The organism is Rhodococcus sp. DMU2021, from assembly GCF_019641445.1.
Classification (GTDB): domain Bacteria; phylum Actinomycetota; class Actinomycetes; order Mycobacteriales; family Mycobacteriaceae; genus Rhodococcus; species Rhodococcus pyridinivorans.
This window is the reverse complement of the sequence record NZ_JAIFKB010000013.1, coordinates 1-57,671: the sequence shown is the minus strand read 5'-3', so window position 1 is coordinate 57,671 and position 57,671 is coordinate 1. Positions and strand designations below refer to the sequence as shown.

The 57,671-nt window shown below is 66.6% G+C and carries 55 protein-coding genes and 3 pseudogenes (1 of these 58 running past the window's edge); 30 read left to right on the top strand and 28 right to left on the bottom strand.

Annotation, left to right across the window (positions count from 1 at the left end; genetic code table 11):
* The 4 genes from K3M35_RS17755 to K3M35_RS17740 all read left to right on the top strand — a co-directional run.
* Positions 1-206: the end of an elongation factor G-like protein EF-G2 gene (locus K3M35_RS17755; protein WP_220666812.1), read on the top strand. It extends 1,837 nt beyond the left edge of the window; only the last 206 of its 2,043 coding nucleotides appear in the window; its start codon lies off the left edge, out of view; it ends in the stop codon at positions 204-206.
* 38 nt (positions 207-244) lie between these two features.
* Entirely contained in the window at positions 245-1,018 is a 774-nt protein-coding gene (locus tag K3M35_RS17750; protein ID WP_220666811.1) for a PIG-L deacetylase family protein, read from the top strand.
* A gap of 23 nt (positions 1,019-1,041) precedes the next feature.
* On the top strand, positions 1,042-1,503 hold the full coding sequence (locus K3M35_RS17745) for an SRPBCC family protein (protein WP_039587779.1): 462 nt from the start codon (positions 1,042-1,044) through the stop codon (positions 1,501-1,503).
* A gap of 129 nt (positions 1,504-1,632) precedes the next feature.
* Positions 1,633-1,827, top strand: a complete 195-nt coding sequence (locus K3M35_RS17740) for a hypothetical protein (RefSeq protein ID WP_006552878.1) — start codon at positions 1,633-1,635, stop codon at positions 1,825-1,827.
* Between the two features lie 7 nt (positions 1,828-1,834).
* Here K3M35_RS17740 and K3M35_RS17735 read toward each other — a convergent pair whose 3' ends face one another.
* Both K3M35_RS17735 and K3M35_RS17730 read right to left on the bottom strand, forming a co-directional pair.
* On the bottom strand, positions 1,835-2,965 hold the full coding sequence (locus K3M35_RS17735; protein WP_220666838.1) for an iron-containing alcohol dehydrogenase: 1,131 nt from the start codon (positions 2,963-2,965) through the stop codon (positions 1,835-1,837).
* A 116-nt stretch (positions 2,966-3,081) separates the two neighbouring features.
* Positions 3,082-4,062 (bottom strand): ADP-ribosylglycohydrolase family protein, encoded by a 981-nt coding sequence (locus K3M35_RS17730; RefSeq protein WP_220666810.1) that lies wholly within the window; start codon positions 4,060-4,062, stop codon positions 3,082-3,084.
* A 61-nt stretch (positions 4,063-4,123) separates the two neighbouring features.
* On the opposite strand from K3M35_RS17730, the gene K3M35_RS17725 reads away from it, so the two are divergent.
* A complete protein-coding gene (locus K3M35_RS17725; protein ID WP_024103645.1) occupies positions 4,124-4,789 on the top strand; it encodes an NUDIX domain-containing protein in 666 nt (221 codons plus the stop codon).
* 30 nt (positions 4,790-4,819) lie between these two features.
* On the opposite strand, the gene K3M35_RS17720 is transcribed toward K3M35_RS17725, so the two are convergent.
* On the bottom strand, positions 4,820-5,728 hold the full coding sequence (locus K3M35_RS17720; protein WP_094980692.1) for a pseudouridine-5'-phosphate glycosidase: 909 nt from the start codon (positions 5,726-5,728) through the stop codon (positions 4,820-4,822).
* 20 nt (positions 5,729-5,748) lie between these two features.
* Entirely contained in the window at positions 5,749-6,309 is a 561-nt protein-coding gene (locus tag K3M35_RS17715; RefSeq protein WP_033098055.1) for a TIGR03086 family metal-binding protein, read from the bottom strand.
* A 36-nt stretch (positions 6,310-6,345) separates the two neighbouring features.
* On the opposite strand from K3M35_RS17715, the gene K3M35_RS17710 reads away from it, so the two are divergent.
* Together K3M35_RS17710 and K3M35_RS17705 are read left to right on the top strand one after the other, a co-directional pair.
* Positions 6,346-7,218, top strand: coding sequence for an AraC family transcriptional regulator (locus K3M35_RS17710; protein WP_006552873.1), 873 nt, complete (start codon positions 6,346-6,348; stop codon positions 7,216-7,218).
* A gap of 155 nt (positions 7,219-7,373) precedes the next feature.
* Positions 7,374-7,649, top strand: coding sequence for a hypothetical protein (locus tag K3M35_RS17705; protein ID WP_006552872.1), 276 nt, complete (start codon positions 7,374-7,376; stop codon positions 7,647-7,649).
* A gap of 102 nt (positions 7,650-7,751) precedes the next feature.
* On the opposite strand, the gene K3M35_RS17700 is transcribed toward K3M35_RS17705, so the two are convergent.
* Entirely contained in the window at positions 7,752-8,531 is a 780-nt protein-coding gene (locus tag K3M35_RS17700; RefSeq protein WP_094980693.1) for a maleylpyruvate isomerase family mycothiol-dependent enzyme, read from the bottom strand.
* Positions 8,532-8,588: 57 nt separating this feature from the next.
* On the opposite strand from K3M35_RS17700, the gene K3M35_RS17695 reads away from it, so the two are divergent.
* On the top strand, positions 8,589-9,026 hold the full coding sequence (locus tag K3M35_RS17695; protein ID WP_371746955.1) for a PPOX class F420-dependent oxidoreductase: 438 nt from the start codon (positions 8,589-8,591) through the stop codon (positions 9,024-9,026).
* A gap of 78 nt (positions 9,027-9,104) precedes the next feature.
* On the opposite strand, the gene K3M35_RS17690 is transcribed toward K3M35_RS17695, so the two are convergent.
* Positions 9,105-10,067, bottom strand: coding sequence for a nitroreductase family protein (locus tag K3M35_RS17690; protein ID WP_259444187.1), 963 nt, complete (start codon positions 10,065-10,067; stop codon positions 9,105-9,107).
* Positions 10,068-10,171: 104 nt separating this feature from the next.
* Here K3M35_RS17690 and K3M35_RS17685 point away from each other — a divergent pair, with 104 nt between their 5' ends.
* Positions 10,172-10,369, top strand: a complete 198-nt coding sequence (locus K3M35_RS17685) for a DUF4177 domain-containing protein (protein ID WP_006552868.1) — start codon at positions 10,172-10,174, stop codon at positions 10,367-10,369.
* Between the two features lie 90 nt (positions 10,370-10,459).
* A complete protein-coding gene (locus K3M35_RS17680) occupies positions 10,460-12,064 on the top strand; it encodes an MFS transporter (RefSeq protein WP_220666808.1) in 1,605 nt (534 codons plus the stop codon).
* Between the two features lie 64 nt (positions 12,065-12,128).
* Here K3M35_RS17680 and K3M35_RS17675 read toward each other — a convergent pair whose 3' ends face one another.
* Both K3M35_RS17675 and K3M35_RS17670 read right to left on the bottom strand, forming a co-directional pair.
* Entirely contained in the window at positions 12,129-12,611 is a 483-nt protein-coding gene (locus tag K3M35_RS17675) for a flavin reductase family protein (protein ID WP_006552866.1), read from the bottom strand.
* Entirely contained in the window at positions 12,608-12,874 is a 267-nt protein-coding gene (locus K3M35_RS17670) for a hypothetical protein (RefSeq protein WP_006552865.1), read from the bottom strand. The genes K3M35_RS17675 and K3M35_RS17670 overlap by 4 nt, the downstream gene beginning before the upstream one ends.
* Before the next feature lie 136 nt (positions 12,875-13,010).
* On the opposite strand from K3M35_RS17670, the gene K3M35_RS17665 reads away from it, so the two are divergent.
* Positions 13,011-13,670 carry a DedA family protein gene (locus tag K3M35_RS17665; RefSeq protein WP_094980698.1) on the top strand — a complete coding sequence of 220 codons (660 nt, stop codon included), beginning with the start codon at positions 13,011-13,013 and terminating at the stop codon, positions 13,668-13,670.
* A 4-nt stretch (positions 13,671-13,674) separates the two neighbouring features.
* Here the strand turns inward: K3M35_RS17665 and K3M35_RS17660 are convergent, their stop codons facing one another.
* From K3M35_RS17660 to K3M35_RS17600, 13 genes and pseudogenes are all read right to left on the bottom strand, one after another.
* Positions 13,675-14,424: an energy-coupling factor transporter transmembrane protein EcfT gene (locus K3M35_RS17660; RefSeq protein WP_220666807.1), complete on the bottom strand. Its 750-nt coding sequence runs from the start codon at positions 14,422-14,424 to the stop codon at positions 13,675-13,677.
* Entirely contained in the window at positions 14,421-16,418 is a 1,998-nt protein-coding gene (locus K3M35_RS17655) for an ABC transporter ATP-binding protein (RefSeq protein ID WP_220666806.1), read from the bottom strand. The genes K3M35_RS17660 and K3M35_RS17655 overlap by 4 nt, the downstream gene beginning before the upstream one ends.
* Positions 16,419-16,467: 49 nt before the next feature.
* A pseudogene (locus K3M35_RS17650) lies at positions 16,468-16,698 on the bottom strand (DNA polymerase IV); the annotation flags it as partial.
* Between the two features lie 159 nt (positions 16,699-16,857).
* Entirely contained in the window at positions 16,858-17,658 is an 801-nt protein-coding gene (locus K3M35_RS17645) for an ABC transporter ATP-binding protein (protein WP_033098034.1), read from the bottom strand.
* Positions 17,655-18,707 (bottom strand): FecCD family ABC transporter permease, encoded by a 1,053-nt coding sequence (locus K3M35_RS17640; protein ID WP_374107775.1) that lies wholly within the window; start codon positions 18,705-18,707, stop codon positions 17,655-17,657. Before K3M35_RS17640 ends, K3M35_RS17645 begins: the two co-directional genes overlap by 4 nt.
* Positions 18,704-19,723, bottom strand: a complete 1,020-nt coding sequence (locus K3M35_RS17635; RefSeq protein ID WP_220666836.1) for an iron ABC transporter permease — start codon at positions 19,721-19,723, stop codon at positions 18,704-18,706. The genes K3M35_RS17640 and K3M35_RS17635 overlap by 4 nt, the downstream gene beginning before the upstream one ends.
* A gap of 20 nt (positions 19,724-19,743) precedes the next feature.
* Positions 19,744-20,781: an iron-siderophore ABC transporter substrate-binding protein gene (locus K3M35_RS17630; RefSeq protein ID WP_039583813.1), complete on the bottom strand. Its 1,038-nt coding sequence runs from the start codon at positions 20,779-20,781 to the stop codon at positions 19,744-19,746.
* A gap of 141 nt (positions 20,782-20,922) precedes the next feature.
* Positions 20,923-21,708, bottom strand: coding sequence for an AraC family transcriptional regulator (locus K3M35_RS17625; RefSeq protein WP_220666805.1), 786 nt, complete (start codon positions 21,706-21,708; stop codon positions 20,923-20,925).
* 60 nt (positions 21,709-21,768) lie between these two features.
* A complete protein-coding gene (locus K3M35_RS17620) occupies positions 21,769-24,318 on the bottom strand; it encodes a phosphoenolpyruvate synthase (RefSeq protein WP_220666804.1) in 2,550 nt (849 codons plus the stop codon).
* A gap of 114 nt (positions 24,319-24,432) precedes the next feature.
* The gene (locus K3M35_RS17615) at positions 24,433-25,488 is read right to left on the bottom strand and encodes an AAA family ATPase (protein WP_220666803.1); all 1,056 of its coding nucleotides are present in this window, start codon (positions 25,486-25,488) and stop codon (positions 24,433-24,435) included.
* Complete coding sequence (gene pnuC, locus K3M35_RS17610) at positions 25,488-26,117, bottom strand: nicotinamide riboside transporter PnuC (protein ID WP_220666802.1); 630 nt, start codon at positions 26,115-26,117, stop codon at positions 25,488-25,490. Before pnuC ends, K3M35_RS17615 begins: the two co-directional genes overlap by 1 nt.
* A gap of 121 nt (positions 26,118-26,238) precedes the next feature.
* Positions 26,239-27,117, bottom strand: coding sequence for a sulfurtransferase (locus K3M35_RS17605; RefSeq protein ID WP_112319981.1), 879 nt, complete (start codon positions 27,115-27,117; stop codon positions 26,239-26,241).
* 82 nt (positions 27,118-27,199) lie between these two features.
* A complete protein-coding gene (locus tag K3M35_RS17600; protein ID WP_006552828.1) occupies positions 27,200-28,420 on the bottom strand; it encodes an MFS transporter in 1,221 nt (406 codons plus the stop codon).
* 11 nt (positions 28,421-28,431) lie between these two features.
* On the opposite strand from K3M35_RS17600, the gene K3M35_RS17595 reads away from it, so the two are divergent.
* On the top strand, positions 28,432-29,097 hold the full coding sequence (locus tag K3M35_RS17595; RefSeq protein WP_006552827.1) for a FadR/GntR family transcriptional regulator: 666 nt from the start codon (positions 28,432-28,434) through the stop codon (positions 29,095-29,097).
* A gap of 9 nt (positions 29,098-29,106) precedes the next feature.
* Here the strand turns inward: K3M35_RS17595 and K3M35_RS17590 are convergent, their stop codons facing one another.
* Positions 29,107-29,466, bottom strand: coding sequence for a hypothetical protein (locus K3M35_RS17590; RefSeq protein WP_006552826.1), 360 nt, complete (start codon positions 29,464-29,466; stop codon positions 29,107-29,109).
* Between the two features lie 82 nt (positions 29,467-29,548).
* Here K3M35_RS17590 and K3M35_RS17585 point away from each other — a divergent pair, with 82 nt between their 5' ends.
* The 3 genes from K3M35_RS17585 to K3M35_RS17575 all read left to right on the top strand — a co-directional run bounded on the left by K3M35_RS17585 (position 29,549) and on the right by K3M35_RS17575 (position 31,755).
* Complete coding sequence (locus K3M35_RS17585) at positions 29,549-30,100, top strand: helix-turn-helix domain-containing protein (protein WP_094980715.1); 552 nt, start codon at positions 29,549-29,551, stop codon at positions 30,098-30,100.
* Positions 30,101-30,240: 140 nt separating this feature from the next.
* Complete coding sequence (locus tag K3M35_RS17580) at positions 30,241-30,594, top strand: hypothetical protein (RefSeq protein WP_006552824.1); 354 nt, start codon at positions 30,241-30,243, stop codon at positions 30,592-30,594.
* Between the two features lie 171 nt (positions 30,595-30,765).
* Positions 30,766-31,755 carry a rod shape-determining protein gene (locus tag K3M35_RS17575; RefSeq protein WP_064061373.1) on the top strand — a complete coding sequence of 330 codons (990 nt, stop codon included), beginning with the start codon at positions 30,766-30,768 and terminating at the stop codon, positions 31,753-31,755.
* A 4-nt stretch (positions 31,756-31,759) separates the two neighbouring features.
* On the opposite strand, the gene K3M35_RS17570 is transcribed toward K3M35_RS17575, so the two are convergent.
* From K3M35_RS17570 to K3M35_RS17560, 3 genes are all read right to left on the bottom strand, one after another.
* Entirely contained in the window at positions 31,760-34,588 is a 2,829-nt protein-coding gene (locus K3M35_RS17570; protein ID WP_374107774.1) for an FtsW/RodA/SpoVE family cell cycle protein, read from the bottom strand.
* Positions 34,575-35,675: a hypothetical protein gene (locus K3M35_RS17565; RefSeq protein WP_220666800.1), complete on the bottom strand. Its 1,101-nt coding sequence runs from the start codon at positions 35,673-35,675 to the stop codon at positions 34,575-34,577. Before K3M35_RS17565 ends, K3M35_RS17570 begins: the two co-directional genes overlap by 14 nt.
* A 337-nt stretch (positions 35,676-36,012) precedes the next feature.
* Positions 36,013-36,750 carry a hypothetical protein gene (locus K3M35_RS17560; RefSeq protein WP_232333327.1) on the bottom strand — a complete coding sequence of 246 codons (738 nt, stop codon included), beginning with the start codon at positions 36,748-36,750 and terminating at the stop codon, positions 36,013-36,015.
* 109 nt (positions 36,751-36,859) lie between these two features.
* On the opposite strand from K3M35_RS17560, the gene K3M35_RS17555 reads away from it, so the two are divergent.
* Complete coding sequence (locus K3M35_RS17555; RefSeq protein ID WP_220666799.1) at positions 36,860-38,404, top strand: HD domain-containing phosphohydrolase; 1,545 nt, start codon at positions 36,860-36,862, stop codon at positions 38,402-38,404.
* Between the two features lie 210 nt (positions 38,405-38,614).
* Here K3M35_RS17555 and K3M35_RS17550 read toward each other — a convergent pair whose 3' ends face one another.
* Positions 38,615-38,980, bottom strand: coding sequence for a VOC family protein (locus K3M35_RS17550; protein ID WP_220666798.1), 366 nt, complete (start codon positions 38,978-38,980; stop codon positions 38,615-38,617).
* A 238-nt stretch (positions 38,981-39,218) separates the two neighbouring features.
* Between K3M35_RS17550 and K3M35_RS17545 the strand changes: the two genes are divergently transcribed.
* The 10 genes and pseudogenes from K3M35_RS17545 to K3M35_RS17500 all read left to right on the top strand — a co-directional run bounded on the left by K3M35_RS17545 (position 39,219) and on the right by K3M35_RS17500 (position 50,854).
* Positions 39,219-39,746, top strand: a complete 528-nt coding sequence (locus tag K3M35_RS17545; RefSeq protein WP_231780891.1) for a hypothetical protein — start codon at positions 39,219-39,221, stop codon at positions 39,744-39,746.
* 363 nt (positions 39,747-40,109) lie between these two features.
* The gene (locus K3M35_RS17540) at positions 40,110-40,670 is read left to right on the top strand and encodes a hypothetical protein (protein WP_220666797.1); all 561 of its coding nucleotides are present in this window, start codon (positions 40,110-40,112) and stop codon (positions 40,668-40,670) included.
* A gap of 344 nt (positions 40,671-41,014) precedes the next feature.
* Positions 41,015-41,650: a hypothetical protein gene (locus K3M35_RS17535; protein WP_259444184.1), complete on the top strand. Its 636-nt coding sequence runs from the start codon at positions 41,015-41,017 to the stop codon at positions 41,648-41,650.
* Complete coding sequence (locus K3M35_RS17530) at positions 41,614-42,828, top strand: hypothetical protein (protein WP_259444183.1); 1,215 nt, start codon at positions 41,614-41,616, stop codon at positions 42,826-42,828. The genes K3M35_RS17535 and K3M35_RS17530 overlap by 37 nt, the downstream gene beginning before the upstream one ends.
* A complete protein-coding gene (locus tag K3M35_RS17525; RefSeq protein ID WP_220666796.1) occupies positions 42,825-43,202 on the top strand; it encodes a hypothetical protein in 378 nt (125 codons plus the stop codon). The genes K3M35_RS17530 and K3M35_RS17525 overlap by 4 nt, the downstream gene beginning before the upstream one ends.
* 602 nt (positions 43,203-43,804) lie before the next feature.
* Positions 43,805-45,203: pseudogene (locus K3M35_RS17520) on the top strand (IS1380 family transposase).
* Positions 45,204-45,831: 628 nt separating this feature from the next.
* Positions 45,832-46,869, top strand: coding sequence for an HNH endonuclease domain-containing protein (locus tag K3M35_RS17515; protein WP_033098699.1), 1,038 nt, complete (start codon positions 45,832-45,834; stop codon positions 46,867-46,869).
* A gap of 126 nt (positions 46,870-46,995) precedes the next feature.
* Complete coding sequence (locus K3M35_RS17510; RefSeq protein WP_112319979.1) at positions 46,996-48,867, top strand: DUF2075 domain-containing protein; 1,872 nt, start codon at positions 46,996-46,998, stop codon at positions 48,865-48,867.
* Positions 48,868-48,963: 96 nt separating this feature from the next.
* Positions 48,964-49,857: an HNH endonuclease signature motif containing protein gene (locus tag K3M35_RS17505; RefSeq protein ID WP_220666795.1), complete on the top strand. Its 894-nt coding sequence runs from the start codon at positions 48,964-48,966 to the stop codon at positions 49,855-49,857.
* A gap of 226 nt (positions 49,858-50,083) precedes the next feature.
* Positions 50,084-50,854 carry a helix-turn-helix domain-containing protein gene (locus K3M35_RS17500; protein ID WP_220666794.1) on the top strand — a complete coding sequence of 257 codons (771 nt, stop codon included), beginning with the start codon at positions 50,084-50,086 and terminating at the stop codon, positions 50,852-50,854.
* Positions 50,855-50,870: 16 nt separating this feature from the next.
* On the opposite strand, the gene K3M35_RS17495 is transcribed toward K3M35_RS17500, so the two are convergent.
* The gene (locus K3M35_RS17495; RefSeq protein WP_220666793.1) at positions 50,871-51,359 is read right to left on the bottom strand and encodes a DUF2510 domain-containing protein; all 489 of its coding nucleotides are present in this window, start codon (positions 51,357-51,359) and stop codon (positions 50,871-50,873) included.
* 315 nt (positions 51,360-51,674) lie between these two features.
* Between K3M35_RS17495 and K3M35_RS17490 the strand changes: the two genes are divergently transcribed.
* Positions 51,675-52,022, top strand: coding sequence for a hypothetical protein (locus K3M35_RS17490; RefSeq protein WP_039584756.1), 348 nt, complete (start codon positions 51,675-51,677; stop codon positions 52,020-52,022).
* Between the two features lie 404 nt (positions 52,023-52,426).
* A pseudogene (locus tag K3M35_RS17480) lies at positions 52,427-52,923 on the top strand (transposase); the annotation flags it as partial.
* A gap of 70 nt (positions 52,924-52,993) precedes the next feature.
* Here the strand turns inward: K3M35_RS17480 and K3M35_RS17475 are convergent.
* Positions 52,994-53,920, bottom strand: coding sequence for an HNH endonuclease (locus K3M35_RS17475; protein ID WP_308257084.1), 927 nt, complete (start codon positions 53,918-53,920; stop codon positions 52,994-52,996).
* A 328-nt stretch (positions 53,921-54,248) separates the two neighbouring features.
* On the opposite strand from K3M35_RS17475, the gene K3M35_RS17470 reads away from it, so the two are divergent.
* Complete coding sequence (locus K3M35_RS17470; RefSeq protein WP_220666791.1) at positions 54,249-55,970, top strand: alpha/beta-hydrolase family protein; 1,722 nt, start codon at positions 54,249-54,251, stop codon at positions 55,968-55,970.
* A 109-nt stretch (positions 55,971-56,079) separates the two neighbouring features.
* The coding region (locus K3M35_RS17465) for an alpha/beta-hydrolase family protein (protein ID WP_220666790.1) at positions 56,080-57,671 on the top strand (1,592 nt) is incomplete at its 3' end.

The following is a 57,671-nucleotide window of genomic DNA, read 5'->3' as shown; positions in this document are numbered from 1 at the left end:
CGGCCCGACGCGGACGGGTGCTCGGCACCGAATCCCCCGAGCCGGGTATCGCCCTGTTGCGCGCGGAGGTTCCCGAGCTCGAACTCGGCCGCTATCCGGTGGAACTGCGGGCCATCACGCAGGGCACCGCCGATTTCGCCCGCCAGTATCTGCGGCACGAACCGATGCCCGAGAATCTCGCGGCCCGCTACGGCGAGTCGGACTGACCGCTGCACCGCACGAGCAGCGTGTCAGCATGAACGCCATGAGCGTTCTGCTGTGCTTTCACGCACACCCCGACGACGAGGTGTTCCTCACCGGTGGCGTGATGCGCCGAGCCGCCGACGCCGGGCATCGCGTCGTCCTCGTCGTCGCCACCGACGGTGCCCGCGGCGAATATCCCGACGGTTTGCTCGCGCCCGGCGAATCCCTCGCCGCCCGCCGCACGAAGGAACTCGAGGAATCGGCCCGGGCGCTGGGTGCGGCGCGGGTGGTGCCCTTCGGCTACGGCGATTCGGGGATGGCCGGCACCGCCGGCAACCACGACCCGAATGCCTTCACCAACGCCGATCCGAGCGAGGTGGGAGCCAGACTGGCCGCCGTGATCGAGCAGGAACGCGCCGATGTCGTCACGATCTACGACGCGCACGGCGGCTACGGCCATCCCGATCACGTCCAGGTCCACCGGGCCGGGATCCATGCCGAACGGATCACCGGACACGACGCCGTCTACGAGGCATCGAGCAACCGGGACCACCTGATGCGGCTGCTCTCGGCGCTGCCGGACACCCCCGACGACGTGCGCCCACCGGACCTCGAGACGTTCGGCCTACCGGAATCGGAACTGACCACCGCGGTGGACGTGTCGACGGCGCTGGCCGCCAAACGCGCTGCCATGATCGGCTATGAGTCGCAGATCGGAGATTTCGGGCCGATGCTGAACATGCCCGAGGAACACCTGCGGGCCGCCTTCGGTGTCGAATGGTTCCGGCGCCGCGGTGTTCCGCCCGGGCTGCAGGAGACCGAGCTCCCGCTCTGACCCGAACGATCACGAGGAGAGAAGTGGAACAACGCATCGAGGTCTCGCGCAACATCGCCGCACCACCATCCGCGGTGTGGCGGGTGCTCACCGCGCTGGACGAGGCGCCCACCACCCTGCGTGCGGTGAAGGCCGTGGAACGACTGGACGGCACCGGCTACGAGGTGGGCACACGGTGGCGGGAGACCCGCGTGATGTTCGGGCAGTCGGCGACCGAGGAGATGCAGGTCGCCGAGGCGGATCCGGAGCGGCGCACCGTCGTCGTCGCCGAATCCCGCGGCGCCCGCTACCGGACCGTCTTCGATCTGACCCCCTCGGCGGGCGGCACGGATCTGTCCGTGGAGTTCTCCGGCGAGAGCGGACCCCTCGGCGCCTTCGCTCAGCTTGCGATGACCGTGTTCGCGCCGCTCGCGAAACGCGCGACCCGCAAGGCCCTCGAACAGGACCTCGCCGACATCGCCGCCGCAGCCGAGCGGGCGGGATGAGCTAGGCGGCGGGAACGGTCTCATCGAGCTTGCCGGTGGTGATCGGTGTGAGCAGAACCGTTGCCCGTTTGACCGTTCCGGCGCTCGGGTACCGCTCCCCTGCACCCTACGAACGAAGGACGGACGTCGATGGACAATGCCCCCAAGCACGGTTCGGGCCGCCCAGAGGACAACGACGACCTCACCGGGCAGAAGATCAAGCATCTCGTCGACAAGCTCGAGCAGAAGGTCGAGAAGGAACGCGAGGAGGAGGGTGCGCCCGGCAACGTCGCGGACCGGGTGAGGACGGAGAAGGTCGAGCCCGACGATCAGGCTCCCGAATGAGTCGGCCTCAGGCGTAGATCCGCCCGTAGAGATCGCAGATCTCCTCGGCCGTCGGGATCCTCGGGTTGTTGTTCGGGGATCCCGACGCCAGCGCCTGCTCGGCCATGACCGGGAGCCTCTCGTCCCAGGTCTGCTTGTCGATGCCGTACGACTTCGGTGTCGGCACCTCCACGTCGCGGCACAGTTCCTTCAGCGCGACGACCAGGTCTGCGGCGGCGGTCGCATCCGAGGCGTCCGTCGAGGCCGCGCCGAGCGCGCGGGCGCAGTCGGCATAGCGGGACTCGGCGGCATCCACCGAGAACTCGGTGCCCGCCGGGAACAGCATCGCGTTCGACAGTCCGTGCGCAACATGGAAGTGCGCCCCGATCGGACGGCTCATGCCGTGCACGAGCGCGACGCTGGAGTTGGAGAAGGCGATGCCCGCCTGCGTGGCGGCCAGCATCATCCGCTCGCGCGCCTCGGCGTCCTGCCCGTCCGCGTAGACGCGCCGCAGTACCTGTCCGATGGTGTCGATCGCGACGAGCGCGAGGCTGTCGGAGAACGGGTTCGCCTTCCTGCTGACATAGGCCTCGATGGCATGGGTGAGTGCATCCACGCCGGTGTCCGCCGTCAGGCGCGGGGGCATCGTCATGGTGAGCCGATAGTCGACGATCGCAGCGACCGGCAGGAAGGCCTGGCCCGTGCACAGCATCTTCTCGTCGGACTCGCTGTCGCTGATGATCGTGAACTGGGTTGCCTCCGAGCCGCTTCCCGCCGTGGTCGGCACGGCGATCACCGGTAGCGCCGGGCCGATGTTGTCGCGCGGCACCTTGTAGTCGCGCATGTGACCGCCCTTCCGGGCGAGCAGGCCGAGGGCCTTGGCCGTGTCCATCGGGCTTCCTCCACCGAACCCGATCACACAGTCGGCGTCGTGCTCGGCGACCGCTGCGGCACCCGCGTCGAGCGAGGCGGTGGTGGGGTCGGGAACGGTCTCGGCGAAGACTGCCGGCCGCAGTCCGGCGGCCTCGAGCTGCGCGACCATCCGATCCACCGCACCGGTGCCGACCAGGAATTTATCGGTCACCACCAGGGGCCGGGCGAGTCCGAGTCCGGCGACTACCTCACCGATCTCCCCGACGGCGCCCCCGCCGACGCGCATGATGCGTGGAAGTGCGATGGAAGCCACGTGCGATCCCTCCTCGAGTATCCGTCGGACGGGTCGTGTCTACCGCATCACAACCGCGAGTGGAGACATCCGGCGGATCTCGGGGAGTCTCAGCTCTGGACGACCCGTAGTACATCCCCGCCTGCCCCGGAGCCCTTCCGCGCAGTGAGCAGCCCGAGGCGCTCGAGGTCGTCCGCGCGGTAACCGGGCCATCCGTGCAGCATGCGACGCCACCGTTCCGGCACCGCGGACGCACCCCACCGGGCGCCGAGCAGTCCGCCCGCGATGGCCGCGACCGTGTCGGTGTCGTTGCCTGCGCGCACGGCCAGTTCGAGCGCCTCCGGCAGGTGTCCGGGGCCGTCGGTGCGGGCGTGCGTGATCGCCCACCACGCCGCCTGCAGGGCGTGGACGACCCAGCCGTTGTTGTCGAACACGCGCGGACTCGGCGCGGTCTCCGCCTCGTCCAGCAGCGCCGTCCACCGCTGTGCGGCGGGCTGGGACAGGCAGGACAGGGCGACCCGCACCCCGTCGAAGGTGCCATGGAGGACGGCGTGACGGATCGCGAACGACCACAGTCGGCATGCCTCGGATGCCTGCTCGTCCGCGTGGGTGAGGCTGCTGATCGCATGCGCCGTGGACAGGCACCGCTCGGCGTCGTCGAGGTAGGCGAGCCCAACGGGTGCGGTGCGCATGAGCGATCCGTTGCCACCGGTGCGTCCGGGGAGGCTGCGGGCGCGCGCCGTCATGGTGACGGCGGTGGGGCCCGCCTCGCGCAGGACGGCACGCGTCTGGTTGCCGATGTCCTTGGGGTTCGTGGCGTACCAGCGGAGGAACTGCGCCGCGACCGCGTCGAGTCCGGCGCTCTCACCGATGTCGACGCCGGTCGCCGAGACCTCGGCGATCGCGAGGGCCATGGAGGTGTCGTCGGTCCACTCACCGGGCGCGAACGGCCCGAGTCCGCCGCCGATCATGTCGATGGGCGTGGTGTCCGTCGGATACGTGAATTCGTATCCGGCCCCGAGTGCGTCGCCTGCTGCGGTGGCGAGCAGGACTCCGGCTGCCCGGTCGTTCTGTGCTGCGGTTGTTTCCATGAACCCCTCTATTCGATCAAGTTTGCGCTAAAGTTAGCGCATCAATGATTGAATGTCCATCATGGGCACACCGACCGACTCGACCGGCAGGTCGCTCACCGACTACCCGCGCCCCTCGGTGGCCGTGGACGTCGCCGTCCTCACCATCGACGAAGTACTGAAGGTTCTGGTCGTCGAACGTCCCGACGGCACCTTCGCCCTGCCGGGCACCTTCCTGCACCCCGGTGAGCGACTCGCCGAGGCCGCCGAACGCGCCCTGCGCGACAAGGCCGGACTCACGGGTGTCGACTTCCACCAGCTGGCCATGCTCGACGATCCCGAGCGCGACGACCGCGGGTGGGTGCTGTCGATGGCCCACGGCGCCGCGGTGCCGGTCGCCGAGATCCCCGCCGAGGCGTATCTCGTGCCGACCACCGAGACCTCCGACCTCGCCTTCGACCATGCCGAGATCGTCGACCTGGCCGTCGCCGACCTGCGACGCAGGTACTCCGCCGAGGTCGACCCCGGCAACTTCCTCGGCGAGCAGTTCACCGTGCTCGACCTGCGGCTGCTGTACGAGACCGTCTATGCCCGCAGCTATCCCAAGGACACCTTCCGCCGGCACCTGCTGCACGGCCTCGAACCCACCGGCGAACTGCACAGGGAGGGCACGGGCCGGCCCGCCGAGATCTACCGCCGGCGCGGCACTCCCCTGCCGTCGTCCACCGCCGCCTTCCTCCTGCAGTGAGAAATCAGGCCGTCGGCCTGCAATGAAGAATCAGGACGCCAGCGCGTGCGCGATCTCCGCGGCGACCGCGACGTTCCCGCGATAGACCGCGACATTCGTCTCGAGCGAGCGCCCCTCGGTGGCCCGGTGCATGTGTTCGAGCAGGAACGGGGTGATCGCCTTGCCGCGTGTCCCGGCCTCGGCTGCGGCGTGTTCGGCCTCGGCGAGCACGCGATCGTGCAGTTCCGGATCGATCTGAGCCTCGGCCGCCACCGGATTCCCGACGAGCACCGCCGCCCGCAGACCCAGCCCGTCCCGCGCCCGCGCCACCGCCGCGGCCTGCTCCGCCGACTCCACCTCGTCGACATCGCAGCCGCTGTCGCGCACATAGAAGCCGGGAAAACGCGTGGTCCGATAGCCGACCACGACCACCCCGAGCGTCTCGAGCCGTTCGAGTGTGGCAGGGATGTCGAGGACGGATTTGACGCCGCCGCTCACCACGAGGATCGGAAGTGTCGCCAGCGCAACGAGATCCGCGCTCTCGTCGAAGGTCGACGAAGCCCCCCGATGCACGCCGCCCAGGCCGCCGGTGGCGAATACGTCGATCCCGGCGCGATGCGCGAGCAGCGCCGTCGCCGACACCGTGGTCCCCCCGTGCAATCCCTTCGCCGCCGCGACCGGCAGGTCGCGGCTACCGAGCTTGACGACCGGGACGTCCTCGGCACCGAGCATGCGGATCTGCTGTTCCGACAAACCGACCGTCGGCGTGCCGTCGACAACCCCGATGGTCGCGGGCAGCACCCCGGAATCGCGCAGACATTTCTCGGCCTCGAGGGCGACCTCGACGTTGCGTGGCCGGGTGAGGCCGTGTGTGAAGATCGTCGATTCGAGCGCCACGACCGGCCGTCCGGCCGCGATCGCTTCGCGCACGTAGTCCGCGACGCGGATCGTTTCGCTCATACGACCGACGATAACGCGGCCTAACCGATCGACGCGGCCGTGCGACGTCCCATCTTCGCGAGGATCCGGGCCGTGCGGTCTGCGTCCTCGGGAACCGGCACCGCCGGAGCACAGACACCGTCCATGTAGAGCGCGTCGCCGAAACTGTCGGCGCCGGCCTCCATCCGGTCGAGTTCGGCGTCCGAGAAGGTCACATCGACCCCCGCGCTGCGTGCGATGTCCCAGCGATGCACGAGCATGTCCCAGAGGTAGAACTGTTCGAAGGTCGCACCCACCGTGGTCGGCCCGAAGTATCCGTCGTATGTCGTCGAGACGAACGAGTCGTCCGCGAGGATCTCGGCGATCCGTGCCGTGTGCGTCCTCCACGCCTCGACAGGACGGTCGGTCTCGGGCCGCTCCCCCATCTCGACGCCGCGTCCGGCGAAGAAGTCCCGCTGCGTGTCGATGACGTGGGCCAGGACGTCGCGCGCCGTCCACCCCTCACACGGCGACTGCGCATCCCAGTCGGTGCCGCGGAGCGACGAGATCACGTCGGTGAGCGGCTTGTCGGCCTCTGCGTGTCGCAGTGCTGTTGTATTCATGACTCGATACTGACGACCGGCGAGCGTGAGGTATTGATGAAACCCGACGGCGGCGACCCCCTCGGCGGTCACGACGACACCGACCGTGTCGGCGGTCGCGACGACATCGAACGTGCCCACCTGAAGGATCCGCACGACGCCTCGCACACCATCCACCGTTATCCCGCCGCTTCCGACCTCACGGATCTGATGCAGCGGTACTGGATTCCCGTGTGGTCGGTGCCGGCCGGGCGGGAGGCACCCCAGCGGGTGCTGCGCTATCCGGTCTGCCAACTGGTGGTTGCGCACGATTACGCGCGCTTCTACGGTGTCGAACACGGACTGTCCACGGTCACCCTCACCGGCGAGGGCTGGGCGGTCGGGTCCATGCTCAGCCCGGCGGCCGGGGCACTGATCACGGGCACCTCGCTCGCGGCGTTCACCGACCGGGCCGTCGACCTCACCGATGTCCTCGGCGATGCCGGCGCGCGTCTGATCACGCGGGTTCGGGAGGCGATGGCACACGGCCCGGACTCTCGCGAGTCGCACCGCGCCGCGACGGAGGCGTTCGACGACGTGCTGCGCGCCCATCTGCCGATCGATGAGGAGGGGCGACTGGTCAACCGGGTGGTGGCGTTCGTCGAGGAGAACTCCGACGTCCTGCGGGTCGAGCAGGTGCGCGCGGAGTTCGGTCTCGGCGAGCGCGCGCTGCAACGCCTCGTCCAGCGACGGATCGGGCTGACCCCGAAGTGGCTGATCCAGCGGCGGCGACTGCAGGAGGCCGCCGGTCGCCTGCGCGAGAAACCCGGTTCGTTGTCGGAGGTCGCCGCGGTCCTCGGTTACGCCGACCAGCCGCATTTCGTACGTGATTTCGCGAGGGTCATGGGCATGACGCCGGGCGCGTTCGCGGCTCGCTACGGCGGTGGATGATCGCCCTTGTCCGACAGGTCCGTCGGATTCGGGCGGGTGTACCACATAGTGGAAGGTCCTAAACCTGCGACGCTTCTCGATCAGGTGAATGTAACGAAGCGCACAGTGAAGACGACCTACCTGTCGAAGCACGAGAAGGAACGAAGGGGTTCACCGTGGGACACGACCGCCTACTTTTCATCGGACGTCCGGATGCGGACGAGGTCGCACACTGGAGCACTCTGCGCGAGCTCGCTCCTCAGCGAGGATGGAAGCCCACCCGGACGTTCGAGCCCGGCGAAGTCGCCTGGGCCGTCGCCGCCGGTAGCGCCTTCGAGCAGTCCGGACCGATCGCCGAGGTGATCCATTCGCTGCAGGAAGCTCATATTCCCTGCACCAGCGCACTCGACGCGATCCGCCACGCGTACTCGGCCTCGCGCCTGTCGGTCTAGTTCATAGGTGGGGGCCGCGTCTCGCCGTCGCGGTGCGACTACTCGGGCCCGTCGCGGTGCGACCACTCGGGCCCGTCGCGGTGCGGCCACCCGCTGTGCGTTCTATCCGAAGGGACTGACGTCGAGCCAGGACGCCAGGAACCCGGAGTCGCCGAAGACCTCCACGTCGGCTGCGCCCACAGCGCGCCGACGATAGAGCACCAACAGCAGTTCCGTCAGCGGGCCGCGTACCGCCACGGCACTCTTCTCGTGGGCATGCCGCCACGCGAAGTCCTCGCCGGACAGGTCCACGACCCATTCCGCCGACGTGTCCGTCGCGTGGAAATGCAGCGTCCGGTCGGGTCCGTGCAACGCGCGGTGCCGTTCGACATCGAGTCGTGGCCAGGTGACGACCGCCAGGTCGAGCCATTCGTCCACGCAGTCCACCGCAAGATCGTGGGCCGGCTCGAAGTCCGCTCCCAGTGCGAGTGCAGCGTCGGCGCGATGCACCACGGTCTCGTGGGCGAAGCGTCGGGCGAAGAACTCCGGGGTCTTCTTGCCACCCGGGATCGGTGTCCACACCCGCATGTTCGGACCGACCTCCCGCAACGCGGCCCCGAATTCGCGCGCTCCTTCCCGTAACCACGGAATCAGCTCGTCCGGATCCTCGTCGACGTAGTCCGCCAACTCCCGCATCGCGCGGTCGGTGCGCGGCATCGACCCTTCACCGCGGACCGCCTCGCTCGCCCAGCGGTGGCCGTAGCCGATGTGTCGGGCGAGCTGACCGAGGTTCCATCCCGGGCACGACGGCACCGGTGTGGTCATGTCCTGCCCGGCCAGTGAGTCCACCAGCAGTTCCGTCTGTTCGACGATCTCTCCGCAGTAACGCGCGTAGTCCAGCATGCCTACCCTTCGTACTCGGCCCGATACCCGCCCCGATTCTGCACGGTCGGCCGTAGGCTGGGCGCCATGCCGGCCGACGAGAGCGCACTCGAAGCCCTGTTCCCTCCCACCGGTGTCGCTGTGCTCGCGACGATCAAGCGCGACGGGCGACCCCAGTTGTCGAACGTCACCTACCGGTACGAGCCCGCGACCCGCACGTTCTCCGTCTCCATCACCGACGACCGGGCAAAGACCCGGAACGTGCGCCGCGACCCGCGTGTGAGCCTGTTCGTCGACTCCGACGACAAGTGGTCCTACGCCGTCGCGGAGGGCGAGGCCGAGCTGACGCCGGTGGCCGCGGACCCCCACGACGACACCGTCGAGCAGCTCGTCGAGTTGTATCGAGCGGTGCAGGGCGAGCATCCGGACTGGGACGACTTCCGGGCCGCGATGGTCGCCGATCGCAGGTTGCTGCTGCGTGTACGGGTCTCCCGCTTCTACGGCGCCGCCCGCTGATCCGGGCTTTTGTTGTCCTCGAACTATTCTGGTGGTTTCGACGTCGCTGAGCTCGGTCGGGAACACCGAAGTTCGGGATCAGGATTGCTTGCGGAACAGAATCGCGGAAGTCGGACGGCGCGGCGTCGCCGCATCCGGACCCGGTCCCGCGCGTACACCGACCCGGATCATCACTTGCGGCACGCCCTCGATGCGGGCCGTTTCCCGCAGGAACGCACGTGAGGATTCGGATTCCGTCAGGTGCGTGACGGAGCAGGTGGCCAGTCCACGGGCGGTGCACGCGAGGAGCACGGCCGATAGGGCTTCACCGCTCCGCAGCCAGTCGAGCCGCGTGTCCGTCGTGGTCGACAGGAGAAGTATCGCGGCTCGGTCCTCCGTCTCTGCCGACTCGCCGGTCGCGTTGCCGGGAGGGAACTCCCGCTCCGTCGCTACCGTGCGCCGTCCCGGTGGGAGTGCGTCCGGAGGTATTCCGTCCGGGTGCATCCCGTGCCCGGCCCACCAGGAAAGTTCCGTCTGGTAGGCCGCATCGGAGCGACGCTGACCGCCGATGCGACGGGACAGCTCTTCCAGTGCAGGTCGCTCGTGTTCGGCGATGGCACTCAGGCGGACACCCGCGGGTTCGGCGAACATCTGCAGAGCGCTCTCGGTCCGAGCCCACTCCTGCGGAGCCCCCATCGGTAACCGCTCGGTACGTCGGCGGCCGATCGCCTCTGCCATCCGGAGGTCGGTGTCGGTCACCGCGTCAAGTCGGCGGAAGCGCAGCGTCGCGAGACAACGACGATTCGTCGCGTCCGGCATCCGTTCGACCACCGTGGCCCAGTGCCGGGCGGTGAGCGCCACCCGCAGATGGTGCAGCACTGCTCCACAGGACAACACCATCTGACGACCGGACGGATCGGTGGCCGGAAGGATGCGATCACTGTCGCTGAACAGCGCAAGCTCGTCCGCGTCCAGAGTCCACCGCCACGGCTGGCTGTTGTGAAGCGACGGCGCGCGACTCGCGAGCGCAACTGCCGACTCGAGAGTCCGACGGTCCGGCATCGTCTCCACTGCTGCCTCCGGGTTTCGATAACGTCACCTTCCAGTGTCACGTACAGCCGTCGGATTTCGACGAGATTCTCGCGGGACGACCGTAAGCTGAACGGGTGTACTCGTACAAGGTGATCGAGATCCGCGAGGGCATGCTCGGCGGGAAGATGTCCGGCGGCAAGCTCGAGAAGATCCTCAACGATCATGCCCGAGATGGGTGGCGCCTGAAGGCGATCACCTCCGCCGACATCAAGGGACGGATCGGTCCCGGTGGCGTCGAGGGAATGCTCGTGACGTTCGAACGCGAAGAATAGAAGTCATGTCGCATCGGATGCCGGTGCCCACCGGTAGCGGCAGTAGCTCCTGTCGGCCGTTGCCGGCGACCTGAGCCGAAGGACGGACAGGTGTCGTCGCAGCCGGAGGTCCGCTCGGGTTCGACACTGGTACTCGCAGTGCTGGCGTCGGGCCAGTTCCTGATGACGCTCGACAGCTCGGTGATGAACGTGTCGATGGCGACCGTCGCGCAGGACGTCGGCACCACGATCACCGGCATCCAGACCGCGATCACCCTCTACACCCTGGTGATGGCATCCTTGATGATCACCGGCGGGAAGGTCGGCACGATCCTCGGTCGACGTCGCGCGTTCGGTGTCGGACTGGTCATCTACGGCATCGGCTCGTTCACCACCGGACTCGCCCCGAACCTCGCGGTCCTACTGGTGGGCTGGTCGTTGCTCGAAGGCATCGGCGCGGCCCTGATAATGCCGGCGATCGTCTCGCTCGTCGCGGCCAACTTCGCTCCCGAGCGACGTTCCGCAGCGTACGGTCTGGTGGCGGCGGCCGGTGCGTCGGCCGTGGCTGTGGGTCCGTTGCTGGGCGGGGCCGTCACGACGTTCGCGTCGTGGCGCTACGTCTTCTTCGGTGAGGTCGTCCTGGTGGTGCTGATCCTGCTGGTGCTGCGCCGCATCGAGGACGTTCCCCCTCACCGCGTCCACCTCGACCTCGTGGGATCCGCACTGTCTGTGCTCGGTCTGGGATCCGTCGTCTACGGCGTCCTGCGCTCGAGCGAGTGGGGCTGGGTACGGGCCGAGCCGGGCGCACCCGCCGTACTGGGCCTGTCCCCGGTCATCTGGCTTCTCGTCGCGGGCTCGCTGGTGCTCTATGCATTCGTGCGATGGCAGAACGCTCTCATGAGCAAGGGCCGCGACCCGCTGGTCGATCCGGGGCTGTTCGCCAACCGACAGCTCGTCGGTGGTCTGACGATGTTCTTCGCACAGTTCGCGGTGCAGGCCGGAGTCTTCTTCTCCGTCCCTCTCTTCCTGTCGGTCGTACTCGAACTCAGCGCAGTCCAGACAGGTGTGCGGATCCTGCCGTTGTCGATCGCGCTGGTGCTGGCCGCAACGGTGATCCCGAAAGTGCGACCCCACGCCGATCCCCGACGTGTGGTGCGTATGGGTCTGGGTTCGATGATCCTGGGGATCCTGATCCTCGTTGCCGGTATGGACCCGGGTGCCGATGCGGCCGTGGTGTCGATACCGATGTTGTTGATGGGTCTCGGCCTGGGAGCGTTGGCGTCCCAGCTCGGCGCGATCACGGTCTCGTCGGTACCGGATTCCCAGAGCGCCGAGGTCGGCGGTTTGCAGAACACCGCAACGAATCTCGGGGCGTCGCTGGGCACCGCACTGATCGGATCGATCCTGATCGCCACCCTCACCGCATCGGTCGTTGCCGGAATCGAGGACAATTCCGACATCCCGCCGTCGGTGCAGCAGCAGGCGACGACCGAGCTGGCCTCCGGTGTGCCGTTCCTGTCCACGACCCAGTTGCGGGCCGGGCTCGACGAGGCGGGTGTCGACCCGTCCACAACGGAAGCACTCGTCGCGGTCAACGCCGACGCTCGACTCGAAGGGCTACGCGCCGCGTTCGCTGTGACAGCGCTCCTCGCGATCGCGGCGCTGTTCGGAACCGGACGGCTGCCGCGACGATCGGTCGGAACACCACCGCCCTAGAGAACTTCGGTGGTTCCACCCGCGCTGAGCGGGGGTGGAACCACCGAAATCGATCGTATGCAGGTCAGGACGCGAGCAGTCGACGGAACGAACTGCGGTGGAACACGATGGGTTCGACATCGGCGTCGGTGAGCAGTTCGTTGATGCGCAGTACGACGATCGCGTGGTCGCCCGCCGGAACCTCCTGCTGCACAGTCACGTCCATGCGCACGCTCGTGCCCGAGACGAACAGCGCGCCGCCTTCGCGGCTCTCGATGTCGATCCCGGCGAAGCGATCGCCGTTCTTCGCGGCGAGCACCCGCGCGGCACCGTCGTGCTCCTCGCTCAGCACGCTGATGCCGAGATGCGGGAGCGACGCCAGACGCGGCCATGTGGTCGAGGTGTTCTGTACGCAGAACGAGACGAGCGGCGGATCGAGCGACACCGGCACGAAAGTGCTCGCCGCCATCCCGATCCGCTCTCCGTCCATCTCCGCGCAGATCGCGACGACGCCCGAGGGGACGTGCGCGAATGCCTGGCGCAGAGACGGTCCGTCGAGAGTGGTCATGAGGCGGCCTCGTTTCGAAGTGCGGCGGACAGCACCGACGACCAGCGTTCGGCGTAGTCCGCGATACGGATCTCGGTTGTGTAGGTCGAATCGTGAAGATACAGGCCGGGGGCCGGGCATAGCGCCCCAGTTCTACCACCGAGTGTGATCACATCCACAACGTGATCGGGCTCTCGTCCGGTGAGGGCCGTGGCGAGGCGGGCTCCGGCGTCGAGGGTGCGGGACGCGGGCTTCGGGTTGCCCGCGACGACAACGATCGTCACTGGAGACCACCTTCCGGATCGGCCCTCGGGGTGGAGAGCGACATTCGCCGCCATCCTTCTCGCCGATCGAGCAGACCGGAACTGTTTCGATCCGTACGAGCGGAAACCTCGACGACCCCTCGGTAGGGTCGGGTGGATGAGTGTCGCGGATTCACAGTCAGCCCCCACGGACGGTCTCGCAGGATGGGCGCTCGAGTTGATGGATCGCCTCGGCGGTGTCGGCGCCGGCATCGCGATCGCTCTCGAGAACTTCTTTCCGCCGCTCCCCAGCGAGGTCATCCTGCCGCTCGCCGGGTTCGCCGCAAGCCTGGGCAGTTTCACCCTGTTCGGTGCGCTGTTCTGGACGACCCTCGGTTCGGTGGTCGGCGCTCTCGGTCTGTATTCGATCGGCCGCTGGGTGGGTGAGGACCGGATCCGTAAGGTCGTGCGGAAGTTGCCGCTCGTCGACGTCGAGGACCTCGATCGTTCGACCGCGTGGTTCGAGCGGCACGGACGCAAGGCCGTCTTCTTCGGTCGGATGGTGCCCGTCTTCCGCAGTCTCATCTCCATCCCCGCCGGTGTCACACAGATGCCGATCTGGCAGTTCCTGGCCTTCACCACCGCGGGCAGTCTGATCTGGAACTCGATCTTCGTGCTGGCCGGTTACCAGCTCGGCGAGAACTGGAGCGCCGTGGAACCGTATGCCTCGGTGCTGCAGTACGTCGTGATCGCGGTCGTCGTCGCGGTGATCGGTTACGCGCTCGTGAAGCGGATCCGCTCGCGGTCGAAGGACAGTGCTTCGGAGAGCCGCGACTGACGGCTCAGCCCCACACGGTGATCGCCGCGCACGCGCCCGCGACGACCAGGACGGTGACGACGTCTCCGAGCCGCAGTCGCAGTGGCGGGCGGGTCGCCGATCGTGGTCCCCGCACCGACAGTGCATCGCCGAGATCGCGGACCTGCCGCATCGACACCGACACCACCGCGCCGACGGCGTCGATCACCTCGTGCCACCATCCCGCCGGATTGCGGAAGCCGGGCCGGCCGCGCACCTTGCGGGCGGCGAACAGCACGCGCATCTCGGCACGCACGGTCGGCAGCATGCGCAGCGCCAGCGCGCACACCGTCACCCATTCGTCGACGGGCATCCGTAGCAGTCGCAGTGGGGCGAACAGCACCGGCAGGGCGTCGACGAGGTCGGACAGTCGCGTCGTCCACCCCACCAGCGACGCAAGGACCAGCAACCCCACGCCGAGCAGGATCGTCCGGACGTAGGCGGGGAGCCCGCCACCCGCGGCGTTGAGGACCAGACCGACCGCGAGGACCGCGAACACCCACCACGGAATCGTCGGAACCACCCCGCGGGGGATCCGCGCGACGAGCACGCCGACCACCAGCACGCTGAGCAGGATGCCGAGTCCGGTCCAACTCGGAGCGAAGCTCACCGCCACTGACAGCGCCGCTGCCGACAGCACCTTCGTCCCGGCCCACACCCGGTGCAGGGGTGTCTCCCGCGGCACGGGTCGCAGCAGGATGACGGGGCGGCGCTGCCGCGTACGTGTGCGACTCATGTGATCACCGCTCCCGTCTGCTCCACGATGCGTCCGTCCTCGAGCACCACGGTGCGTGAACACACCTCTTCCATTCCGTGCAGGTCGTGGGAGATGACGACGACGGTGACGTGCTCGACCGCGCGTAGATGGGCGAGGATCGAGACGACCTCGCGGCGGCCCCGCAGATCCAGTCCGGCCAGCGGTTCGTCGAGCACCAGCACCCGCGGGGTGCGGGCGAGTTGGGCGGCGATCGCGACCCGCCGCATCTCACCGCCGCTGAGCCGGTCGATCGGCCGGTCGATCAGTTCGGGACGCAGACCCACCCGGTGCAGGACGGCGGCGACGTAGCCGCGGTCGGTGTGCGGAAGCCCGGCCACCTCGGAGATCTCCTGGGCCACGGTCGGTCGTTGCAACTGCAGCCGTGCCTGCTGGAAGACCATGCCCACTTCTCCGTGCAGATCGGCCGTCGGGGTGTCGTGCAGCACGGCCGTTCCGCGCGTGGGGCGCATCAGTCCGGCGACGATCCACGCGAGCGTGGACTTGCCCGAACCGTTCTCCCCGACGACCAGTACCCCTTCACCGCGGCAGATCGTCAGCGACACCTCGCGCAGCGCGGTGTGTGCCCAGGGTGTGCCGGCCGCGTAGATGTGCGTGACGTCGCGCAGTTCGAGAACCGGCTGTGGGAAGGACGGGGCGGTCGCCAGGACTGGCGACGGCAGTGGCTGCGGCGCAACCCGCGGGACGATCCGGCCGTCGGCGATGTGCACGACGCGGTCTGCGGCGCGGGCCTCGTCGTCGAGGTGGGTGACGAGCACGACCGCGGTGCCGTCCCGAGCGACGTCGGCGAGCAGGCGGATCAGCTCCGCGCGGCTGTCGGCGTCGACCATCGCGGTGATCTCGTCGGCGATGAGCAGTGCGGGTCGCCGGGCCAGAGCGCCCGCCAGTGCCAGTCGCTGCAGTTGCCCGCCGGACAGATCCTCCGTGGCACGGTCCGCCATCCCGGCCAGGCCGACCCGGGCGAGCAGATCTTCGACGTCGACGTCGTCGATCCCCCACCGCAGGTCCTCGGCGACCGTGCGACCGAGCACCTGACTCTCGGGATGCTGCAGGATCATCGCGGTGCCACCGGGGCGTCCCGGTCCGACGGGTCCGGGACGGTCGACCAGGCCGACGGTCGGCTCGAGTCCCGCGAGCAGCCGCACGAGTGTCGACTTGCCCGAGCCGTTGCCGCCGACGATCGCGACGAACTCTCCCGGTTCGATCGTGAGGTCGATGTCCGACAGGGCGTCGCGCTCGGTTCCCGGATACCGGTAACCGACCAGACGCAGTGCGACGGGCAGCGGAGCCGGGTCGGCTGTGGGGTCCTGCTCGGGCCAATCGATCGATCGGGTCGCCCACGTACTGCGCAGGGCGACCACCCGGAAGATCCCGAAGCACAGCAGTGCGGTGCCCACGGTCCCGACCAGCACTGCGCCACCGATCCACACCCACCACAGCCGCACCATGATCTCGAGGGTCCGGTCCCAGGTGTCGACGAACTGCTGGCCGGCCCCCGCTGCCTCGAACGCCTGGAGCGTGCCGCGCATCGAGGCTTCCAGTGCCTCGAGCAGCAGCACCCGGGTCCGGTCGAACAGCAACAGCAGACCGCAGGCGGCGGCCGCGAGCAGCAGCCCGGCCGGGATGGATCCGGCCAGCACCGCGAGCACCGCCACGTGACCCCACCGCCTGTGCGCGAACCCGACGAGCGTTCCGATCCCGGACAGGACGACGACCGCGGCGACGGCGAACGGCCCACCGGCCACGAGCGCCACGACACCGGCGGCGACCGTCGCAGCGACGATCGCGCGCAGGCGGCCGGTGGCGCCGAGGAAAGCGACGGGGAGCGCCACGAGCACCTGGGCGACACCGACGGGTATCAGTCCCGCGACGACCGACAGCACAGCCGTCAACGTCCCGAAGACCGCCGCTGCGGCGGCCTCCGGTGGTCGTAGAGGTCCCCGTGTCCTGGTCACCGATCGCACCGGGTCCAGTCTGCCAGCCGCTAGTGCGACCGCACGTTCCCGCGTCGGGGATCTTGCGCACGGCGACCCGCAGTGGCATCCCCGATCCCACCCCGTGCTCGCGCGCCTCGTAGGAGGCGGTGGAGACCACTCCGCGCGCGGTGGGATCGCCGCGACCGCCGACCACCACCGGCCGGCCCGCCAATTCCGGATTGCGCAGAACCTCGACCGCGGCGATGAACTGGTCGAGGTCGACGTGAAGGACCCACTGGTCGATGCCGGGCGTGCCCATGCCGACAACCGTAGGACGCTCGCCACGGGTGCGGGCCCGGATTCCGGGTGAGCGGTGCGGATCGACCGAACAGTCCTTGCCTCGAGCATTCGCTACCGCTCTTGCCGTCCGCTATGGCAATTGCCGTAGCGGATGACCATTCCTGTAGCGGATGGACGATCACATGATGTGGTGCCGACCCACCGGCAGCACCAGCGGCTTGCCGGAGACCGGATCGGAGATCACGCGACTGTCCAGACCGAAGACCGCCTTCACGGTCTCCCCGGTGAGCACCTCGGAGGGATCCCCCGACGCATAGATGCTGCCGTCGGCCATCGCGACGAGGTGGTCGGCGTAGCGCGCGGCGAGGTTGAGGTCGTGCAGGACCATGACGATGGTCGTCCCGCGGTCGCGGTTGAGGTCGGTGAGCAGGTCGAGCACCTCCACCTGGTGGCTGACGTCGAGGAAGGTGGTGGGTTCGTCGAGTAGCAGCAGGTCGGTCTGCTGCGCGAGCACCATCGCGATCCACACGCGCTGCCGCTGACCGCCCGACAGTTCGTCCACGGAACGCTCGGCGAGTTCGGTGGTGTGGGTGGCGGCGAGCGCATCGGCCACTGCCGCGTCGTCCTCCCGGCTCCAGCGCGAGAGCACCCGCTGGTGCGGATGCCGGCCGCGGCCCACCAGATCGGCGACGACGATGCCCTCGGGGGCGATCGGCGACTGCGGCAGCAGCCCGAGCGTGCGGGCGAGCTTCTTGGCGGGCAAGCGGTGGACGTCCTTGCCGTCGAGCAGGACGTGGCCGCCGCGCGGCGACAACAGTCGCGACATCGACCGCAGCAGCGTCGATTTCCCGCACGCGTTGGCGCCGACGATGCACGTGATCCGCCCCGGCGGCACCTGCAGGTCGAGGTTCTCGACGACGGTGCGGTTGCCGTAGCCGAGTTCGAGGTTCTCGGCGATCAGGGCGTGCGTTGCGGTCACAGCGAGCCTCCCGCGCGGTTGGAGCGAATGATGAGGTAGACGAGATAGGGCGCGCCGAGCGCACCCGTCACCACCCCCACCGGGTAGCGCGTGCCGAAGGCGTATTGGCCGACGAAATCCGCGACCAGCACGAGCAGCGCCCCGACGAGTGCCGCCGGGACGAACAGCGACGTGCCCCGCCCCACGATCCGCGCGGCGATCGGGCCGGACAGGAAGGCGACGAATGCGATGGGTCCGGCCGCGGCGGTCGCGAACGCGATGAGTCCGACCGCGGAGACGATCGCGAACACGCGTGTGCGTTCGACCCGCACGCCGAGTGCCTGCGCGGCATCGTCGCCGAGCTGGACCATCGACAGGTTGCGTGTCTGCACGAGCAGCACGGGCCCGAGCACCAGGAGGGCGGCGACGACGGGCACCGCCGCACCCCACGTCGCACCGTTGAGGCTGCCGGTGAGCCAGCGCATCGTCTCCTGCAGATCCCAGGTCGCCGCGGTGCTCAGCAGGTAGGAGGTGACGCTGTCGAGCATGGCGGCGATCCCGATGCCGATGAGGATCAGGCGTGTGCCCGCCACCCCGCCGCGATAGGACAGGCCGTAGATCAGGAGAGCCACGGCGAGACCGGCGACGATCGCGACGACCGACACCCCGGTGCCACCGAGTCCGAGCACGATGATGGCGAAGGCCGCCGCGGCGCTCGCGCCGGAGCTGATGCCGATGATGTCGGGGCTCGCGAGCGGGTTGCGGAGCATCGTCTGGAAGGTGATGCCGCCGAGCCCGAAACAGATGCCGGCGACCACCGCGAGGACCGCGCGGGGAAGCCGCAGGCGGCCGACCGTGAAGTTCGCGCCGGCCACGTCCTGTCCGAGGACGACACGCAGCACGTCCGCGGGCGGATAGAACGTCCGGCCGAACATCAGACTCGCCGCGAAGGCCGCGACCACGAGGGTTGCGAGCACGCCGATGACGAGACGGCGTCGGCGTCCGCGCCGTATCCGGCTCGCGGCGAGGTCGTCGATGCCGGTGTCGATGGTCTCGAGTGTGGCGGTCACAGTTCGCGCAGTTTCTGCCGTCGGACGATGTACACGAAGAAGGGCGCTCCGATGAGCGCGGTGATGATGCCGACGTCGATTTCGGCGGGTCGCGCCACGATGCGGCCGACGACATCGGCGGCGGTGAGCAATCCCGCGCCGACGAGAGCGGAAAACGGCAGCAACCACCGGTTGTCGATGCCGATGAGCAACCGGCACAGGTGCGGCACGACGAGGCCGACGAACGCGATGGGGCCGGCGATGGCGGTCGCCGCCCCGCACAACAGCACCGCACCGAGCGAGGCGATGCCGCGGGCGAGAGCGACCCGTTCGCCGAGACCGGCGGCCATGTCGTCGCCGAGCGCGAGCGAATTGAGGCTGCGCGCCGACAGCAGGCAGATGGCGAAGCCGACGACGAAGAACGGCAACGCCTGGGAGATGGCGTCGAAGTTCGCTCCACCCACGCCGCCGATCTGCCACGACCGCACGCTGCCGGCGATGTCGCCGCGCGGCAGGATCACGGCGGTGACGAACGACGCGAGCGCCGCCGAGGTGGCGGCACCGGCGAGGGCGAGTTTGAGGGGTGTCGCTCCCCCACGCCCGAGCGACCCGATCGTGTAGACGAACACCGCAGCGGCGGCGGCACCGATGATCGCGACCCAGATCATCGACGTCTGCGTCCACAGTCCGAACCATGCCATGCCGATCACGACGGCGAGCGAAGCACCCATGTTGACGCCGAGAATGCCCGGGTCCGCCAAGGGATTACGGGTCACCCCCTGCATCACGGCGCCGGCGAGACCGAGCGCCCCGCCGACCAGCATCGCGAGCACCGTGCGCGGGATGCGTTTGGCGATCGCGCCCTGACCGATGTTGTCGGTGGCGCCGCCGAGAGCCGCGACGATGTCGGCCCAGTCGACGTTGCGCGAACCGATCGTGATCGATGCGATCACCAGCAGGACGAGCACACCGAGCAGAACGAGAAGCCAGACGGAATTGCCGATGGTCGAGCGCCCCTTCTCGGAGGCGCTCGGCATCGACTCGTCGTGTAGTGCGGTCACTCCGCGTTCGTCTTGGCAGCTGCGTCGGAGAGCAGCTGGACGTAGTCGGACAGAACCCAGGAGATCGCCAGCGGCGTCGGGTTCGCTGCGGTGCCGAGCGGCCCGGAGCCGTCGAGGAAGACGATCGAGCCGTTGCGGACGGCGGGCATCTGCGACAGCAGCGGGTCGGCCTCGAGCGCGTCGACGAGTTCCTGGTCGCCGTAGGTGACGATGATCTGCACGTCGTCGAAGACGTCGACCTGCTCGGCGCTGACCTTCTTGGAGAAGGCGTCGTCGGTGGAGGCGTCCGCGACGCTCTTCGGGGTGGCCAGTCCGAGGTCCTCGAAGAAGGCGGCGCGGGTGTCGTTGGCGGTGTAGAAGCTGACCTGGCTCAGGTCGGCGGTGTCGACGTGGGTGAGGAACATCGTCGCCTTGCCCTCGAGTTCGGGGTGGGCGGCGGCCGCGTCGGCGATCTCCTGTTCGAGGCTCGCGACGAGCTCCTCGCCCTCCTCGGCCATGCCCAGGCCGGCGCTGTTGAGCTCGATCATGTCGCGCCACGAGGTGGCCCAGGGAGCCTCCGGGTACGCGACGACGGGAGCGATCTCGCTGAGGGTCTCGTAGTCCTCCTGCGTCAGACCGGAGTAGGCGGCGAGGATGACGTCAGGGTTCGTGTCGGACACGGCCTCGAAGTCGATGCCGTCGGTCTCGTCGAACAGCACGGGGGTCTCGGCGCCGAGTTCCTCGAGACGTTCCTCGACCCACGGCAGCATGCCGTTGCCGTCGTCGTCACCGAAGTTGGCGGCTGCCATACCCACGGGTACGACGCCGAGCGCGAGCGGCACCTCGTGGTTGGCCCAGTTGACCGTGGCGACGCGTTCGGGTTTCTCGTCGAGGGTGACGGTGCCGAGCGCGTGCTCGATGGTGATCGGGTACTCGCCCGAACCGGCGGAGCCGGAGTCGGCGGTGTCCGAGGAGTCGGAGGATCCACAGGCGGTGAGACCGAGGGCGACCGCGACGGATGCGGCGGCGATCGTCAGGAGGCGCTTCGAACGCATGGAGGCAGAACTCACTCTCGTACGGGGTGGGGGCTCGGCCTTACCACTGGCGGCAGTTAGGCGAGGTTTGCCTAAACCGTAATGTTCGCCCGAATCCGACGCAATCGCTCGATCGGGACATCCCCTGTAGCGATCGGGACATCAGCCCACCCGGAACATTCCCGGTGTCGTGCCGGTGACCCTGCGGAAGGCCGCGCCGAACGCGCTCGCCGATCGGTAGCCCACCTGTTCGGCGACGTCGTCGACATCCGTGCCGTGGCCGAGCAGCATCACCGCTCGCTGCGCACGGACCGCCGCGACCCAGCGTCCGAGACTCAGGCCGGTCTCCGCCCGGAAGGTGCGGGTGATGGTGCGGGTGCTCACCCCGAGTTCGGCCGCCCAATCCGAGAGCGTCCGCGGATCGCTCGGGTCCTCGGCGATCGCCTCGACGATCGGTCGCACGACCGTCGACGACGGCACCTGCACCATCAGTTCGTGCTCGGCGGGGGTGAGCACGTCGAGCACCATGCGCTCGGTCAACGACCGCGACTCGTCGCCGAGACGATCGTCCGCCAGCCGGTCGAGCAGCAGTCGCAGCAGGGGTGCCATCTCCACCGCGACCGGACCGTCGGCCAGCGAGGGAGCGGAGTCGATCCCGAAATGCGCGGTGCGGTACCAGGTTCCGGCGGGCATGACACCCCAGTGCAGCAGGCCCGCCGGAATCCACAGTCCCATCGTCGAGGTGATGGTCCATGTGCGCGACCCGATGGTCGCGCTGGACGCGCCCCGGTCGTTCCACAGCAGCTCGTGCGTCGGGTGCGAATGCGGCTCGAAGCGGGTCTCGCGGGAGACGAGTTCGTCCATGCCTGCGATGACGAACGGCACGTCGATCTCGCCGGCCTCGTAGACCGGCAACGTCCTGCTCTCCGCCGCCTCGACACTCTTCACTCGGCCTCCTCCGCTGCACGACGACGACAATCCTCACACGTCGCGCTGCCGAGGCGCCGGTCAGGACAGGATCTCGACGTACCCTTCCGTGCCGTGCACGCGGATGCGCTGTCCGTCGCGGATGATGCGGGTCGCGTCCTCGACACCCACGACGGCCGGCAGCCCGTACTCGCGCGCGATGACCGCGCCGTGGGTCATCACGCCGCCGACCTCCGTCACCAGCGCGCTGACGGTGACGAACGCCGGGGTCCAGCTGGGGTCGGTGAACGCCGTGACCAGGATGTCACCGGGTTCGAGATCGGCCCGGTCCATGTCGGTGACCACGCGGGCGCGGCCCTCCACGACACCGGTGGACACCGCGATACCGGGTAGCGCCCCGTCGGGCAGGCCGTCACGGCTGTACGCACCGGTGAGCGTCTCACCTGTCGACAGCAGCACCCGAGGCGGCGTGAGCGTGGCGAACGATGCGAACTCCCGCTTCCGCTCTGCAACGAGGTCACCGACCGGTTGTGGCGCGCGAACCACGTCCTCGAGTTCGTCGAACCGCAGGAAGAAGATGTCCTCCTCGTCGTCGATCACCCCGGCTCGGACGAGACGTTCCGCCTCCCGCAACAATGCCTGCTTGTAGACGAAGTAGCGGCCGATCATGCCGTACTTCGGATACTCCCGATATCCCGCGAACGCGCGGACCCGGTCGACGAGCCTCTCGATCTCCCGCTCCTTCTGCTCTCCGTCGGGCAGACCCCGCACACGTTCGAGGAGTTCGCGCTTCTTCTCCTCCGCCTGGCGGCGACCATCGTCGAAACGCTGTGTCGCGGCACCAGTTTCGAAGTTGTCGAGATTGCTCACGATCATCGGGACCAGCATCGTGGGGCGCTCACCCCATCTGGGCCGGGTGATGTCGATTTCCCCGACACACCGCCTGCCGTACTTGTCGAGGAAGTCCTCGAGTGCCGCTCGTACCTGCGGTCCGCCCTCACGCGCGCCGAGTTCGTCGAGGAAGCGTGCGTCGTCGAAGCCCTCCTCGTCGACTTGCCGCAGGAACGCCACGACGTCCGGGTACGGGCGTGCGGCATCGGCGACGTCGAGCAGCGCCAACCCCATCTCCGAAGTGACGTTGTAGGGCACCGAGCGCGAGACGACGTCCGCAACGTTCTTCTCCCCCAACCATTTCTGCCCCACCTCGTTGAGACGCTCGGCCGCTTGCATACCGGCGGCGAGCACCTCTCCGACCTCCTTACCGAACAGCGAATCTTGCAGTTCGCGGATGTCGGCGCGGATGAAATCGAGCAGTGCCGAACCGGTTTCGTTCTCGATGCGACGCGCCGATTCGGCGATCGCGGCCTCGTTGCGCGCGACGAGTTCGGGCACGACGGCCGGGTCGATCTCGTCCGGAGCGGGTGGCAGGCCGACCCGCGAGGCGGCAGGGTCATCCGGGCGCGTCGGGACGAATCCTCGATCGAGCACGGTTCGCAGCGCGTCGCCGAAGAGCGGGTCGGACCTGCCGATCATGTCCACGATGCCCGGTCCCTGGGTGGGTGAGGCCAGCATGGGCGTGACGTCGACGAACAGCCGCCCACCCGCGTGTCGCATGGGCGCACGGCTGGTCAACTGCCACACGGAGATTCCCAACGGTTTCAGCGGATCGGTCATCATCTGCTGATGTCCGACGGACAGGTACACGTGATTGTCGTCGTCGCCGGCCTCCGGGACGGGGAACAGCGTGGTGATCGGTCGACTCTGCACGATGTGGAAGACGCCGTCGGCCAGGCACCATTCGATGTCCTGGGGACGCCCGAAGTGCGCTTCGAGGCGCCTGCCCAACCCGACGAGTTCGACGAGGTGCGTGTCGCTCAGCACCGGTGTCTCCTGCCGTTGCGTCCGGTCCACGACCTCGTCGGCACGCACCGCGTACGCGTCGGCGTTCACCAAGCCCGACACCAGGTCGTCACCGAGCCCGGCGACCGCATCCACGCGGGACACCGTGCGGTCCGAGGTGACGGGATCGGCGGTGAACAGCACACCCGATGCCTGCGGGAACACCATCCTCTGCACGACCACGGCCATGTACACCTTCCGGTGGTCGAAACCGTTGTTCACCCGGTAGGCGACGGCACGCTCGGTGAACAGCGAGGCCCAGCACCTGCTCACGTGCCGGAGAACGTCCTCGACTCCCCGGATGTCCAGGTAGCTGTCCTGTTGCCCGGCGAACGACACCGTCGGCAGGTCCTCGGCGGTCGCGCTCGAGCGCACCGCGACGGGCACGTCCTCCCCGAGTTCGCGGACCCGCGCGGCGATCTCCTCCGCGATGTCACCGGGGATCGTGCACTCTTCGATCGCCGTACGGATCTGCGTGCTCAGCGCTGCGATGTCGTCGGGTTCGGCCTTCGCGAGTCGCTCGAGCAGGTCATCGATACGCGGTAGCTCGGAGAGCACCGTTCGATAGGCGTCCGTCGTCACGCAGAACCCGTCGGGCACGTCGACGTCGTCGGCGGACGTATTGCCGCGGAGCGGCACGAGGCGCCACAACTCCCCCAGGCTCGCTCCCTTGCCACCCACGATCGACACCGCCGTGCGGTCGGTCTCCCGAAAATTCTGTATGTAACCCATTCCAGCTCCCCACCTGCGGCTTCAATGCGTGTGGGCGAGTATGAACCCACTTTTCGATCCTCATGAGGGCCAAGGATCCGGTATAACGTGAGAAGGGGAAGACGAATTTCGACGCTACAGCGGCGCGCCGAACTGCGAGCCCAGCCGCAATGCTTGGTCCGCCACCCGTTCCGCCAGGTCGACCCGCTCCTCGAGACTGCCGGTGAGCATCACCCACGAGCGTCCCGTGGCAGTGAGCGCGTCGACGAACCACTCCGTCATCTGCGCGCGGATGTGTTCGCCGTCCCGGATGCCGTCCTGCACGAACGGAACACCGTTGTGGTCGGTGAGCAAGTACAGCGCTCGCCGGTCGCGGACACCGCGCCACGCCCGCTCACTGCTGCCGAGATAGCGTCGCTCCCACACGGTGGTCGCGAACGCGTCGGTGTCGCAGACGAGCAGCGGAGACCCTTCCCGTGCTGCCTGTTCCTCGAGTCGCGTCTGTTCGACGGCGATGTTCTCGAAATCGTCGCCGGTCCAGATGATGTCGCTCACTTCTCCGGTGCGGAGCTTGTCGTAGGTGACCTGTCGTCCGTATTCCGGCACCCAGCCGGTTCGTTCCCACACACCACCGCGATTTCGGAATCGACGCAACAACTCTCGGCTCACGGTGGTGGTGCCCGTGGATTCGGAGCCGAGGACGACGATGCGGGTCGTGAGGCCGGCACGGGCCGGTGCGTCGAGATCGTCCCAGCGCCCGGCGAGATCATTACGGCAGGCTGTGCCGGAGGCGGGATGCGCGACACGGAGCGGGTCGACGCATACGTGCGTGGCCGAGAAGCGTCGCGCGAGCTCGTCGCCGTACCTCTCGCTGGAGACCACCGCGTCGACCGGAACATCGGTGACGGTGCGCGCGGCGGCTTTCATACAGGCGACCTGCGCGGCCCATACGGTGTCCGATTCCAGGTCCATCGGTGCGTCGCACGGAATTCCCGTCACGGTGACCGTCGTGTCGACGGCGTGTGATTCGCGCATCCACGACACGCGGTCACCCAACGGAATCGTCTCTGCTGCAGAGGACATGACGACGACGGTGACGCGTTCGGCGATTTCCGCAGCGCGCCGGACGAGGTGATGGTGACCGACGTGAGATGGATAGAACTTCCCGATGACGAGTGCGTGCCGATACATCACTGCACCTCCACCAGTTGCCACTCGACCGCCATGGAGCGTCGCCAGGCAACCAGGCCCCGAATGCACAGGAGCAGGAAACCTGCGTACAGCAACGCCGTGAGCGTCAGTCCCTTGTGCAGGTAGAGCGGGATGTAGATCAGGTCGGCGACGATCCACAGCAGCCACGACTCCCACCGCTTCTTCGCCTGCCCCCACGTCGCGAGCAACGACAGCACGGTGGTGGTCGCGTCCCAGAACGCGACGGTCGAGTTCGTCGCGACCTCCAGCAACGCTGTCAGCCCGATCACCGCAGCGACACCGACGACCGCGAGCACGCTCCACTCGGTCGTGTTCGTGCCCGTCACCGGCAGGGCATCCCCGTCCCTGCCCCGCGCCCAGTTGCTCCAACCCCACACGGCGAGCACGATGTACACGACCTGCAGTCCGGAATCGGCGTAGAGTCCGGCGGTCGCGAAGAGCAGGATCCACACGAGGTTGTTGGCGATCCCGATCGGCCAGTTGAGGATCGACTGCCGTCCCACCAGATACACGCACCACGCGCCGCTGACGAAGCCGAACACTTCGGCCCAGGTGGTGGGCGTACCGAGTGCGGTGAATGCCGTCGAGTTCAGAAATGCGATCATCATCGCCGCCTTTCGCTTGTGGCAGCGATTAGATCATGTTTGCTCTAACTGATGCAACGGTGAAACCGACTTCGGTGTTCTCGACGGCGCTATACGACGTCGAGAACACCGAAGTTTCGGAGGATCAGCGGGGGTCGGGGCCCTCCACGAGCGGCAGGGATTCGTCGGCGGTCCACGCGTTGAGCGAACCGTCGTACACCGCAACGTCCGACCGACCTGCAGCTGCGAGCGCGTGCGCGAGTCCGGAGGCCGCGATGCCGCCGCCACAGTAGGTCACCGGCTTGACGTCCGGATTCAGGGCACCCGCCTTGTCGAAGATCTCGCGCAGTTCCGCCGCCGGCTTCAAGCGTCCGGTCGACGGGTCGACGAGGTCGCCGAAGGGGATGTTGATGCTGCCGGGGATGTGTCCGCGCCGCGGGTAGGACGGGCTCTCGCCGCGGTAGGTCGCAGGATCCAGGGCGTTGATGATCAGCGTGTTCGGGTCGTCGAGCGACGCCGCGATCTCCTCCGTCGACCGCACGAGCTCGGGCCGATGCTGCGAGGTGAAGGTCGCACCGTGCGGGACCACCTGCTCGTCGGAGACCGGATAGCCGGCAGCCTTCCAGGCGGGCAGTCCGCCGTCGAGCACGGCGGCGTCGCCGAAACCTTCGAGCCGCAGCTGCCACCACAGTCGCGCGGCCCAGATGCCGTTCTTCTGGTCGTACAGCACCACGCGGCGTCCCTCACCGATGCCGACCGCACCGGCGGCGGTGGCGAACCGTTCCGACGACGCCGCGGTGAACGGTTGCGGCGCTTCGTGATCGGAGAAGTCCGTGAACAGGTCGGCGTAGACCGCGCCGGGAATGTGCTCTTCCAGGTAGGTCGCCAACCCGGGTTCGATGTGCACGGACCCGTCCGGCGGCGTGCTCAGGTGCACGGTGGCGTCGACGATGACGAGGTCCTCGTCCCCCAACTGCTCGTACAGCCACTCCGCGGAGACGGTGTTCGGCTTCGTGTCGCTCATCGAGGTCCTCCTCTGCTCTCGGTATCTCCTTCCAGTAGAGCAGCCATACGACTTGGGTGGGTTCGTCCCCGCTGAGCGGTGTCTAACCCACCGAGATCGGGCGGGTGTTCCAGCTGTCCTCGACCACCCGCGGCTTGCAGGCCTGATAGGCGCCGGCCACCAGTACCGCGACGGCGACCGTCATGAAGGCGAACGAGGCCGCCCAGCCCGAGGTGAGGTCGTGGAAGACACCGAACAGCAGCGGGCCCAGGCACGCCACGGTGTAGCCGACACCCTGGGTGAATCCCGACAGGGCTGCGGATCCGGCGTGGCTGCGGGAGCGCAGATTGATGAGGGTCAGGGCCATCGGGAACGTGCTCGGCCCGAGTCCGAGCAGCACGATCCACAGGATCGGTGCACTCATCGGCGCGATCCACAGGCCTGCGAAGGCGACGAGGAAGCACGACGCGCACGCCACGACCACGGGGAACGGATTCGTCATCCGCGCGCACAGCGACGGAGCGCCGAATGCGGAGACCAGTCCGAGCAGGGCGAACAGCCCCACCATCGCGCCTCCGAAAGCGGGGCTGGCACCGGCGTCGGCGAGGATGTCCGGGATCCACGTGAACATCGAATAGGTGACGAGCGACGTCATGCCGAACATGCCGACCATCCCCCAACCCACCGGCGACCGCCAGACCCTGCCGTCGACGTTCCGGTCGACGGGAGCCACTTCCCCGGCATCGGCATTCCGATGACGCAGCAGCACCCACACCCACGGAACGGCCGCAGCGAATCCGACGAGCGCCCACACTCCGAGCGAGACGCGCCAGCCGAAGGCGTCGGCGAGAGGAACCGCGACGAAGGCGGGCACGATGGTGCTCAGCTGCACGCCGACGATGTACACCGAGCTGACGAGTGCCAGCGTGTCGGAGAAGTAGCGCTTGACCAGAGGAGGGATGACGACGTTGCCGATGCCCATCCCACCGAGCGCGAGCCCCGACAGGAGCAGCAGCGACCAGGTGTCGGTCATGAGCGCGCGGGTCGCCATGCCCACGCCGGCCATGAGCATGGCGATCAGCGCGGTGCGTTCGAGTCCCCATCGTCGGCCGAGCGCCGGGGTGGCGAGGCCGAAGGCCGCGAACATCGCGGTCGGGATCATGCCGAAGACACCGACGACCGTGGACGAGAAGCCGATCTCCTCACTGATCTGCGCGGCGAGCGGGCTGAACGAGGTGACCGCAACTCTCAGCACGAGGGCCGACATCGCGATCGCACAGAACACCAGCAGCCGGCCACGCAGAAGACTCACACCGGAAATCATAGGATGATGGGATGACTTCGGGAAAACCTGTTCAGCGAACGAACCTGATCGAGCAGGTCACCGAGCAGTTGCGCAGTGAGATCTGCAGCGGTCGCTGGAAGGTCGGTGAGAAGATCCCCACCGAACCGCACCTGTGCGAATTCACCGGCACCGGCCGCAACACCGTCCGCGAAGCCGTGCAGGCCCTCGTCCACACCGGCATGCTCGAACGTCGCCAGGGCTCGGGCACCTACGTCCTCGCGACCTCCGACGTCACCGGCACCCTCGGCAAGTATTTCGCCACGGCCCACGAACGCGATGTGCTCGAACTGCGGCAGGCCCTCGACGTCACCGCCGCCGTCCTGGCCGCGCGCCGGCGCACCCCCGACGACGTGGCCCGGCTCGAACAGTTGCTCGCCGAGCGCAACCGATTGTTCGCCGGATCCGACATCGACGCCGCGGTGGCCGCCGACGTCGCCCTGCACCGCGGCATCGTCGAGGCCAGCCACAACGCGGTGTACCTCGAGTTCTACGACTCGCTGCTTCCGTCGATCCGCCGCACCATCGACCGGCACGTCCGCGTCACGGGCCTGGGTTTCGAACCCGAACACACCACCTTGGTCGCCGCCGTCATCGCCGGCGACGAGGACGCCACCGTGGAGGCGGCGCAGGGGCTCTTCGCGGAACTCACCGACTGACGCCGCCGCTCATCGAACCCCGGCCGAACGCAGGCCGTCCGCGAGGGTGTACGCCTCCGGAGAGCTCAGGAGAAGTTCGTCGAACTCGACGCCCGGGCCGCCCAGCGCGACGCGCAGCACCGGATGGCCTCGCTTCATGACGACCAGGCGTTTGATGCCGCGCGGGTGCCGGAAGGTGCCCACCTTCAAGAAGCCGGAGATCACCATGCCCGATCTGATGCCGAGGATCTCGGACGTCCATCCCGGAAGGACCTCCACGCCGGTGATCGCCGAGATCGGCACCTCCATCGCGGTTCGGCGGACCATGAAGGCTTCCCACCGAGAGAAGGACAGGTGGAGGGTTGCGTTGTCGTATGTCGTTCGGGCCATGACGTCGGACCTTCCGTCGACGGTAAACTGACTACAGCACTGATAACATTATCACGGTGATAACAATGATGGGTAGGTACCGATGGCGAAGACGTCCCCGATCGCGGAAGTCGTGCTGCACCCGGTTCGACTGCGGATCGTGCAGCAACTCGGAGGACGGCAGCTGACCACGAGCGAACTCCGGTCGGCACTCCCCGACGTCACCCAAGCCACGCTCTACCGGCACGTCGCAGCATTGATCGACGCCGAGATCGTCACCGTCGTCGACGAACGTCGCGTGCGCGGAACCGTCGAACGCACCCTCGCGCTCGGCGACCGCATGGCACACGTCGGCCACGACGACCTCGCCGCGATGAGCGACGCCGAACTGCGCAATGCCTTCATCACCTTCCTGGGTGCGCTCGGCGAGAGCTTCGACAAGTTCATCGGGGACGACGACCGGAGCCTGCGGGACTATCTGGGTTTCGGGACCACCCCGCTCTACGTCACGACCGACGATCTCGCGGAAATCCAGAGCAGGCTCGCCGACATCCTCGCCCCGTATCGCACGGATACCGGTGACGACCGGATGCGCATCACCCTGACGACCGCGGTGATACCGGTTCCTCCTGGCACCGCGTCCGAAGAGGGGTAGGGCTCGGCAGAGGAACAGACCTCAGCGGAACTCGTCGACGTGCGCGTCGGCCCACTGCGCGAAGATCGTCGTGGGCCGGCCGAAGTCGAACCGATGTCGGACGGTTACGCCTTCCCGTACCGTGTCTGCGGGAGGTAGACATGACAGTTGCCGGTACGTTGTTCCGTCTCGCAGGCCCCTTCAACTCCATGGTCATGGCAGCCGCCGGTCTACCCGTCATCGGTAACCGGATCCGCAGCTATGTCGCACCGATCAGGTACACGGGTCGAAAATCCGGCAGGACGATCACGTTGCCGATCAGTTACCGACGTTCGGGCGACTCCGTGATGATCGGCGTCGCGATGCCCGACGAGAAGTCCTGGTGGCGCAACTTTCTCGGCGCCGGTGCTCCCATGAGCATCCAACTCGACGACGAGGAACGCACCGGCCACGCCGTCGCGACACGCGACGAACGCGGTCGCGTCGAGGTTGTGCTGCAACTCGATCCCGCCTGATCCGGTCATCCGAGACGAGCGGGGCACTCAGCGGCACAACGCGGCATATCATTCCGGTGAACAACGCGCGTAACAGAATTCGGCGGCGGTAACCTGAGCGGTACACGACATCATCACGATGCCGTTGGACACCATCCGGAAAATTTCGCTGGGATCCCCTCGGAGGCCGACGTGCGTGGATTCGGTATCGATCTCGGAACAGCCAACACCGTAGTCGGAACGCCCGACGAGGGCATAGTGCTCAACGAACCGTCGCTGATGATGGTGCGGACGAAGGAACCGCGCCGAGCGCTCGCGATCGGCAAGGAGGCGAGCGACCTCGTCGACCGCACACCCGGTGGGATCACTCCCGTCCACCCGATACGCGACGGGGTGATCGTGGATCTCGACACGGCACGGACATTCGTCACGGCCGTGCTCGCCCAGCTCGCGCCCCGACGTCGCTACGGCATCCGGCCCGTGGGCGTCATCGCAGCTCCCGCCGGGGCCACGCCGCTCGAGCGTCGTGCGCTGCTCGAGGTGGGGCACGAGGCCGGTCTGCGGAAGGTCGGGTTGATTCCCGAGCCGGTCGCCGGTGCCATCGGGTGCGGGATCGACCCGCTCGAGCCCCGAACCCATCTCGTCGTCGACATCGGCGGCGGCACTGCGGAAGTCACCGCTCTCTGCTACGGCGGTGTCCTGTCGCACCGCAGTTGCCGCATCGCCGGGGACGACCTGACGAGCGCGATCCTCCGGTATCTCCGCGCCGAACACCAGATCATCGTCGGCGAACTCACTGCCGAGCGCGCCAAGGTGGGTGCGCCCGAGACCGCCGACGAACGGTCGCTCGTGGTGGAAGGTCGCGACGCCGCGACCGGCCGCGCGCGTCTGGTGACACTCGAGACCGAAGAGATCATGGATGCGGTCCGGCCCACCACGACGAGCATCGTGCAGACGCTGTCGAGCTGCCTGGACGACCTGCCGCCGCGCGCGATCAGCGACGTGATGGCCGAAGGCATCCTGGCGATCGGCGGCGGATCGATGCTGCGCGGCGTGCCGCAACTGCTCGAGGAGGCCTTCGGCCTGCCGGTGAAGACTGCCGAGCGTCCGCTCACCTGCGTCGCCGAGGGCGCGACCTCGTGCATCGAGCACGCCGACGTGATCGCCGCCTACGCCGCCTGACCTGTCAGGGATTCGGCGTCCGGATCTGCGCGAGGTAGCGCTCGAGCAGACCTTTGACGACCGGTCCCGAGGTGGCCGATCCGAAACCGCCGCCGCGCACCAGCGCTGTCACCACGACCTCCGGCGACTCGGCGGGTACGACCGCGGAGAACCAGGCGTTGAGTCCCTTGCCCGGTGCCGAGGGATCCTCTGCCGTGCCGGTCTTGGCGGCGGCCGTGACCGGCAGGCTCGCGAGCTGACCGGCGGTACCGGCCGAGGCCGACGCCCGCATGCCGGCGCGCACCGGTTCGAGTTTGTCGGCGAACGACAACGGCCGAGGTTGCTCGGTGGGAATCGGGACCGCGTCGCCGGGTCCGTAGGCGGCAGCGAGCTTCGGGGTCACCATCTGACCCGACGCGATACCCGCCGTCCACCGCGCGACCTGGATCGGCGTGGCCGTGACGGTGCCCTGGCCGATACCCATGAGCAGGGTCGAACCCGGATACCAGGCACCTCCGATGCTCTCGACGTTGTCCGGGGTACCGAGGAAGCCTGCGGACTCGGCCGGCAGATCGATCCCCGAGGGGGCACCCGCGCCGAGCTCGGAAGCGATCTGGGCGATGCGGTAGGGACCGAGAAGGTCGGCCAGTTGGTAGAAGTAGACGTTGTCGGACCACTGGATCGCCCCGAGCAGGTTGTTCGGGCCCATCGGCTGCCAATTGGCGAAGGTGTGACCGCCGTAGGTGTAGGCCGCGCCGCCCGCCAGGAAGGCATCCGGGGGCAGCACGTCGAACGCCGCGTTCGTCGACGCTGTGACGATCTTGAACGTCGACCCCGGTGGCGCTGCCGTCTGCACCGCATGGTTGAGCATGCGGCCCGGACCCGATGCCGCGGTCTGCGCCGCGATCGCGGCGAGGTCGGCCGGGGGTCCGTAGACGTTGTTGTCGTAGCCGGGAACGCTGGCCAGCGCCAGCACCGCGCCGGTGCGGGCGTCCATCACGACCGCGGCGCCGAGGTCGCCTCCGCTGGTGCGCACCGTCTGGGCGAGCGCGTCGGTCGCGGCCCGCTGCATGCCGACATCGAGATGCAACCGCAGGTCGTGGCCGCGGATCGGATCCACCCGCTCCCCCGTGCCCACCGGACGTCCGGACGGATCGACGTACACGCACTGCTTGCCGTCGACGCCGCGCAGCAACGCGTCGTACTGCCGCTCGAGCCCGGCCTTGCCGACCCGAGATCCGAGCGCGAGGGTCGGCCAGAATTCCATGTCCTGCTCGTCCGCGATCCCGACGTATCCGAGGAGCGACGCCAGCATCTCCCCGTGCGGGTACTGTCTGCGGCCCGTCGGGTAGACGAGCACCCAGGGCAGCCGAGCGTCCACGATCGCCCGGGCCTGTTCGGGCCCGACGCGTCCGAGCACGACCTGGATCTCCCCGCCGGTACTGCTCCGCAGTTCCTCGTCGAGCTTCTCCAGTGGCATGCCGAGGAGCGCCGCGAGTTCGTAGCGCGCCGACGGGGCACCTTCGGCGAACATCCGGGCGACCACCGCGACGGTGTACTCGGCGACGTTGGTCGCGACGGGAACGCCGGTCCGGTCGAGGATCTGACCACGCTCGGCGGGCAGACGGATGCAGCGGAGCATCTGCGTGTCGCTCGTCGCGCGGAACTCGGTGCCGTGCGCGGTCTGCATCTGCCACGCGAAGACCGACATCGCGGCGAGCGAGGCCGTCAGCGTCAGCGCACCCACCGACACTCCGCGCGGCAGACGGCGCTTCTTTGGTTCGGTCACCCACAGCGGCCGGGTCACGCCGTCGCGGCGCACCGCGAGCACCAAGCCGATCGAGACGAACCCGATGATCGAGGCGGTGCCTCCGTAGCTGAAGATCGGGATCGGCATGCCGGTGTGCGGCAACAGCGACAGGCTCTGGGCCACCGACACCACGGTATGCAGCCCGAACACACCGCCGATACCCGCTGCGACGAGTGCCGCCTCCCGGGTGCGTGCGACGCGGGCGGCGACCACGGAACGCCACACGATGATCACGACGGCCGCCACCACAGCGATGCCGGCCACCAGGCCCCACCCGTACACGAGACTCGCGAAGGCGAGGTCGTGTTCCGATTCGGGGAGGTACTGGGCCCGCAGGTCGTAGTCCGGTTCGCGCCCGAGGCCCCACCACCCCGCACTGCCGATCGCGATGTCCGCTTGCCATGCGGCCCAACCCGATCCCTGTGGGTCGGCGTCGTTCGACAGGAAGACGTGGATCCGCTCGAGCTGGTACGGACGCAGGAACAGCACGGCCATCGGCAGCGAGGCGAGCCCGAGCGCGAACAGCGGGAACAGCGACCGCAATGGGACTCTCGCCAGGATCAGCATGAGCAGCACGGTCGCCACGAGCACCACGGCGGTCGAAAGGTCGGGTTGCAGCGCCACCAGGGCGATCGGCACCGCCGACACGATCAGGACACCGACGAACCGGCCGAGCGTGTACCCGCCGGCCAGTATTGCGGCGGGAACCATGACCAGCGCGAGCTTGGCGATCTCGGAGGGCTGCAGGGTGAACACGCCGAGATCCAGCCAGCGTTGAGCGCCCTTGGTCGCGATACCCACCAGCGGCACCGCCGCGAGCAGGACCACCGAGGCGGCGAACAGCGCCCACCCGAAACGGCTCAGAGCGGCGATCCGCATGCGCGAGGTCGCCCACATCGCACCGAGCCCCACGGCGGCGAGCGCGGCGTGACGCACTGCGAGCGACGACATGCCCGTCGAGATCATGTTGAGCATGCCGAGAGCGACCAGGGCGACGGCCGCCGCGACGAGCCAGGGATCGGATGGGTGCCTATCCGCCGTCACGAGAGCCCCCGGGCACGCAGGCGGCATTCTCGGTGGGAACGTACACCGGCTCGGACGCGGCCTCTGCAGGAACGGTGGTGGCCGCGGCGACGGCGAGCGCCGACCCGGGTGGCAGGTCGACGCTTCCGATGCCGTAGGCCTCCGGGCTTCCCGCCGGCACCGGCAGGGTGATCGCCCGGCCCGGCAGTGTCACGCCCGTACATCGGTCGTAGACGGTCAGATTCCATGTGACCGCACCGATATTCGCCGCGGGGTCGAGCCCGACGTCGACGCGGACGGTGCACGATCGTCCCGGCTCGCACGGACCGTTCGCGAAGCTCGCGGCGACCTGCGTGATCGGTCCGGCGTTCGCGGGAAGACCGGTGTCGACGGGACCCGGCACGCCCGCCTCTGGTGCCGCTTCGGGCACCGGCGGCGGTGGTGAGACCGGATCGATCCGGTCGTCCATCGACGAGTCCACCGGGTCGAGAAGGGTGTGCCAGCCCCGATTCAGCTCCGACCACGCTGCGGGAGCTACCCACGCCAGCCCGACGAGCGCGATGATCGCGACCAGCGCGATGACCGTCCGGCGTGGCGGCAGCCGTCGCTTCTTGCGATGCCACACCGTCCCGGCCGGCGGGCGACGTCGATTCGGGACGAAGGCCCTCTTTTCCGTCACGCGCGGCACGTCTGCCCGTTCCGCCGTACCGTCCACCGGACGAGCATGCCCCTTCACCACCGAGACGAGCGCGGCGATCTGCGATCGTTTCCTTCCTACCTCGGTTTCGTCGAATTCGGTTGCGGCAGCATAACGAACGCGTCTCGCCAGGCCGACGAGATCCGACGACTCGGCGATCGCCGCGTCCACCCTCTCCTCGAGCGCTTCGTTGCGGCAGTTCGTCACGATTCGGCGAAGAAGTCCGGCCGTCGCGTCGCGCACCTCGTCCCAGGAGCCCGCGTTCTTGACGCAGTCGATGGTGAGCTGACCATCCTCGGACACCATCACGGCGTCGCCTCGGAGGCGGATCGGATGGTGGCCCCGGGTGTGCGCGAGTTCGAGTTGATCGACCGTATCGGTGACGAGCAGCGCGGCCTGCGCAGGTGTCAAAGTCGCTACGGCAAGCAGTCTTCCGAGTTCTACGCCGCCCCCTGCGTCGTCGTCCGTCCGTGTGGGCGGGACGGATCGAACCTCGACGGGCTCGTAGTCTCTCGCATGGATTCCCAAGACTGCTTCGATCATCGCGCATCCCGAAAACGCCAGGCCTCCCGCAAGTGTCAGCCAGACCGGAGCGGGCGGGTGAATTGACCTTGAATTGCCTTTCCCACTTGACGACTCGTTACCGAAATCCATTGTGTGTCATTTGCGCAAGAGTTGCCTCGACTTTCGAACGAAACCTTGCGGCACTTCTGCCCCAGAGGCTGTTACCGCCGGGAGCACCCACCTATCACTCGCCGTCCGCATACACCGTGTCGGGACGTGCCGGGTGGTGGCGCCGGGCGTCGAACGGTTCGAGCCAGACCTGCACCGTCGCGAACAGGCCGCGCTGCGGGAGCCGGAAGTCGCCGAAGCGGTCCTGGTGAGTCAGTGGACCTTCCGGTCCGAGATCCACTCCACGGACGACGGCACGCTCGGTGTGCGCGACCCACAGTTGCCGCGGGTTGGCCCGGAACCACTGCCCGTTCGGCAGGTGCCCACCGAGCCGCATCCGGCCGGCGCCGAGCACCGGCCCGGCGGCGCGACCCATCGCGGCCAGCACCGTCGGGCTGTGCCAGAGGGCATCGGGCATCAGACTGCCCGCCGCGTTCATGACGGTGGTCGCCGGCGAGGTGGTCATCCGGAGATCCCACTCCAATTCGGTACCGACGGTCACGTGCAGGTCGGCGGGGTCGGTCCACTCGGCGCGCACGTCGGTCTGCTCGGTGCGGCTCAGCGCGCGACCGAGATAGCGCGGGCAGCTCAGTTCGGCGGGCACGTCGCTGTACACAGTCCATGCGCCGTCCGGGTCGCGGTGCCACACGGACGTGAAGCCGGCGCCGATGCTGTTAGTCGGGAATCTGCGCAGCGCGAGATAGTGGCCGCTCGCGAACGGCGCGCCGATCACGGCGTAGCCGGCGAAACGCTCCCCGGAAACCCGGGGCAGTTCGCAGGACTGCAGGGCGGCTGCGTGCGGGGTGATGGTCATGTCGTCCTCCTCGATTGCGGGTACTTCGATCCTGTGCTCACGGCGTCCGCACGTCATGAGGCCGCTGCCTCATCTTTCGGACCGAGCATCGTGCGAGGACACTGAGTCCATGACGTCCACGGGTGACGGTCCGCGACGGGCGGAACTGGTCGCCGCGCTGTCTCTCGCCATCGATCTGGGTCTCGGGCAGCCGATGGAACACATGCTGCGCTCGGCAGTGCTCGCCACGCGCATCGCCGACCGGATGGGACTGAGCGCCGACCAGCGGGACGTCGTCTTCTACGCCAACCTGGTGGCCTGGATCGGATGCCACGCGGACTCCCACGAACTGGCACGGATGTTCGGCGACGACATCGCGTTCCGCGCCGATACCTACGCGGTGGACATGACGGGACTCCCCTTCTTCCGCATGCTGATGGGGCACAGCGGGCGGGGACTGCCGTACACGGAGCGTTTCCTCCACGCCACGGCCTTCCTGTTCACCGCGCGCCGGCAGGTGTCCGAACTCATCCGATCCCACTGCGGGTCCGCGAGTGTTCTCTCCGATCGCGTCGGGCTGGACCCTCGGGTGAGCGCGATGCTGACCTTCACCTTCGAGCGCTGGGACGGTGCGGGGCTACCTTCGGGCGTTCGCGGCGACGAGATTCCGGTCGAGATGCAGATCGTGCAACTGGCCGACGTCGCCGAGGTGTACGTCCGTCTCGGTGGGTCCGCGCAGGCGGTCGCTGTCGCTCGTGCGCGAAGCGGAACCCAGTTCGGCCCGCGCGTGGCGCAGGTGTTCGTCGACGACGTCGACGCCATCACGGCGGGTGTGCTCGAACAGGACGCATGGTCGGCGGCGCTCGCCCAGGCGTCCGATCTTGACTACATCCTGAGCAGACCCGAACTCGACGAGACGCTGCGCGCGATGGCGGATTTCGTCGACCTCAAATGTCCTTACCTGTTGGGACATTCGAGACGCGTGGCGGATCTGGCGGCGGCCACGGGCCGGCATCGCGGCCTTCCGGTCGCGGAGGTCGAACTCCTCTACCGCGCGGGTCTCGTGCACGGACTGGGACGGATGGGTGTGCCCAATCAGATCTGGGAGAAGGTCGGTCCGCTCACCACCGCGGAATGGGAGCGGGTCCGCTTGTATCCGTATCTGACCGGGCGGATCCTCAGCCGCGTCGGTGGGTTGGAGGCCGTCGTCGCCGTCGCTGTGACGCACCGCGAGCGACTCGACGGCTCCGGATATCCCGGCGGGCTCCGGGCTGCCGACCTGAGCGTGACCGCGCGAATCCTCGCCGCCGCGGAGACCTATCAGCGGCTACGAGAAGCTAGACCGCACCGTAGAGCACTGACGGCCGAGGCCGCGGCGGCCAGGATGTGCCGCGACGCGCAGGCCGGACGACTCGACACCGAAGCGGTCGAGGCCGTGCTGCTCGCGGCGGGGCGCCCGACGAAGCGACGCGCCCCCTGGCCTGCGGGACTGACGGGTCGCGAGGTGGAGATCCTCAGACTCGTCGCTCTGGGTTATTCGAACCGGCAGATCGCCGACGAGCTGGGCATCGCGCACAAGACGACCCGCAATCACGTCGAGCACGTGTACACCAAGCTCGACGTCCACAACCGCACGCAGGCAGGACTCGCCGCCATCGACCTCGGCCTGAGCTGATTAATGTGGATCTGCCCCCCGCTTTCCGGGGTCGAACCCACACAAATCAGTGTCCGCACCAGACGATGCGCCAGATGTATGCCGACGTACTACAGGACTGGGTACTTCCTCGCCTCCGCACGCGACGGCGCGACGAGCCGGAAGATCTGGTGTTCTCGACCGATATATACGCCGTCGAGAACACCGGATCGGAACGGCGTCCTCGTCCCCCTACCGCGTGTCGTCGGAGTGGCTGACGACGTTGACGACCGTGCCGTCCGGTGCGCGCACGAAGAACCGCCGCACTCCCCACGGCTCCGTCGTCAACGGATACACGATCTCGAACCCCCGACGCTGCGCTTCCTCGTAGGCCGCCTCCACCTCGTCGCCGACGTGGACGGAGATCGCCGAGTCCACAGGAGCTGACTCGTCACCGCTGACCAACTGGACGACGGCACGACCATCGGGAGTGGCGAACCGCGCGACCCACCCGAGGTTCATCTCCTCGGCGCTCAGCCCCAGATAGTCCGCGTAGAAACTCCGCGCCTCCCCGATGTCCGGGACGTTGATATTCGTGGTGATGCCGGTCGGACGCATGCGGTTCACTCCTTCGACGATCTTCGGTGGGTTCGACCCCGCTCAGCGGGGTTCATTCCCCACAAATCGGGTGATGGGTCATCTCGAATTCGAGTACACCACTACCCGCGCTTCGGAGTCCCGAGAATGAGTACGCAACCCGGACAGTGGCGGCTGTTGGACGAAGCCGAGGCCGCTGCACTCTCCCTGTCCGACGAATCGCACACCCCGCCCCGAGAAGGACGAACTCACCGTCGCTGTGCGAAAGTTCTTCCGCAACAAGGGCGCCGACTACCTCGATGATCCGAACGTCTCGTCCGTCGGCGTCGGATACAAGCATGTGGACGGCAAACCCACCGGCGAGCTCGCCGTGCAGTTCACAGTGAATGAGAAGGTATCGGAGCCCGAAGCTCTCGAAGCATTGGGCACCTCCCCGCTTCCCGAGAGCATCACTGTGAACGGTGTGAAGGTTCCGACCGATGTGATCGAGCGGTCGTACGAACCCGCATTCCATCGCGCCCCGGAAGCAGCGACGCCGCCCCGGAAGACGCGACTGGATCCGATCGTCCCGGGTGTGAGCGTCGGGCACACGAGTGTCAGTGCTGAGAACCTCGACCAGCTCGAGGTGCTCGACCTCGACGAGTTCCGGGTCTTCCAGATTCCGCTGGCCGAGATCGAACAGCGCGCCCGACTGCGGTTCCCGCAGGCGTTGCGTGATGCGGATCTGCAGGTCGCGGCGGAGGCGATCGCCGAGCCACTGGATTCGGTGGCCGCCATCCACTGGTGACGGCTCGACAGACGTGGGAGCGTTTGCGTCCCTTTAACTCTCGCGCGCTGAACCGAGGCTCGCCTCGCGTGTAGCGCGAACGAGCCTCGGTTCAGCGCGTCAAGTTGCGCCTGTTACAGTCGCCGCGCTGGTCTCGAGGGGGTCGAGATCACGTCGAAGGGGGGGCACGTGAAGTCGTTTCTGCTACGTAAAGTGCTGCCGATAATCGGCGGGATAACGGCGCTGCTGCTACTTCCTCGGGCGTCCGCGCTCCTGGGTCCCGAGATTCCATCGGTACCGACCTTGGTACCGACGACATCCGCTCCATCCACACAAACGAGCCCACGAACCCTTCCCCCGCCATTGCCGGACGGGTTCCCCTCCATGTTGTTTCCCCCACCGAAGATCGACGTCGAGCCAGGGCAACCGCAACCGATCGACACCAGATACGGCCTAACCTATGAGATTCCGGCGGACTGGAAGAACGACCACGGCGCTAGCTCCGGATGGTCCGGTGAGGAAGGTCATGCCGTCTACGGCAGCGTCGGTTCGTTCGGCTACGGGTCCTGTCCCGAAAAGGACGGAGGCTGGCTGGCGATGTCCGGCGTGGCGGGCTCGCGAGATATCGACCTCGAAACCGTAGCTACCGAGAGGATCCGAGACGTCGAGTGGATCTTCGACGACAACGCCGGCACGCGGCCGACAGTCGAGTACACCGCACCCGTATGGTTCGAGATCGCTGACCGCCCCGCCATTCGAATTTCCGCACGTATCACTGATATTCCGGAGGTCAGTGGTTGCGAACCCGACGCCGCCCGGTTCGACATCGTTGCCACCCCGGGCTATGCGACGGCGCAGACCATGGTGTTGATGGTGCAGGTCAACGAAGGCGCGTACGACGTCGATGCCGCCGACGACATCATCGCAACGCTCCGACCGTCTTGATCGACTTTTGGACTCATTGACACCGCAGCACTGTGCAGATCCCAGTCGATGGAGCTCTCGTCGAGTGCACTCGACGAGACGAACCGCGGCACCTGTTACAGTCTCCGCGCTGATCTCGAGGGGGTCGAGATCCAGTCGGGAGGGGGCACGTGAAGTCGTTTCTGTTGCGCACCGTACTGCCTATTGCAGGAGGGATAGCAGCAATCCTGCTGCTACCGCGGGTGTCCTCGATTGTCGGCCCTGACGTCCCCTCGGTTCCGACCTTGGTGCCGACTACCTCCGCGCCATCGGCACCGGTGGGTCCACGAACCTCTCCCCCGCCATTGCCGGAGGGGTTCCCCTCGATGCTGCGCCCACCGCCTCAGATGACCGCCGCTCCAGGTGCGTCGCAACCGATCAGCACGAGATACGGTCTTACATACGATATTCCGGCGGACTGGACCAACGACTACCGTTCTATCGCCGGATGGTCCAACGAGAACGACAAGGCCAGTTATGGAGCTGTCGGGTTCTTCGGTTACGGTTATTGCCCGGAGGAAGACGGGGGCTGGCTTGCGATCTCCGGCGCGGCAGGTTCGCGGGACCTGGACCTCGAATCGGTAGCGCAACAAGAGGTCCGCGCCGTCGAGTGGATTTTCGACGACAATGCCGGAACATTGCCGACGGTCGAGTACACCGGCCCCGTATGGTTCGAAGTCGCAGGGCGGCCCGCGGTCCGCGTCTCAGCCCTCGTCACCGATATCCCGCGAATCAGTTCGTGCGAACCAGGCTCGGCCCGCTTCGACGTCGTGGCGACGCCAGGTTACGCCACCGCAGAAACCATGGTGTTGATGGTCGAAGTCCACCAGGATATCGATGGCGCGTACGAGGGCGGGGTTGCAGACGACATCATTTCGACGCTTCGACCCACCAAACGAAGCGCATCAAGAAGACAGAAAGTGTCATGGGCCAGACATTCAAGGCAGCTCCCGAAGAAGTAGCCGGAGCCGCTGTGTTATTCGATGACATTGCCGACGACGCCTCGGCCTCCACCGACTACATACGTGCGGAATGCAGTGTTCAGCAAGGATTGGGCGCAGGTGTACTTGCACTATTGAGCGCCCCTCTGGCAGCGACCGCGGACTTCATGTCTTCCCGGTACGGCGGCTTGGCGGCGGTTACTCGGTCGACCGGTGTGGAGCTCAACCGAGTTGCGTGGATGTACGCAGACCAAGAGGCCCAAACATATGACGCTCTCAACGCGAACATACTGTTCGAAGAGCCGACCGACGCCCACTACGACCCGTACACCCCAGCGCCCGGCCCCGCAGCTCCGTTCCTCGACCCGGTGACTTACCGGAAGGCAGAGGAAGTAGACCTTCCGCTGTCCGAAGTAGGAGCCGAGGATATTCGGCAAGTCATCGCGGACGCAGCAGGTTGGCTCGGAGATGTAGACGACGCGATTCACGCTGCAACGGGATGGAGTCCGCTCCTGCAGTTCGTGGAGCCATTGACGGGAAACTGGAACGAACTGAAGCGTATCGGCGACGCATACCGCATCGCAGCCGAAGGTATGGAGACGTGCGGTTCCAACGTCCGCGCCGGCTATGAACAACTCGATCCGCATTGGGACGGCGCCACGGCTCAAAGCTTCACCGAACACGCCGAACGCCAGGCAGCAGCTATGGAGTGGGAAGGCCCGGTAGGCCGAGTAGCGAAAGAGATGTGTTTCTTCACCTCCGACAAGGTCAGACAGGCGGCTATCAGCGGGGTTCAGCGACTCGCCACGATGCTGGAAGCGGAAGTCTCACTCGAGAACACCACCCAGGCATTGAAGTTCGCCGTCAAGAAGATCCCCTGGATCGGCACGTACATCCAGGTGAACGCCATTGTCGAGATCATCAGACAAGCGGCTTCGCAGATCGATGATCTCGTCGATAGCGTGCGGGAGATCGTCGAGACGCTCGAAGGATTCCTTGGGGCGATGGCATCTCCGTCCGGCTATCTCAACGAGAAGTTCGAAGAGAAGCTTGCACCGATAACCGACGCCTACACCGACACCAAGACGAAAGCCGAACTCGCCATGGACATCGCCCGCGTGGCCGATGCAGGCGATACGTACAACGCCCCCAAATCCGGCTATGCCGTCGGCGACGATCCCTGGGCGGATGCCGTATGAGGGACGTCCCGCCCCACCTGGAAGCAGCCGTCCGCAGGATCCAGGACGCCGGACACGCCATCGACACCCGCCGCATCCGCGCCGACCAGGTGAGCAACGGTGACTGGGATACGCGCATCGACGTCGACGAAGCACTGATGAGCCGGCTCGCCGAAACCAACGCCGCATCCGACGCGCTCCGAGCCTTCGCGGCCCGCGTCGACGCAGGCACAGCCGAATGGCGCGACATCGAACGGATCCTTCGCACTCTCCCACCGGAAGTGATCGAACTGAAAGCATCGAAGCATTACCGCTGGTGTTGGGATCATCAGCCACCTGTCGCAACTCCGGTCGAGGACGAGCCAGGGCCGTACAGAATTCCCTGGCAGCGATGATCGACCATCACGTGCATTCGTTGTAGAGCTATCCCTGCGGACGTGGATTGCGAGCTGGTGCAACTCCTCCTGATTTGGGTGGTTCCACCCCCGGATAGCGGGGCTGGAACACCCAAGTCGTTGTCGCGTCGGCATCGACGGCCAGGATCTCGCGCAGCGTCAGATCGTGGTGGCCGCCAACTCAGTGCGTAGGCGATCGAGCTGCTCTGGTGTCACGGCCGTCGCGAATCGCTTTTTCTTGCCGCCACTCGACGGATGGTCGAGATAGACGAACGCTCGGGGACGGCCGTCGTGAACGAACTCGGCGTATCGGTGCTCTCCGTCGAGACCCAGGTGGAACAATTGTGAAACCTCCCGAGCTGCATGCACGCCGATGACAGCAAAGACGCGAGCTTCTGACGCAGCCGACACCACCTGCGGGAGGTACTTTGTCGCACGTGTGTGACGCGCCTCGGCAACACCGATCTCATTCCTGCCCTTACCCTGATTCCACCGAAAGACCGACTGCGAAGCAGCGTGTCGAACTGAAGAAAGTGCCCCCTGAACTGGGAAGATTGGAGTTCTCACAGAACAAATCCACCAGTTCACGAAAGGCACTTCCGGTGAAAGTGCCCCACAAGTTCATCGACGGCTCCGCGATGTTCGACGAGGACAACCTCGTCTCGTGCGCCGGCCTGGTCCCGATCATGGCCTTGGCCGAACACACCCGCCTGCCGGACCTGCTCGCCGAGAAGGTTTCGATCACCACCACGAAGGTCGCGTCCGGGGCGGCGAACCCGGGCCCGAAACTGCTCACCCTGATCGCCGGGATGTGCGCCGGCGCCGACAGCATCGACGATATCGACCTGCTGCGCTCGGGCGGCATGAAGCATCTGTTCGGCAACGTCTACGCGCCCTCGACTGTGGGAACGCTGCTGCGCGAGTTCAGCTTCGGTCATGCCCGTCAGCTCGAATCCGTGCTCCGCGAACACCTGATCGCACTCACCGCCCGGGTCGAGATCCTGCCCGGTTTGGCCGAGCAGGCGTTCCTCGACATCGACTCGCTGCTGCGCCCGGTCTACGACCGCGCCAAACAAGGCGCGAGCTACGGACACACGAAAATCGCCGGCAAACAGATCCTGCGCAAAGGCCTGTCCCCGCTGGCCACCACCATCAGCACAGCGGACTCCACGCCGATCATCACCGGGATGCGACTGCGCGCCGGGAAAGCCGGATCCGGTAAAGGTGCAGGTCGGATGGTCACGCAGGTCATCGTCACCGCCCGGGCAGCGGGCGCAACCGGTGCCCTCGTGGTAAGCGGTGATTCCGCCTACGGCACCCGTTCGGTCATCTCGGCGTGCCTGCGCGCGAAGGTGTGCTTCTCGCTGGTCCTGGCCAAGAACACCGCGGTCCGGTGCGCGATCGACTCCATCGCCGACGAGGCGTGGACCCCGGTGAAGTACCCCGGAGCGGTCCGCGACCCGGACACCGGAGCGTGGATCTGAAGATGCCGAGGTCGCCGAAACCACCTACACCGCTTTTGCTTCCACCACGACTCCGGTTACCGCCCGGTTGATCGTGCGCCGCGTCAAAGACGCCCGCTTCCCCGACGCGTTGTTCCCGGTCTGGCGGCATCATCCGTTCTTCACCAACACCACTACCTCGGCCGCCGACGCCGATGTCACCCATCGCCGGCACGCGATCATCGAAACCGTCTTCGCCGACCTCATCGACGGGCCGCTGGCGCACATGCCGTCGGGGCGCTTCGGGGCGAACTCCGCGTGGGTGCTCTGCGCGGCGATCGCCCACAACCTGCTGCGCGCCACCGGCCTTCTTGCAGGTGGTGGGCATGTTCGCGCCCGTGGGGCGACGCTACGGCGCAAGATCGTCGATATCCCGGCCCGATTGTGTCGACCGCAACGAGAACCGATCTCGCGGCTACCCACGCACTGGCCCTGGTCGGACGCATGGCTTCGACTGTGGACCAACACCATCGGCCACAGCCCGCCAGCTATCGCCTGAACACCGACCGACCCGCCGAGACGGCACGACCGGAACCGCACCGTGGAAAAGCTCGGCAAACCAGCGGTCACCGCATGCCCGCAACTGCCCATACATCCACTCGCCCGGCCGGAATGGGCTTCGGCATCACGTCAGTGGATTCAGGCTAAGAATCTCGACGCAGTCATTTACGGCAACGACGGTCGGGTGTACACGACGTAGTGGAAGGGGTCGTAGCCCAGAAGGCCCGGGATCCTGTCTCCAGGCCGCGTGCGCCCCCACAACTCTCGCGCGCTGACCCGAGGCTTGCCCCGCGTGTAGCGTGAGCAAACCCGGGTTCGGCGCGCGAGGAAGCCCATTGCAATCCCCTATCGTCCACATATCAAATTCGGGTTCGAGTTCGATCATTGCCGGTCGCTCGTCGTCCCTGTCTCCGTTCGGATCCGCCCCCATACAGTGGCCAACGCCACGATGCTGCTCGCCCATGCTTGAGCCGAGCAATAGATCGCTCTCACGTCGCAGGACATCTTCGATGAACGATTCGGATTGACAGAAGAACCGCATCGACCGAACGCTCTCACCGCACGACCTTCGGTTCAGAATTCGTAGCGCGAAAGCCTCAGGCTCGAGCGGCGGATATTGTGCCGGGATGAGCTTTGCGGCACTTGACCCCCTCGACGTCGCCGGCCGTGTCGTGCAACTGCTCGAGGCCGGCCGCCGCAATTCGACGTACAAGCTCGCGACCGTCATGGCGCTCGTCGACATCTGCGTCGAGAACACCGCTGCTCCCGACGGGAGTCTCACTGTTCCGATCGACGAGATCACTCATCGGGTCATCGGCTATTACTGGAATCAGGTCCGGTCGTTCCACCGCCACGGACGGCTTACTCAGGTCAGGCGCGGACGTTCGATCCCTGATCGAATCGCAGAAGCCAGAGACGTCCTGATACTCGACGGGCTTCGCACCGCGGAGGTAGCTCGCGAGTCCGCCCATCCGGTCTATCGACGACTCGTTCGCTCCGTACGGCTGACGATCGCGCAACAGCCACTTACGCACCTGCAGAGCGTTCCTCACAGCGCTACCCGCGACGAGTTCATGTACGACGCGGCGGGCTTCCACAAGAAGATGACCATGAGCGACGTCGACCGAATCGCCGTCATCGTGCTGCGACCAGGAGTTCCCGAAGGCTTACGACGGACATCCGTACTGCTCAGGACCTTCGTGCGCTCCGTGTGGGCGCACGACGTCATCGACCTCAATCGCGCCGAACTCGACGCCGAGGACATCGACGGGTTTCTCTTCGGCACCGACCGCACAGCACTGCGTGCTCTCGTCGACCCACTCCGTGACCTGCAGTCAGGTCGTTGCTTCTACTGCGACGGCCGTCTGCAATCCGATGTCCACATCGATCACGTTGTGCCTTGGTCGATGATCCCCATCGACGGTGTTGCCAACCTGGTGGCAACCGACGCACGATGCAACCTCGACAAGTCGGCGAGCATCCCGGTGCAGGACCACGTGACACGAGCCCTGGAACGACAATCCTTGTCCGAGATTTCCAGCCTTACCCGCATCCCGGTCCTGCACAAGCGGACGGCGTCGGCTGCTCACGGCGTGTATGCGGCCTTGCCTGCCGGCTCGTTGCTGTGGAGATCGTCCGGGACGTACCAACCGCACGCGCCCTGAACGACCCGCGGCCGCTCTCACCGATATAGTTCTGTCCTGCGGCCCGACGGACTTCCGCTGCGATGAGCAGCCACGGACATGCCCCCACCCGCACGAGTGGATTCGTGCTGCCTTGGGGACCTGACTGTGACGCTGCTTCGTACTACCGCCCGCCGGATCGTCGACCTCGATCGTCCTGAATCACTCGCGGAGCAGTTGTTGGAGCAAATGCTGTTCCGCACGGGACGACGTGCCGGGGAAGCCGAGCAGAGGTCCTGGACACGGAGCCTGCCTGTTCTCGCTCGCGATCTCGTCGACGCCGGTCTCCACGACGTCGAGATGCTGCTCGAATATCACTTGCCGTTGACGTCCCAGCGAGCCGACGTCGTCCTCGCAGGGACGCATCCACAGACCGGCGCGGCTTCGTACGTGGTCGTCGAACTGAAGCAATGGTCGGCAGCGCGCCGATATGAGGACAACCCCGAACTTGTCGAGGTATCCGGGATGCCTGGAGGACCGAAGCTGCATCCTGCCGCGCAGGTGAAGGGTTACTGCGACTACCTCGCGGACTTCGCCCGTACGGTGTCCGATCAACCGGACGCTCTTGCAGGCATCGCCTATCTGCACAATGCGACCGATCCGGGAGCCGTTGCCGATCTGCGTTCCTATCCGATGAGCGTCACCGGGCGCATGTTCACCGCTGGCGAGCGCGGGGACATGATCGAATTTCTCCGGAGTCGCCTCGCACCCACGCCCGGCTACGCCGCCGCCGACGCTCTGATGAAGTCGGCAATCGCACCGTCGCAGCAACTGCTCAAAGTTGCCGCTGCAGAAGTACGCGACCGGCCACAGTTTCATCTGCTCGGCAATCAACAACTCGCCGTCGACCTCGTGCTTCACGAGGTGGAGCAGTCTCGCGCCGCCGATCGAAAGCGCGTCATCATCGTCACCGGTGGTCCCGGTAGCGGCAAGAGCGTCGTGGCGTTATCGCTACTCGGTGAGCTCGCCCGGCGCGGCCGAACCGTGCTGCATGCGACAGGGTCCCGATCGTTCACACAAACCCTGCGGAAGGTTGCGGGGCACCGCGCGCCGCGCGTGCAGAAGATGTTCAAGTACTTCAACCAGTTCATGACGGCGGATCGCAACGGACTGGACGTCCTCATCCTCGACGAGGCGCACCGCATCCGTGAGACCTCCGTCGACCGGTACACACGAGCCGAACTCCGCACAGACCGGCCGCAGGTCGACGAACTCATCGCGGCCGCGCGCGTCCCTGTTTTCCTTCTCGACGAGCACCAGGTTGTACGCCCCGGGGAGATGGGATCCTATGCCCAGATCGAACATTACGCAGCCTCACTGGGTCTCGAGACACAGCACATCCACCTGGGAGAACAATTCCGCTGCGGAGGCAGCGAAGAGTACTTGCTGTGGGTGAAGCGGCTACTCGACCTCGAAGACGGAGGGCCGTTCGAGTGGAGAGGCGATCCCCAGTTCACCGTTCGCGTTGCCGACAGCCCCGAAGAGATGGAGCACCTTCTCTCCCAGCAGAGGGATCTCGGATATTCGGCGCGGATGACGGCCGGTTACTGCTGGCCGTGGAGCGACGCAGACAAGGACGGGAATCTGGTGCCCGACGTTCGGATCGGTAGTTGGGCACGCCCGTGGAACAGCAAGAGCGACCGCAGAATCGGTGACGCTCCCCCATCTGCACTCTGGGCCACTGAGGACGGCGGGTTCGGGCAGGTCGGTTGCGTCTACACGGCCCAGGGTTTCGAATACGATTGGAACGGAGTCATCCTCGGACCCGATCTGGTCTGGCGTAACGGACGATTCACGACGATTCGCGAGGCGAACCGCGATCCCGATTTCAAGAACCGCACACGAATTTCCGACGTGCGCTTCGACAGGTTGGTCCGCAATGTCTACAAGGTGCTGCTTACCCGCGGAATGATCGGCACCGTCATCTACTCGACCGATGCCGAAACGCGAGATGCGCTCCGTCAACTGATCTCCGACTGACCCTCACGACGACGACCGAACACCGAGCACGGCCCGACGGGCTTCCGCAGCAGGACATGCCCCCACCCGATGCGAACCTGAGAAGGCGCATGGGCAATGACCAGCTGGATCGTAAAGATCAACGAGAAGACACCACAGCACTGGGATTACGCACGAGACGACGGCTTCTGGGACGTCCGTAGCCCGTCGTACTTCAGGAAGATTGTGCCCGGTGACGACATCTACTTCTGGATCACGGGTCAGGGCAATGGGTTTGTTGCACGTGCACGAGCGACTTCCGGTCTATACGAAATCACCCCGAGCTCGCAACCCGCGCACTGGAGCGACGTTCAAACCGGCGGCTACACACACCGATTCGAGTTCGAAACAATCAGTGAGGACGTAGTTTCATCGCCCACCTGGGCACAGCTACAGAAGCTACTCGGCAAAGATCTCGCGGCACAGGCCGGAGCCAACCAGGTGTCCGACCCGTCTGCCGAAAGTCGCCTACGCTCACTGTTCGGCACCGAAGCCGATCTCGCTTTCGCCCACTTCCCCGTCGTCGACGTCGAGTTACCCAAGAGCCTCCCGACGTACGAGAAGGGCGATGACGTCCGTAAACGCGCTCAACGAGCCATTGCTGTGCGATACGGTCAGCCGAAGTTCCGTCGCGCACTGCTGGCAGCGTATGAACGTCGTTGCGCAGTCACCGGATGCGACGTCGAGGCGGTCCTGGAAGCAGCCCATATCGACCGCTACTTCGGAGAGCACAGCAACCATGTGACCAATGGTCTGCTCCTCCGCGCCGACCTCCACACCTTGTTCGACCTGCAACTGTGGACAGTGCGCAGCGACCTCACAGTCGCAGTGGCTCCCCAGCTCGAGAGCAGCGAGTATGCAGCCTTCGCGGGCAAGCGGATTCGAGTACCGAAAAGCTCCGCTCATCACCCTGATGCTGCGGCGCTCGCTCGGCATCGAGACGCGTGCGACTGGGTCCGATCGGCTTCATAACTCTGGCAGAAGAGGATTATGGCGATCGCCGCAGAGATGTCGCGGCCCGCGTGATCATATAAACCGTTGCGCTGAAGCGACTTCGAAGGATCTGCTTGCGCGCACAACCGAAGGAGTGCCAAAATCTCAAGATCGTCACCGATCCGCGTGGCGTCACAAGTGAAGAAGGCCCGCCAGGAGCGGCAACTCCCGACGGGCCGGATGTCCGACTTATAGGGAGTCGAACGTGGGCCAGAATACCCTGGCTGGCGGCGTGCGTCGTGGACCGCGCCTGGCCAGCAACTTCACCATCCTCAGCAACGCCGTCATCAACGACGAGCGCCTCTCCTTCCGCGCACGCGGTGTGCTCATCTGGTTGCTGTCCAAACCGGACGACTGGCGTACCCGGTCCGACTCGATCGCCGGCCAGTCGCCGAAGGAAGGTCGCGACGCCATCCGCTCCGCTCTCCGAGAGCTTGCCGAACTCGGATATCTGATCCGCGAGAAGATTCAGAACGAGCGTGGCCAGTGGATCACCATTCAGACGATCTACGAGGAGCCGCACGTCCAGCCGGGCCCTGAAAATTCGACCCGCGGCAACGCGGACATCGGAGAGCCAGGCGGTCTTTTAAGTACTGATTCACCAAGGACGGAAACCAACCGCACGTCCCAGGTCTCGAACGCATCGCACAGTCCCGAGGTCGCCCGGTTGGCGGCGGCATGTAAAGAATCCGGACTGACAGCAACATTCGCGTACCTCAGGCCGGATGCCGTAGCCGCGATCGAAGCGTTGATCGCGACGCACGGCGTTCCGACGCTGGTAGCGACCGCGAAGGCTGCGCATCGCCCCAGCGATCCGATGCGATACGCGCACGCGTGGCTACCGATGTGGCAGGGACTGTCCGTTCCACGGATCCGACCGGCGAAGTGCGGAGCGTGCGACGAGTACGGGTGGCTACCGGACGACGCGCACGGCAGGGCGGTGAGGTGTCCCTGCCGAACTGCTCAGGCAGCGTGAAGAGCCGAAACTGCGGCTACTCGCACAGGTTCATTTCGTCGAGATTCCCTGCCTCACTGATGCAATCACTGTAATCCTGCAGGTCGGTTCCGATCTGGTCGAGATCGTTTCCGAGCTGGTCGACGGCGGTGAAGAATATGACGATGCCAACAATTCCGAAGATCACGGCAAGGGCACTGAGGATGGTGCCCGAGATCGCGGTCTTCTTGTTCGTCGCCTTGTTCTTACGGCAACGGCTGATACCCGCCAGACCCAGAGCGAGCCCGATGATGCCGAGAATGAAGCCGATGAACCCGGTGATCGGCATCAGGCAGAATAGGAGACCAACGATCCCCAGAATCAGCGAGGCCAGACCCATCCCATTCCTCTCCGGATTGACGGGAGCCGGTGCTCCGAATCCCGGCCCCGTCATGGGACGAGTCTGCTCTGTCCACTGATTTCCGTCCCACCACCGCTCGACGCCCGGGCTATTGCCGTCCGCGTACCATCCCGCTTGCGTGCTCATCACTTGTCCATTCTCGACTGGGATTTGTTGGACTAATCGGCATGCAAGCGAGCACTGTTACCGGTTCCGCCCAGTGGCGGGTCGCAGTAAGAGTGCACCGCCGGTGCCTGCTGTAGTGGAGCTCATCAAGGGACCGACCGAGTTGGCGCACCGCACCGCGTTGCCACTGCCCCAGAGTTCACGGTATAGGCCGGGCCGGCAAGAGATCGATTCTGTGGAGACCAGCGTGCTCACCGACGACGTCGAGGGCCCCATATACTGCTACTCGGCGGACGGTCGTAGAAGGTCACCCGCATCGCCTGGAAGCGACGGCACGTGTTCGTCGAGCCAACCCATATCCAAGACCACGCCAAGTGGGATCCCCTGCCCGACGGTGCATCGTTCGAGATCGCGCGCGACATTCGCGATATCCTGCTGGGTGCAATACCCTCCGGAGTGACGTTGACGCGGCGAGCCGTAGCGGCGTTTGACGGTCAGCGGGTGCACCGCTCCGACCAAGTCACCGACGGCGCGTTGGTCATCATGCGCGACGATCGGAACGACCGGCGCTGGTGGACGTGGGCCGGCTCGAAGGCCAGCCGCACCTCGCGGCGTGGACCCTGGGCTTGGTTCCGCCGCGACAACGGATCGGGCCTGGATGGCTGCGCTTGCACGTCGACCTGACGGTCGCTGATATCCGTGACGGACTGCCCGCGTTACGCACCCGAGTTCGAAGCTGCTCTCTGCGATGGATGCCGGCGCACTGCGGGTTTGAATTTCTCGGCAGCGTTGCCAGAGCACCGGGACTGCTGCACGGATCGATGACATCTGAACTGCGGTGTCGTCAGGCACTGCTGGAAGGATCGACCCCGTGCCCGAGCCCTACACGAAAGAGTTCCGCGACGACGTCGTGCGCGTGGCCCGCCACCGCGAACCAGGCCAGCACTTGCGGCAGTTCGCCGCGGACTTCGGCATCAGCGCATCCTGCTCGACCAACTGGATGCGAAAGGCTGACGTCGAAGACCGCATCACACCCGGCACCACCGCCGGTGAGAGCGCTGAACTGCGCGAAGGGAAGTACCCCCGCCGAGCACCGCACCGACGAGGGCAAGCTCCGCCTGTGTGATCAAGGACGTCTGCTCGAACCAGATCGTCGGCTACTCGATTGGTGACCGGATGAAGTCTCGACTCGTTGTGGCCGCCCTCGAATCCGCAGTGGCTCGGCGAGGTTCGGTCGCCGGGTACGTGGTGCATCCCGATGGCGGATCGCAATTTCGCAGCCGGCATTCGTTCGCGTTCTGGGGCTGTCACGGCTTGGTCAGGACGATGTGCCCGGGTCGGGGCGAGCCGGCGACAACGCCGCGATGGAATCGTTCTTTGCGCTGCTCCAGCGCAACGTCCTCGACCGGCAGCGTTGGGTCACTTGCGAGCAGTTGCGCGTCGCGATCGTCACTGGGGCACCACCCGCTTGCGGTAAGAGGATCGCGCGGACTTATCACCGTTGGAAACGTCAGCTCCTACTGGGCAGATTGACGCCTGTCGAGTTCGAGACATCATGACTACACCAACCGCACAGGCTGCGTGATCGAAACTGTCACCGAGTCGTGCACCAGGTCCAATCGTCCTGGTCTACGCGGGACTGCTGCTGTCAGCTCTCAGCCTGCGCTGAGAAAGCGGACGTAACTAATTTCCAGGAGTTCTCGGTCAGGCTGCTCACTACGAGACGGCGGAACCACCATCAGCTTCTGTCCATGCCGCTCCTTCAAGCCATGCTCGAGCATCGGGCCGTCGATCTCGTCCAAAAGGGCCCTCCGGATCTCCACGACCAAGTCCGGCGTAATGCCAAGGATGTTCACGTCGTACGCAGCGTGGTGGATCTTGCACAGAGCGAGCCCGTTAGTCACCGACGCAATACCTGCCTCGTGTGAGTCAGGCACAATATGCGCAGCATCCAACAGCTCACTATGACCGAGAGCGCAGACCGCACATCGCGTTTCGTACGCACGCATCACAGTTGCACGAAAAACCGGCTGATGGAGCCGACGCTTTGTCTCTGCTACGACATATCGACGAAGCTGCTCTTCCGCTCGGGAATCGGGACGATGAAGATCGCGAGCGACTTCGGTGGCGATGACGAACTGGTGTTCGTCAGGTTCTTCCCCGATGATGAACACCGGATAGATGGGCTGGAACAAGCTCGGACCGACGCCGTAGAACCAGATCAGCGGCACTCCCTCGTTCATGGCCGCGCGTAAACCACGATTGTCCATGTTGTTCGGGTCGGTCGTCGACCACTTGTAGCGCAAGAGTCCGTCCGAGCCGACCTGATCCTCGTACGGACGCTTCGCACCGGGCGCGCGATACGTCGTACTGATGGACAGAGCTGACGAAAGCTCCTTCGGCTTCCGGATCCCGCGCGTCGGGTCCATGAGCCGGAACATCTCCCCATCGATCGTGAAGTCGAGGAGGTCCTGGCGACTGATCGGATCGAGACCGTCATTCGTGCGGATGGTCAACCATGCCATTGCCTCGCGACGGAGACGAGCACCGAAATCGTCGCCGCTCCACGAACCGTCACTCACAAATCCTCCTGATTACCCCATCAGAGACCACGCGCCGGCGATATTTCGGCGCATCAGTCGAATGATCCCTATTGAACCATTAGCAACTAGAACGCCTTCCTCGTGGCCTCACCCAGCGATTGCATGGAAGTGTCGTCTACTTTCCATGGGTCCCAGCCGGCGGACGGACCCTCATCACCAAGCCGGAATGCCTTCACTACGGCGCTGGCAGCGGCGTCAGGACCCGGATACGTCGCGCCCAGCAGCGCACAAACCTGAGCTCAAAGGCGACGAGAGGCCGGCTTCGCTCGGCCCGCGGTGGGTCACCGACCGGGTTAGGGTCGCTCCCGTGAGCACGCAAGTCGATACAGACGAGACAACTCCGCGCGAAGGCAATACAGGTCGGCGCCACCTCTCCGTCTTCGGCCTCGACTTTCTCGGTCTCGTCGTCGCCCTGTTCTTTTTCGCGTGGAGCCTGAGCCCCTCCCTCATCCCCCGCGAGTGGTATTTCCAGGGACTCATCAGCGGCGTGACGGGCATCGTCGGTTACGGCATCGGCGTGCTCGTCGCGTTTCCTGCACGACGATGGATCGCGCCGCGCCTCACGTGGTGGCGCCGGCGCCACACGGTCCGGCGCATCGCCGAAGTGGTGGTGGCCCTCATCGCGGTAGGGACACTTCTGGGGAGCCTGCTCGCCGCGGCGGAATGGCAGAACGAAATCCGGGTCCTTATGGGCATCGAGACCACAACGGGCTTCGCGTATCTCCGCACCGGACTGGTGAGCGTCGCGGTCTTCGCTGCCCTCCTCTACATCGCACGCGGATTGCGTTGGGTCGGACGACGCTTCGCGGAGTTCCTCGCGACCCGCCTGCGTGTTCCGGTCGCCGCGGCCGGTGTCCTCGCGCCGGTGATCCTCGTGCTCGCGGTGGTGGTATTCGTCGACCAGGTTCTGCTCGCGAGCAGCTCAATGGCAGCACGCATCGTCTTCGCCGACGACAACAACAGCACCGACCCCGGTGTGGAGCAACCGCAGATTCCCGAGCGGTCGGGAAGCTCAGCGTCGCCGTCGACGTGGGAGAGTCTCGGGCGTCAGGGACGCACGTTCGTCGCCGGTGGGATGGACGCCGAGCAGTTGACCGAACTGAACGACGCTCCCGCACTCGAACCCATACGGGTGTACGCGGGGCTCGAAGCCGACGGCACCACCGATGAGCAAGTGCAGTTGATCCTCGACGAACTCGACCGTACGAAGGCGTGGGAGCGGGAGATCCTCGTCGTCGCCGGCACCACCGGGACCGGGTGGGTGAACCCGTTCGCCGCCGACTCGATCGAAGCGATCTACAACGGCAACTCGGCGATCGCCGCGATCCAGTACTCCTTCCTGCCGAGCTGGATCTCCTTCCTCGTCGACGGCTCCGCCGCCAAGGCCGCCGGCAACACACTGATCAACGGTGTCCACGAACGGTGGTCGCAACTGCCGGAGGACCAGCGACCCAAGCTCGTCGTCTACGGCGAGAGCCTCGGCTCGCAATCCGCCGAAGCCGCCTTCGACGACCTCACTGACATGCGCAGCCAGATCGACGGCGCGCTGTTCGTCGGACCTCCGAACTCGAACCAGCTGTGGCGCAGCATCGTCGACCATCGCGATCCCGGCAGCCCCGAGGTCCTGCCCGTCTACGAAGACGGCGTCGCGGTACGGTTCGCCTCCGACCTGCAGACGCTCGAGGACCAGCAAGGACCGTGGAACGACCCGCGGGTCCTGTATCTGCAGCACGCGTCCGATCCGGTGGTGTGGTGGGGACCGGGACTGCTCTTCGAGCGACCCGACTGGCTCGCCGAACCTCCGGGCACGGATCGCTCACCGTCGATGCGGTGGTACCCCATCGTCACCTTCGCTCAGGTCGCGGCCGACATCATGGTCGGCACGTCGCCACCCGTCGGTCACGGCCACAACTACGAGGACCTCATCCCCTACGGCTGGGCCGCCGTGACGTCCCCAGAGGGGTGGACGCTCACCGACACGCAGCGGATCGCCGAGGCCGTCGAACAGTTGAACACCGCAGACGAGTAGTCGAACACGGCACGCTGCCCGAGGCTCTGCTAGCTTCTCCCCTACGGCTTCGCATTCCGTCTCTTCGCCATGCCTTCCTGCGCCCTGGTACCGACGAAAGCGACCGCCGATGACCACGACCCTCGATACACAGCCCGCACCTCCTGAGCCATCCCCATCGTTCTCGGCTCGGCTGAAGGACGGGATCCTGCGATGGCTGGGCCGGTTCCATCCGGTCGGCCTCGCCGTCGCGCTGCTGTTCTACTGCTGGTCGCTGTCGCCGTCCCTGCTTCCACGCCCCTGGTACCTGCAGGGTGTCGCGACCGGCATCAGCGTCATCACGGGCTACGGCATCGGCGTGCTCGTCGCGTGGATCGTCCGCAAGTGCGGCTTCGAGACGAACTGGTCGGCGACCGTCAAGAAGGTCGGCTGGTACCTGCTCGCAGCGGTCGCCGTCGTGGTGGTGCCGACCTTCCTCGTCCTCGGTTCGTGGTGGCAGGACATCAGCCGCGAACTCGTCGGGATGGAACCCGGCAGCAGCTGGGACTATCCGGGTGTGCTGCTCGTCGCCGTGGTGGTGACGCTGCTCCTGCTCGTCATCGGCCGCGGTCTGCGGCACGTGGCGCAATGGGTCACCGGACTCGTCGTCCGCGTATTGCCGGCTCCCCTGGCGCGCATCGTGAGTGTCGTGCTGGTCGGGCTGATCATGTTCTGGGCGGTGGAAGGTCTGCTGTCGATGGAGATCGCGCGGATCGCCAACGGATCGGCGAGGGCCGTCGACGAGGGCACCGCCGACGGGGTCGAGCAGCCACAGGCGCCGGAGCGATCCGGGTCGGACGCATCTCTCGAACCGTGGGATTCGCTGGGACGTGAAGGGCGCACGTTCGTCGCAGGCGGTCCGTCTCCGGAGGAGATCACCGCGGTGACCGGGGAACCCGCGATGATGCCGATCCGCGTCTACGCCGGTTACCGCTCCCTCGACAGTCTCGACGGCTACACGGACTACGACGAGATGGAGGTGCTCGCCTCGCATGTCGTTGCCGAACTCGACCGCACAGGCGCCTTCGAGCGCGAGTACCTCGCCGTGGCTACGACGACAGGTCGTGGCTGGGTGAACCAGGACGTCGCCGCCGCCCTGGAATACCTCTCGGACGGCAACTCGGCCATCGCAGCCATGCAGTATTCGTTTCTCGCCAGTCCCCTGGCTTTCCTCGCCGACCGGGTCTCGCCCCGCAATGCAGGTCGCGCGTTGTTCGAGGCGGTGTACGCGAGATGGAGTGTCCTCGATCCGGAAACCCGGCCGAAGCTGCTCGTCTTCGGCGAATCACTGGGCTCGTACGGAGGTCAATCGGCCTTCGCCGGCGTGCAGGACATGATCACCCGAACCGACGGCGCGCTTTGGGTGGGCACACCGAATTTCACAGAGCAGTGGCGACGTATCACCGATTCGCGCGATCCGGGAAGTCGCGAAATTCTCCCGGTCATCTACGGCGGGCAGAACGTGCGATTCGCTGCGACACCCGACGACCTCACCGAACTCGACGGCCTGCGCGACTGGGAATCTCCCCGCATCGTGTACTGGCAGCATCCCAGCGATCCGATCGTGTGGTGGTCCTCCCAACTGGTCCGGCACCGCCCGGACTGGCTGCGCGAGGAGCGCGGCGCCGACATCGACAAGGGGATGTCGTGGATTCCGTTCGTGACGTTCTGGCAGGTCACGCT

Excerpts from the sequence above, each read along its gene's own strand:
- K3M35_RS17750 (WP_220666811.1), top strand. The coding sequence starts at position 245 with ATGAGCGTTCTGCTGTGCTTTCACGCACACCCCGACGACGAGGTGTTC.
- K3M35_RS17740 (WP_006552878.1), top strand. The coding sequence starts at position 1,633 with ATGGACAATGCCCCCAAGCACGGTTCGGGCCGCCCAGAGGACAACGAC.
- K3M35_RS17735 (WP_220666838.1), bottom strand. The coding sequence starts at position 2,965 with ATGCGCGTCGGCGGGGGCGCCGTCGGGGAGATCGGTGAGGTAGTCGCC.
- K3M35_RS17730 (WP_220666810.1), bottom strand. The coding sequence starts at position 4,062 with ATGGAAACAACCGCAGCACAGAACGACCGGGCAGCCGGAGTCCTGCTC.
- K3M35_RS17725 (WP_024103645.1), top strand. The coding sequence starts at position 4,124 with ATGGGCACACCGACCGACTCGACCGGCAGGTCGCTCACCGACTACCCG.
- K3M35_RS17720 (WP_094980692.1), bottom strand. The coding sequence starts at position 5,728 with ATGAGCGAAACGATCCGCGTCGCGGACTACGTGCGCGAAGCGATCGCG.
- K3M35_RS17715 (WP_033098055.1), bottom strand. The coding sequence starts at position 6,309 with ATGAATACAACAGCACTGCGACACGCAGAGGCCGACAAGCCGCTCACC.
- K3M35_RS17710 (WP_006552873.1), top strand. The coding sequence starts at position 6,346 with ATGAAACCCGACGGCGGCGACCCCCTCGGCGGTCACGACGACACCGAC.
- K3M35_RS17700 (WP_094980693.1), bottom strand. The coding sequence starts at position 8,531 with ATGCTGGACTACGCGCGTTACTGCGGAGAGATCGTCGAACAGACGGAA.
- K3M35_RS17690 (WP_259444187.1), bottom strand. The coding sequence starts at position 10,067 with ATGCCGGACCGTCGGACTCTCGAGTCGGCAGTTGCGCTCGCGAGTCGC.
- K3M35_RS17675 (WP_006552866.1), bottom strand. The coding sequence starts at position 12,611 with ATGACCACTCTCGACGGACCGTCTCTGCGCCAGGCATTCGCGCACGTC.
- K3M35_RS17665 (WP_094980698.1), top strand. The coding sequence starts at position 13,011 with ATGAGTGTCGCGGATTCACAGTCAGCCCCCACGGACGGTCTCGCAGGA.
- K3M35_RS17660 (WP_220666807.1), bottom strand. The coding sequence starts at position 14,424 with ATGAGTCGCACACGTACGCGGCAGCGCCGCCCCGTCATCCTGCTGCGA.
- K3M35_RS17635 (WP_220666836.1), bottom strand. The coding sequence starts at position 19,723 with ATGCCGAGCGCCTCCGAGAAGGGGCGCTCGACCATCGGCAATTCCGTC.
- K3M35_RS17630 (WP_039583813.1), bottom strand. The coding sequence starts at position 20,781 with ATGCGTTCGAAGCGCCTCCTGACGATCGCCGCCGCATCCGTCGCGGTC.
- K3M35_RS17620 (WP_220666804.1), bottom strand. The coding sequence starts at position 24,318 with ATGGGTTACATACAGAATTTTCGGGAGACCGACCGCACGGCGGTGTCG.
- K3M35_RS17615 (WP_220666803.1), bottom strand. The coding sequence starts at position 25,488 with ATGTATCGGCACGCACTCGTCATCGGGAAGTTCTATCCATCTCACGTC.
- pnuC (WP_220666802.1), bottom strand. The coding sequence starts at position 26,117 with ATGATGATCGCATTTCTGAACTCGACGGCATTCACCGCACTCGGTACG.
- K3M35_RS17605 (WP_112319981.1), bottom strand. The coding sequence starts at position 27,117 with ATGAGCGACACGAAGCCGAACACCGTCTCCGCGGAGTGGCTGTACGAG.
- K3M35_RS17600 (WP_006552828.1), bottom strand. The coding sequence starts at position 28,420 with ATGATTTCCGGTGTGAGTCTTCTGCGTGGCCGGCTGCTGGTGTTCTGT.
- K3M35_RS17595 (WP_006552827.1), top strand. The coding sequence starts at position 28,432 with ATGACTTCGGGAAAACCTGTTCAGCGAACGAACCTGATCGAGCAGGTC.
- K3M35_RS17590 (WP_006552826.1), bottom strand. The coding sequence starts at position 29,466 with ATGGCCCGAACGACATACGACAACGCAACCCTCCACCTGTCCTTCTCT.
- K3M35_RS17585 (WP_094980715.1), top strand. The coding sequence starts at position 29,549 with ATGGCGAAGACGTCCCCGATCGCGGAAGTCGTGCTGCACCCGGTTCGA.
- K3M35_RS17580 (WP_006552824.1), top strand. The coding sequence starts at position 30,241 with ATGACAGTTGCCGGTACGTTGTTCCGTCTCGCAGGCCCCTTCAACTCC.
- K3M35_RS17560 (WP_232333327.1), bottom strand. The coding sequence starts at position 36,750 with ATGACCATCACCCCGCACGCAGCCGCCCTGCAGTCCTGCGAACTGCCC.
- K3M35_RS17555 (WP_220666799.1), top strand. The coding sequence starts at position 36,860 with ATGACGTCCACGGGTGACGGTCCGCGACGGGCGGAACTGGTCGCCGCG.
- K3M35_RS17550 (WP_220666798.1), bottom strand. The coding sequence starts at position 38,980 with ATGCGTCCGACCGGCATCACCACGAATATCAACGTCCCGGACATCGGG.
- K3M35_RS17540 (WP_220666797.1), top strand. The coding sequence starts at position 40,110 with ATGTTGTTTCCCCCACCGAAGATCGACGTCGAGCCAGGGCAACCGCAA.
- K3M35_RS17535 (WP_259444184.1), top strand. The coding sequence starts at position 41,015 with ATGCTGCGCCCACCGCCTCAGATGACCGCCGCTCCAGGTGCGTCGCAA.
- K3M35_RS17530 (WP_259444183.1), top strand. The coding sequence starts at position 41,614 with ATGGGCCAGACATTCAAGGCAGCTCCCGAAGAAGTAGCCGGAGCCGCT.
- K3M35_RS17525 (WP_220666796.1), top strand. The coding sequence starts at position 42,825 with ATGAGGGACGTCCCGCCCCACCTGGAAGCAGCCGTCCGCAGGATCCAG.
- K3M35_RS17515 (WP_033098699.1), top strand. The coding sequence starts at position 45,832 with ATGAGCTTTGCGGCACTTGACCCCCTCGACGTCGCCGGCCGTGTCGTG.
- K3M35_RS17505 (WP_220666795.1), top strand. The coding sequence starts at position 48,964 with ATGACCAGCTGGATCGTAAAGATCAACGAGAAGACACCACAGCACTGG.
- K3M35_RS17495 (WP_220666793.1), bottom strand. The coding sequence starts at position 51,359 with ATGAGCACGCAAGCGGGATGGTACGCGGACGGCAATAGCCCGGGCGTC.